This window comes from Rhizobium sp. CCGE 510 (assembly GCF_000292525.1).
Classification (GTDB): domain Bacteria; phylum Pseudomonadota; class Alphaproteobacteria; order Rhizobiales; family Rhizobiaceae; genus Rhizobium.
Map to the genome: position 1 here is coordinate 114,002 of NZ_AEYF01000039.1, position 57,671 is coordinate 171,672.

General features: G+C 61.2%; 51 protein-coding genes, 1 tRNA gene and 1 pseudogene (2 of these 53 running past the window's edge). 27 read left to right on the forward strand and 26 right to left on the reverse strand.

Features of this window, described 5'->3' with window-relative positions; all coding sequences use genetic code 11:
- The 4 genes from RCCGE510_RS17840 to bfr form a co-directional block, all read left to right on the forward strand.
- Positions 1-1,247: the 3' portion of a DNA polymerase Y family protein gene (locus RCCGE510_RS17840; protein WP_276310659.1), read on the forward strand. 199 nt of this gene lie to the left of the window's left edge; 1,247 of the gene's 1,446 nt are visible here — the last part of the coding sequence; the start codon falls outside the window, past its left edge; its stop codon occupies positions 1,245-1,247.
- Positions 1,244-4,702, forward strand: coding sequence for an error-prone DNA polymerase (locus tag RCCGE510_RS17845; RefSeq protein WP_007632209.1), 3,459 nt, complete (start codon positions 1,244-1,246; stop codon positions 4,700-4,702). The genes RCCGE510_RS17840 and RCCGE510_RS17845 overlap by 4 nt, the downstream gene beginning before the upstream one ends.
- Before the next feature lie 122 nt (positions 4,703-4,824).
- The gene (locus RCCGE510_RS35620) at positions 4,825-5,223 is read left to right on the forward strand and encodes a (2Fe-2S)-binding protein (protein ID WP_085989769.1); all 399 of its coding nucleotides are present in this window, start codon (positions 4,825-4,827) and stop codon (positions 5,221-5,223) included.
- Complete coding sequence (gene bfr, locus RCCGE510_RS17855; RefSeq protein WP_003589587.1) at positions 5,189-5,674, forward strand: bacterioferritin; 486 nt, start codon at positions 5,189-5,191, stop codon at positions 5,672-5,674. The genes RCCGE510_RS35620 and bfr overlap by 35 nt, the downstream gene beginning before the upstream one ends.
- 62 nt (positions 5,675-5,736) lie before the next feature.
- Here the strand turns inward: bfr and RCCGE510_RS17860 are convergent, their stop codons facing one another.
- The 6 genes from RCCGE510_RS17860 to rsfS all read right to left on the reverse strand — a co-directional run bounded on the left by RCCGE510_RS17860 (position 5,737) and on the right by rsfS (position 11,546).
- Positions 5,737-6,270, reverse strand: coding sequence for an RNA pyrophosphohydrolase (locus tag RCCGE510_RS17860; RefSeq protein ID WP_007632213.1), 534 nt, complete (start codon positions 6,268-6,270; stop codon positions 5,737-5,739).
- A 26-nt stretch (positions 6,271-6,296) separates the two neighbouring features.
- Complete coding sequence (locus RCCGE510_RS17865; RefSeq protein WP_007632214.1) at positions 6,297-7,493, reverse strand: divergent polysaccharide deacetylase family protein; 1,197 nt, start codon at positions 7,491-7,493, stop codon at positions 6,297-6,299.
- Positions 7,494-7,569: 76 nt separating this feature from the next.
- Positions 7,570-8,892: a S41 family peptidase gene (locus tag RCCGE510_RS17870; RefSeq protein WP_007632215.1), complete on the reverse strand. Its 1,323-nt coding sequence runs from the start codon at positions 8,890-8,892 to the stop codon at positions 7,570-7,572.
- A complete protein-coding gene (locus RCCGE510_RS17875; RefSeq protein WP_007632219.1) occupies positions 8,882-10,285 on the reverse strand; it encodes a murein hydrolase activator EnvC in 1,404 nt (467 codons plus the stop codon). The genes RCCGE510_RS17870 and RCCGE510_RS17875 overlap by 11 nt, the downstream gene beginning before the upstream one ends.
- A 216-nt stretch (positions 10,286-10,501) precedes the next feature.
- Positions 10,502-10,984: a 23S rRNA (pseudouridine(1915)-N(3))-methyltransferase RlmH gene (gene rlmH / locus RCCGE510_RS17880; RefSeq protein ID WP_007632220.1), complete on the reverse strand. Its 483-nt coding sequence runs from the start codon at positions 10,982-10,984 to the stop codon at positions 10,502-10,504.
- 118 nt (positions 10,985-11,102) lie between these two features.
- On the reverse strand, positions 11,103-11,546 hold the full coding sequence (rsfS, locus tag RCCGE510_RS17885; RefSeq protein ID WP_007632221.1) for a ribosome silencing factor: 444 nt from the start codon (positions 11,544-11,546) through the stop codon (positions 11,103-11,105).
- A gap of 209 nt (positions 11,547-11,755) precedes the next feature.
- Here rsfS and RCCGE510_RS17890 point away from each other — a divergent pair, with 209 nt between their 5' ends.
- Positions 11,756-12,133 (forward strand): winged helix-turn-helix domain-containing protein, encoded by a 378-nt coding sequence (locus RCCGE510_RS17890; RefSeq protein WP_007632223.1) that lies wholly within the window; start codon positions 11,756-11,758, stop codon positions 12,131-12,133.
- Here the strand turns inward: RCCGE510_RS17890 and modC are convergent, their stop codons facing one another.
- The 7 genes from modC to obgE form a co-directional block, all read right to left on the reverse strand.
- Positions 12,134-13,201, reverse strand: coding sequence for a molybdenum ABC transporter ATP-binding protein (gene modC, locus RCCGE510_RS17895; RefSeq protein ID WP_007632225.1), 1,068 nt, complete (start codon positions 13,199-13,201; stop codon positions 12,134-12,136).
- Positions 13,198-13,899, reverse strand: coding sequence for a molybdate ABC transporter permease subunit (gene modB, locus RCCGE510_RS17900; protein ID WP_037079121.1), 702 nt, complete (start codon positions 13,897-13,899; stop codon positions 13,198-13,200). Before modB ends, modC begins: the two co-directional genes overlap by 4 nt.
- Before the next feature lie 271 nt (positions 13,900-14,170).
- Positions 14,171-14,962 (reverse strand): molybdate ABC transporter substrate-binding protein, encoded by a 792-nt coding sequence (gene modA / locus RCCGE510_RS17905; RefSeq protein ID WP_007632231.1) that lies wholly within the window; start codon positions 14,960-14,962, stop codon positions 14,171-14,173.
- 493 nt (positions 14,963-15,455) lie between these two features.
- Entirely contained in the window at positions 15,456-16,055 is a 600-nt protein-coding gene (locus RCCGE510_RS17910; protein ID WP_240539666.1) for a nicotinate-nucleotide adenylyltransferase, read from the reverse strand.
- Positions 16,056-16,092: 37 nt separating this feature from the next.
- The gene (locus RCCGE510_RS17915; RefSeq protein ID WP_007632233.1) at positions 16,093-17,376 is read right to left on the reverse strand and encodes a glutamate-5-semialdehyde dehydrogenase; all 1,284 of its coding nucleotides are present in this window, start codon (positions 17,374-17,376) and stop codon (positions 16,093-16,095) included.
- Positions 17,369-18,538 (reverse strand): glutamate 5-kinase, encoded by a 1,170-nt coding sequence (gene proB, locus RCCGE510_RS17920; RefSeq protein ID WP_007632234.1) that lies wholly within the window; start codon positions 18,536-18,538, stop codon positions 17,369-17,371. The genes RCCGE510_RS17915 and proB overlap by 8 nt, the downstream gene beginning before the upstream one ends.
- Positions 18,525-19,619 carry a GTPase ObgE gene (obgE, locus tag RCCGE510_RS17925; RefSeq protein WP_007632236.1) on the reverse strand — a complete coding sequence of 365 codons (1,095 nt, stop codon included), beginning with the start codon at positions 19,617-19,619 and terminating at the stop codon, positions 18,525-18,527. The genes proB and obgE overlap by 14 nt, the downstream gene beginning before the upstream one ends.
- An 84-nt stretch (positions 19,620-19,703) precedes the next feature.
- Between obgE and RCCGE510_RS17930 the strand changes: the two genes are divergently transcribed.
- Positions 19,704-20,570, forward strand: a complete 867-nt coding sequence (locus RCCGE510_RS17930; protein ID WP_007632237.1) for an endonuclease/exonuclease/phosphatase family protein — start codon at positions 19,704-19,706, stop codon at positions 20,568-20,570.
- Positions 20,571-20,662: 92 nt separating this feature from the next.
- On the opposite strand, the gene RCCGE510_RS17935 is transcribed toward RCCGE510_RS17930, so the two are convergent.
- From RCCGE510_RS17935 to rplU, 4 genes are all read right to left on the reverse strand, one after another.
- A complete protein-coding gene (locus RCCGE510_RS17935; protein ID WP_007632238.1) occupies positions 20,663-21,250 on the reverse strand; it encodes a GNAT family N-acetyltransferase in 588 nt (195 codons plus the stop codon).
- Positions 21,247-21,903: a GNAT family protein gene (locus RCCGE510_RS17940; protein WP_007632239.1), complete on the reverse strand. Its 657-nt coding sequence runs from the start codon at positions 21,901-21,903 to the stop codon at positions 21,247-21,249. Before RCCGE510_RS17940 ends, RCCGE510_RS17935 begins: the two co-directional genes overlap by 4 nt.
- Before the next feature lie 126 nt (positions 21,904-22,029).
- Positions 22,030-22,299: a 50S ribosomal protein L27 gene (gene rpmA / locus RCCGE510_RS17945; protein ID WP_003543909.1), complete on the reverse strand. Its 270-nt coding sequence runs from the start codon at positions 22,297-22,299 to the stop codon at positions 22,030-22,032.
- A 33-nt stretch (positions 22,300-22,332) separates the two neighbouring features.
- Positions 22,333-22,650: a 50S ribosomal protein L21 gene (gene rplU / locus RCCGE510_RS17950; RefSeq protein WP_007632241.1), complete on the reverse strand. Its 318-nt coding sequence runs from the start codon at positions 22,648-22,650 to the stop codon at positions 22,333-22,335.
- A gap of 304 nt (positions 22,651-22,954) precedes the next feature.
- On the opposite strand from rplU, the gene RCCGE510_RS17955 reads away from it, so the two are divergent.
- The 3 genes from RCCGE510_RS17955 to RCCGE510_RS17965 all read left to right on the forward strand — a co-directional run bounded on the left by RCCGE510_RS17955 (position 22,955) and on the right by RCCGE510_RS17965 (position 24,526).
- Positions 22,955-23,044: transfer RNA gene (locus tag RCCGE510_RS17955), tRNA-Ser, on the forward strand.
- A 205-nt stretch (positions 23,045-23,249) separates the two neighbouring features.
- Positions 23,250-23,432: a hypothetical protein gene (locus RCCGE510_RS17960; protein WP_192815318.1), complete on the forward strand. Its 183-nt coding sequence runs from the start codon at positions 23,250-23,252 to the stop codon at positions 23,430-23,432.
- 161 nt (positions 23,433-23,593) lie between these two features.
- The gene (locus RCCGE510_RS17965) at positions 23,594-24,526 is read left to right on the forward strand and encodes a hypothetical protein (protein WP_007632244.1); all 933 of its coding nucleotides are present in this window, start codon (positions 23,594-23,596) and stop codon (positions 24,524-24,526) included.
- A gap of 283 nt (positions 24,527-24,809) precedes the next feature.
- On the opposite strand, the gene RCCGE510_RS17970 is transcribed toward RCCGE510_RS17965, so the two are convergent.
- The 4 genes from RCCGE510_RS17970 to RCCGE510_RS17985 form a co-directional block, all read right to left on the reverse strand.
- On the reverse strand, positions 24,810-25,226 hold the full coding sequence (locus RCCGE510_RS17970; RefSeq protein WP_007632245.1) for a type II toxin-antitoxin system VapC family toxin: 417 nt from the start codon (positions 25,224-25,226) through the stop codon (positions 24,810-24,812).
- Positions 25,226-25,468: an AbrB/MazE/SpoVT family DNA-binding domain-containing protein gene (locus RCCGE510_RS17975; RefSeq protein ID WP_007632246.1), complete on the reverse strand. Its 243-nt coding sequence runs from the start codon at positions 25,466-25,468 to the stop codon at positions 25,226-25,228. The genes RCCGE510_RS17970 and RCCGE510_RS17975 overlap by 1 nt, the downstream gene beginning before the upstream one ends.
- A gap of 91 nt (positions 25,469-25,559) precedes the next feature.
- Positions 25,560-26,120 carry a thioredoxin domain-containing protein gene (locus tag RCCGE510_RS17980; RefSeq protein WP_007632247.1) on the reverse strand — a complete coding sequence of 187 codons (561 nt, stop codon included), beginning with the start codon at positions 26,118-26,120 and terminating at the stop codon, positions 25,560-25,562.
- A gap of 31 nt (positions 26,121-26,151) precedes the next feature.
- Positions 26,152-27,582 (reverse strand): DUF6880 family protein, encoded by a 1,431-nt coding sequence (locus RCCGE510_RS17985; protein WP_007632249.1) that lies wholly within the window; start codon positions 27,580-27,582, stop codon positions 26,152-26,154.
- A 200-nt stretch (positions 27,583-27,782) separates the two neighbouring features.
- Between RCCGE510_RS17985 and RCCGE510_RS17990 the strand changes: the two genes are divergently transcribed.
- A complete protein-coding gene (locus RCCGE510_RS17990) occupies positions 27,783-28,037 on the forward strand; it encodes a DUF2934 domain-containing protein (protein ID WP_037079124.1) in 255 nt (84 codons plus the stop codon).
- A gap of 25 nt (positions 28,038-28,062) precedes the next feature.
- Here the strand turns inward: RCCGE510_RS17990 and RCCGE510_RS17995 are convergent, their stop codons facing one another.
- On the reverse strand, positions 28,063-28,629 hold the full coding sequence (locus tag RCCGE510_RS17995; protein ID WP_007632254.1) for a GNAT family N-acetyltransferase: 567 nt from the start codon (positions 28,627-28,629) through the stop codon (positions 28,063-28,065).
- A gap of 64 nt (positions 28,630-28,693) precedes the next feature.
- Positions 28,694-29,338: a ThuA domain-containing protein gene (locus RCCGE510_RS18000; RefSeq protein ID WP_007632257.1), complete on the reverse strand. Its 645-nt coding sequence runs from the start codon at positions 29,336-29,338 to the stop codon at positions 28,694-28,696.
- A 249-nt stretch (positions 29,339-29,587) separates the two neighbouring features.
- Between RCCGE510_RS18000 and galE the strand changes: the two genes are divergently transcribed.
- Together galE and RCCGE510_RS18010 are read left to right on the forward strand one after the other, a co-directional pair.
- Positions 29,588-30,571, forward strand: coding sequence for a UDP-glucose 4-epimerase GalE (gene galE, locus RCCGE510_RS18005; protein WP_007632258.1), 984 nt, complete (start codon positions 29,588-29,590; stop codon positions 30,569-30,571).
- Positions 30,549-32,105: an alkaline phosphatase family protein gene (locus RCCGE510_RS18010; protein WP_037079127.1), complete on the forward strand. Its 1,557-nt coding sequence runs from the start codon at positions 30,549-30,551 to the stop codon at positions 32,103-32,105. The genes galE and RCCGE510_RS18010 overlap by 23 nt, the downstream gene beginning before the upstream one ends.
- Before the next feature lie 7 nt (positions 32,106-32,112).
- Here the strand turns inward: RCCGE510_RS18010 and RCCGE510_RS18015 are convergent, their stop codons facing one another.
- Positions 32,113-32,610 (reverse strand): DUF1993 domain-containing protein, encoded by a 498-nt coding sequence (locus RCCGE510_RS18015; protein ID WP_007632260.1) that lies wholly within the window; start codon positions 32,608-32,610, stop codon positions 32,113-32,115.
- A gap of 326 nt (positions 32,611-32,936) precedes the next feature.
- Here RCCGE510_RS18015 and RCCGE510_RS18020 point away from each other — a divergent pair, with 326 nt between their 5' ends.
- From RCCGE510_RS18020 to opgC, 14 genes are all read left to right on the forward strand, one after another.
- Complete coding sequence (locus tag RCCGE510_RS18020) at positions 32,937-33,866, forward strand: sugar ABC transporter substrate-binding protein (RefSeq protein ID WP_007632261.1); 930 nt, start codon at positions 32,937-32,939, stop codon at positions 33,864-33,866.
- Positions 33,867-33,934: 68 nt separating this feature from the next.
- A complete protein-coding gene (locus RCCGE510_RS18025) occupies positions 33,935-35,476 on the forward strand; it encodes a sugar ABC transporter ATP-binding protein (RefSeq protein ID WP_007632262.1) in 1,542 nt (513 codons plus the stop codon).
- A gap of 34 nt (positions 35,477-35,510) precedes the next feature.
- Positions 35,511-36,536 (forward strand): ABC transporter permease, encoded by a 1,026-nt coding sequence (locus tag RCCGE510_RS18030; RefSeq protein ID WP_007632263.1) that lies wholly within the window; start codon positions 35,511-35,513, stop codon positions 36,534-36,536.
- A gap of 148 nt (positions 36,537-36,684) precedes the next feature.
- Entirely contained in the window at positions 36,685-37,743 is a 1,059-nt protein-coding gene (locus RCCGE510_RS18035; RefSeq protein ID WP_007632264.1) for a dipeptidase, read from the forward strand.
- Between the two features lie 100 nt (positions 37,744-37,843).
- The gene (locus RCCGE510_RS18040; RefSeq protein ID WP_037079131.1) at positions 37,844-39,487 is read left to right on the forward strand and encodes an ABC transporter substrate-binding protein; all 1,644 of its coding nucleotides are present in this window, start codon (positions 37,844-37,846) and stop codon (positions 39,485-39,487) included.
- A gap of 19 nt (positions 39,488-39,506) precedes the next feature.
- Entirely contained in the window at positions 39,507-40,574 is a 1,068-nt protein-coding gene (locus RCCGE510_RS18045) for an ABC transporter permease (protein ID WP_007632268.1), read from the forward strand.
- A complete protein-coding gene (locus tag RCCGE510_RS18050) occupies positions 40,571-41,506 on the forward strand; it encodes an ABC transporter permease (protein WP_007632271.1) in 936 nt (311 codons plus the stop codon). The genes RCCGE510_RS18045 and RCCGE510_RS18050 overlap by 4 nt, the downstream gene beginning before the upstream one ends.
- Positions 41,503-42,336: an ABC transporter ATP-binding protein gene (locus RCCGE510_RS18055; RefSeq protein ID WP_007632275.1), complete on the forward strand. Its 834-nt coding sequence runs from the start codon at positions 41,503-41,505 to the stop codon at positions 42,334-42,336. The genes RCCGE510_RS18050 and RCCGE510_RS18055 overlap by 4 nt, the downstream gene beginning before the upstream one ends.
- Positions 42,333-43,082 (forward strand): ABC transporter ATP-binding protein, encoded by a 750-nt coding sequence (locus tag RCCGE510_RS18060; protein WP_007632279.1) that lies wholly within the window; start codon positions 42,333-42,335, stop codon positions 43,080-43,082. Before RCCGE510_RS18055 ends, RCCGE510_RS18060 begins: the two co-directional genes overlap by 4 nt.
- 162 nt (positions 43,083-43,244) lie before the next feature.
- Complete coding sequence (locus RCCGE510_RS18065) at positions 43,245-43,433, forward strand: hypothetical protein (protein ID WP_007632280.1); 189 nt, start codon at positions 43,245-43,247, stop codon at positions 43,431-43,433.
- A 146-nt stretch (positions 43,434-43,579) separates the two neighbouring features.
- Entirely contained in the window at positions 43,580-43,744 is a 165-nt protein-coding gene (locus RCCGE510_RS35205) for a hypothetical protein (RefSeq protein WP_007632282.1), read from the forward strand.
- Positions 43,745-43,876: 132 nt separating this feature from the next.
- Positions 43,877-44,062 (forward strand): hypothetical protein, encoded by a 186-nt coding sequence (locus RCCGE510_RS18070; RefSeq protein WP_157179918.1) that lies wholly within the window; start codon positions 43,877-43,879, stop codon positions 44,060-44,062.
- A gap of 248 nt (positions 44,063-44,310) precedes the next feature.
- The gene (locus RCCGE510_RS18075; protein WP_037079134.1) at positions 44,311-52,830 is read left to right on the forward strand and encodes a glucoamylase family protein; all 8,520 of its coding nucleotides are present in this window, start codon (positions 44,311-44,313) and stop codon (positions 52,828-52,830) included.
- 100 nt (positions 52,831-52,930) lie between these two features.
- The gene (gene opgC / locus RCCGE510_RS18080; RefSeq protein WP_037079137.1) at positions 52,931-54,169 is read left to right on the forward strand and encodes an OpgC domain-containing protein; all 1,239 of its coding nucleotides are present in this window, start codon (positions 52,931-52,933) and stop codon (positions 54,167-54,169) included.
- Positions 54,170-54,219: 50 nt separating this feature from the next.
- On the opposite strand, the pseudogene RCCGE510_RS35625 reads toward opgC, so the two are convergent.
- Positions 54,220-54,571: pseudogene (locus RCCGE510_RS35625) on the reverse strand (VOC family protein).
- A gap of 430 nt (positions 54,572-55,001) precedes the next feature.
- Positions 55,002-56,765 carry a glucan ABC transporter ATP-binding protein/ permease gene (locus RCCGE510_RS18090; RefSeq protein WP_007632290.1) on the reverse strand — a complete coding sequence of 588 codons (1,764 nt, stop codon included), beginning with the start codon at positions 56,763-56,765 and terminating at the stop codon, positions 55,002-55,004.
- A gap of 320 nt (positions 56,766-57,085) precedes the next feature.
- Here RCCGE510_RS18090 and RCCGE510_RS18095 point away from each other — a divergent pair, with 320 nt between their 5' ends.
- Positions 57,086-57,671, forward strand: partial view of a LuxR family transcriptional regulator gene (locus tag RCCGE510_RS18095; RefSeq protein ID WP_007632291.1) — the 5' portion only. Its footprint extends 170 nt past the window's final position; only the first 586 of its 756 coding nucleotides appear in the window; the start codon lies at positions 57,086-57,088; its stop codon lies off the right edge, out of view.

Below are 57,671 nucleotides of genomic sequence, written 5' to 3' on the forward strand. Positions count from 1 at the left end.
CGCTGGTGGCGTTCGACGGCAAGGACGGCCTGTTTCTCGATATTAGCGGCTGCGCCCATCTCTTCGGCGGGGAAAAGACGCTTCTCAAGGATGTGCTGTCGCGGCTTTTTCATATGGGGTTCGATGCGCGCGGGGCGATCTCTTCGTCGCCAGGCCTTTCCTGGGCCGCGTCGCGCTTCGGGCAAGGCGGCGTGATCGAGGACGAGGAGACGAACCATGTGCTGCTGCCCTTGCCGGTCGCGGCCTTGCGGCTGGAAGGACGAACCGTCGATGCCCTGAAGAAGCTCGGTCTGAAATATGTCGGCGACGTCATCGATGCACCGCGCGCGCCGCTGACCCGCCGGTTCGGCCCGGGGCTGCTTCTGCGTCTCGACCAGGCGCTGGGACGTGAAGAGGAGCCGGTCTCGCCCCGGCGTCCGATAGCCAGCCTCTCGGCCGAAAGCCGGTTGATCGAGCCGATCGGGACGGAAGAACAGATCCTTGCCGTCACCAGGCAGGTCGCCGTGTCGCTGCAGCCGTCGCTGGAGGCGCGAGGCGCCGGCGGGCGGGTGTTCGAACTGGTGTTGTTCCGAGTCGACGGTAGGGTCTTTCGTATCTCCGTCGGCGCTTCGCAGCCGCTTCGCGAACCAAAGTTCATTGCCGGGCTTTTTTCCGAGCGATTGCAGGCGGTCTATGACGATCTCGATGCCGGCTATGGTTTTGAAATCCTGCGGTTGAATGTGTTGCGGCATGATCCCTTCAACGAGGCACAGGCTGATTTCGAGGGCGACCGCCAGGGAGAAATCTCGCTTTCGGCCTTCGTCGATCGCGTCTCGGCCCGGCTTGGCGCGGATTGCCTGCAAAGCTTCCAGCTTCGCGAGAGCCATGTGCCGGAACGCGCCGTCATCACGGTTCCTGTGATGGATGGCCTTCCCAGGCGGAAGGCGGCACAGGACAGCCAGCTTCCTTTCCGCCAAGCGCGTCCGCTACGGCTCATTGCCACGCCGGAGCCGGTCGAGATCATGCTTGCCGAAGTGCCCGATGGTCCGCCGCAGGTTTTCCGCTGGCGGCGCATGCAGCATCAGGTGGCAAGAAGCGAGGGCCCGGAACGGATTGCCATGGAGTGGTGGATCGACGGGGATGACGCCGAGGCGCGTGACTATTTCCGCATCGAGGATGAGACCGGACATCGCTTCTGGATCTATCGTCGCGGTTTTTATGGCCGGGAACTCGACCCCCTCTGGTTCATACACGGTGTGTTTGCATGAAGAGCGGGTCCGCATTTTTCGAGATCGGCGTGAGAACGAATTTTTCGTTTCTCGAAGGCGCCTCCAGTCCGGAAGAGATGGTCGTGCAGGCCGCTCATCTCCGACTCGGCGGTCTCGGAATTGCGGATCGGAATTCGGTTGCCGGCGTGGTCAGGGCGCATGCGCAGGCGGAGCAGCTTGAGGAGAGATACAAGAACAGCGATGCGATTATGGCCGAAGCGGAGAAGCAAGGGAAAAAAGAAACGATTCTCGATCCGATCCGGGTTCAGCCGGGCGCCCGTCTCGTGTTTTCCGATGATACACCTGATATCCTTGCCTACCCACGCAATCGGCGGGGCTGGGCAAATCTCTGCCGTCTTCTCAGCGCCGGCAATCTGAAGGAGGAAGCGGTCAAGGGAAGCTGCATCCTGACGGAAGCGGAGCTGATGGAATGGGGGGACGAGATGATGCTTGCGCTCGTTCCCGATCGCACCCTTATCGATCATCCGGCGGGTCAGTCGGCGCTGGAAGATTATCTGGAACGATTTAGGAGACGGTTCCGCAAGGCTTTTTTTATGGCGCTGGCGCCAGCCTATGACGGCCGTGACAGGCAGGTCTTTGCGGTGCTTGCCATGCTTGCGGCCCGAAATCGCGTGCCGCTGATTGCCACCAACCAGCCGCTTTATCATCATCCTGAACGCCGGCCGCTTTCGGATGTGGTGATCGCGATCCGGGAGCATGTACAGATAGCGCAAGCCGGATTCCTGCTGGCGCCGAATGCCGAGCGCTACCTCAAGGATTCACGTGAAATGGTCCGGATCTTCCGGGACTATCCTGGTGCGATCGAAAATAGCCAGGCCTTGTTCGGCAAACTGACCTTTTCGCTGAAGGAGTTGGAGCATAATTATCCACCTGAAAACGATCCCGGCGAAACGCCGCAGCAGACGCTCGAGAGGCTGACCAGGGCAGGAGCCGCAAGGCGTTATCCCGAGGGTGTTCCGCTCAAGGTGGCGACGCAGATCGATTACGAGTTAAAACTCATCGGCGACAAGAACTACGCTTCCTATTTCCTGACGGTTCACAGGATCATTCAGCATGCCCGTTATGACCTCAAGGTCTTGTGCCAAGGACGGGGATCGGCGGCAAATTCGGTCATCTGCTACTGCCTCGAAATTACGGAAGTCGATCCTCAAAAGAGCACGCTGCTGTTCGACCGTTTCATTTCGATGGATCGCGACGAACCGCCGGATATCGACGTCGATTTCGAGCACGATCGGCGCGAAGAGGTCATCCAGTACATCTACAGAACCTACAAGAGAGAACATGCCGGGCTGACGGCGGGGGTGACCACCTACCGTACCCGTTCGGCCGGCCGCGAGGTCGCCAAGGCCTTCGGGCTGTCGGAGGATGTCCAGTCGGCAATCAGCAGCCTCGTCTGGGGCTGGTCGGAAGATAATCTTTCCGAGAGGGATGCCAGGGCGGCCGGTCTCGACATCAAGGATCCGGTCACCAGGAACGTGCTGAAATATGCCTCCGAGCTTCTCGGCTTCCCCCGCCACCTCACCCAGCATGTCGGCGGCTTCGTCATCACCCGGGACCGGCTCGACGAGGTGGTGCCGATCATGAAGACGGCCATGCCGGATCGCTACATGATCGAATGGGACAAGGACGATCTCGACAACGTCAAGATCCTCAAGGTGGATGTGCTGGCGCTCGGCATGCTGACCTGCCTGCGGAAAGGTTTTTCGCTGCTTGAACTGCATTACGACGTGAAGAAGACGCTCGCGGATCTCGGCAACCGGGAGCATGGGGACGAAGGCAAACCGGTTTACGAGATGATGGGCCGGGCCGATACGCTTGGCGTCTTCCAGATCGAGAGCCGGGCGCAGATGAGCATGCTGCCGCGCCTGAAGCCGAAGCTGTTCTACGACCTCGTCATCGAGGTGGCGATCGTCCGGCCCGGACCGATCCAGGGCGATATGGTGCACCCCTATCTGAAGCGCCGGGAGCAGCGGGCCAAGAATATCCCGATCGACTATCCGAGCAAGGAACTGGAAACGGTTCTGGAAAGAACCCTCGGCGTGCCGCTGTTTCAGGAACAGGCGATGCAGATCGCCATCACCGCTGCAGGCTTCAAACCGGCGGAGGCCGACAAGCTTCGCAGGGCGATGGCGACATTCAAGCGAACCGGCACGATCGGCAATTTCGAGACGCGGTTCATCGAAGGAATGGCCTCGAAGGGTTATGCTCCGGAATTCGCGCAGCAGTGTTTCAACCAGATCAAAGGTTTCGGTGAATATGGTTTCCCCGAAAGCCATGCCGCCTCCTTCGCGCTACTGGTCTACGCCTCCTCATGGCTCAAGGCCTATTATCCCGACGTCTTCTGCGCGGCGATGCTGAATTCCCAGCCAATGGGGTTCTATGCGCCGGCGCAGCTGGTGCGGGATGCACGCGAGCACGGGGTCAAAATCCTGCCGGTCGACATCAATGAATCCAACTGGGATTGCGGTCTGGAAGAGGCCGCTTTCCATCCGAATGCCGTCGATTTCCGCCACCATGAGATGCGCGGGATCATCAAGGCCCGGCACGCGGTGCGGCTCGGCTTTCGGCAGATCAAGGGCGTCTCGGACAAAGAGATGGAGCTGCTCGTTGGAAATCGAGGCAAAGGATATGGTTCCGTTCGCGATCTCTGGCTGCGGTCCGGTCTGCAGAAGTCCGTCATCGAGCGACTGGCGGATGCGGATGCGTTCCAGTCCCTCAGATTATCACGACGCGACGCGCTCTGGGCGGTGCGGGCGCTGGATGTGAAGAGCGCGGCCGAGGAGCTGCCGCTTTTCGAGCAAGCCCGTCATCTCGACCTCCAGATCGAGCCGGCAACGAAGCTGCCGGAAATGCTGCCGGGAGAGCAGGTTATCGAGGATTATCGTTATCTCTCGCTGTCGCTGAAGGCGCATCCGGTCTCCTTCCTGCGCGAGGAATTGCGGCATGCTGATGTGACCCGCAATGTCGATCTGTTGACGGTCGCAAACGGGCATAGGGTGACGATCGCGGGCCTCGTGCTGGTGCGCCAGCGGCCGGGTTCGGCCAAGGGTGTGATCTTCATGACGCTCGAGGACGAGACCGGGGTGGCCAATGCGATCGTCTGGAACAAGATATTCGACAAGTACCGTTCGGTTGTGATGGGCGCCCGGCTGGTGAAAATCCGCGGCAGGCTGCAAAGCCAGAGCGGGGTGATCCATACCGTCGTCGAGCATATCGAGGATATGACGCCGGCGCTCGGTATCCTGCAGCGCGAAGCCCGGCGTTTCGGCGTCTGCGAGCGAGCAGACGAAGTGCTGAGACCGGGTGTCGACCAGCGGCAGAGAAAGCTCGCGCAGGAGAGAGCGGAGTTGCCAAAACGGATGGCTGCCAAAAGCAGCGATTCCGGGGCAGCGGAAACCGCTGACGTGATGCCGCGCGGACGCAACTTCCACTAAAATGCGACGCACCGATCTGGATCCGTGCAAGCCACCTTAATTTCCTCCTGAGTTCATCCCCCTGGAACCGCTGCATAATCTCGAACCGCAATCCTGTGGCCTCATCCGGACACCGCTGTTCTCTGATGGGGGGCTCGAATTTTTTCTTGACAGTCACCATCTTCTTTAGCAGAAAACACGATAGTCAGTGTCATGTTTGGAATGAAGACGTGCTTGTCTGCAGCTGCAATTATATAACCGACAAGGAAATCCGGGAGGTTATCACCAACCTTCTCGATGAAGACTGTTGGCAGCTTATCGTGCCGGCGAAGGTCTATCATGCTATGGAAAAACGCGGCCGTTGCTGCGGCTGTTTCCCCAACGTCGTCGAGATAATTATTCAGACGACCGAGGAGTATCACGCCCGTCGCCACTCGACGGAGACCGAAATATTTGATTTCATGTCCCGCTTGAAGCAATTCCATGAGGAAAACAGGAGAGCGGACATTGAAAGGCGACAAAAAGGTCATCGAGCGGCTTAACGAGGCATTGTTCCTCGAGCTCGGGGCAGTCAATCAATATTGGGTTCATTATCGTCTTCTTGAGGACTGGGGTTACACCAAGCTCGCCAAGAAGGAGCGAGCCGAATCCATCGAAGAGATGCACCACGCCGACCGGCTTGTTGCGCGCATCATTTTCCTTGAAGGCCATCCCAACCTGCAGACCCTTGCGCCTCTGCGCATCGGCCAGAACGTCAAGGAAGTGCTGGAGGCCGATCTCGCCGGCGAATACGACGCCCGGGCGGCCTACAAGAAGTCGCGCGATATCTGTCACGAGGCCGGCGATTACGTTTCCATGAAGCTCTTCGAAGAGCTGCTTATGGATGAGGAAGGCCATATCGACTTCCTCGAAACGCAGCTCGATCTGCTCGGGAAAATCGGCGAGAGCAAATATGGCCAGCTCAACGCCGATTCCGCCAACGAAGCCGAATAGCGTTCGAACGAACACCGGCCGGCTGGGCGGCCGGTGTTGCGCATCCGATCATCCCGTATCGGTCAGTCTTCCGATTGCAGTCCTGCCAGATGCTGGAATTCGGCCACCACCTGGTCGTAGACGCTGCGCTTGAAGGGGACGATCAGTCCCGGCAGTTCCTGCATCGGCTTCCATTCCCAGGAATCGAATTCCGGCTCGTGGCCGCCGGGCGGTGGGTTGATGGCGATCTCGCTGTCGTCGCCGTCGAAGCGGAAGGCGAACCAGCGCTGGGTCTGGCCGCGGAATTTTCCCCTCAACCCGATGCCGATCAGTGCCGGCGGCAGATCATAATTGATCCAGTTTCCTGCTTCGGCAAGCAGGGTCACCGTCTTGATGCCGGTCTCCTCGTAGAGTTCGCGGTAGGCGGCGTCCAGCGGATCCTCGCCCTTGTCAATGCCGCCCTGCGGCATCTGCCAAAGCTGCGGCGAGCCGTCATATTCCGAATTGCCATCGGGAATGCGTCGCCCGGCCCAGACAAGGCCATCGCGGTTCAGGATCATTACGCCGACGCAGGGGCGGTAGGGTAGATCCTCGGCTTTTACGGGCGCCTGGCTCATCTTCTTCTCCGTTCAGGGAATTTGTGTCAGGGATTTTTGGGGTCGCTGGAAAGGGCGGCGACGCCGACGATCTCGATGCCGCGCATTGCAGCCTCCTCGCTCCATTTGGCGATGGCATCGACGCTCTCATCGAAAGCCGAGGCGACGCCGATCGCCTGGCCGTTCTTGCGGGCGATGCGCTCGAGTTCGTCGAGCTTCTTCAGGACGGCGTTGATATCGAGCTGGCCGTCGAGCTGCAGATCGGCGAAGGCATAGGGCAGCTCGGTTCCCCTGGCGACCGCCGCCGTCTTCGACTGCGCCGACGTGCCGTCGTCGAGGAACAGCAGGCCGCGCTTGCCGATATCGCGCATGACAGGTTCCATGGCGGTGGAATCGGACAGGAAACGTCCGCCGAGATAATTCATGACGCCGGTATAATTGGTGATCTCGCCCATCGCCTTGTGCAGGTTCTCGATGTTGCGGGCGGCCGGTTTTGTCGTCAGTAACGTCTCCGGGCCGGGATCATTCGCCGGGTAATCAAACGGCTCGAGCGGTACCTGCAAAAGAATCTCGTGGCCGCCGCGTCGGGCTTCCTGCATCCAGCGCTGCAGGCTGTTGCCACTTGCGGCAAAGGCGAAGGTGATTTCCTCCGGCAATTCGGCGATGGCGCGCTGCGTTCCGGTCTGGCTGAGCCCGAGGCCGCTGACGACGATAGCGATGCGGACACCGCGGGCCCCGGACGAGGGACGGGCATATTGATCCATCGGGCGGCGGCCATCAGGGCCGACGATCGGAAGCCTGCCAAACGGGGTTTCCTCAAGCAGTGCTTCATTCGGCTGGGCCGCCATGCGCGGATCCTGGCCGATCTGCATGGCATCCACCAGCACCGGCCCGCTGCCGTCGCGCGGGCGGGGGCTGTATTTGGTGACGACGGAGCCGTCGCCAGTGACCATCTGTTCGACAGTCGCGCCCGAGCGTGGTTCGGCGCGGGGCATGCCGTCCGGCGTCTTGGCGGTTGTCGCTAGTGGCTGAGGGGTATTGGAGGGCGGTGTTGCGACTTGTTCGGCCGCGGGTGATTTGGTGCGTTCGATCCCATCGCCGCGAAACGCCGTATAGAGAGAAAAGCCGCCTATCGCGAAAAGACAAAGACTGGCGGCGATACGGCCCAGGCGCAGAACACCCGGACGTCGGCTGCCGGTTTTGCGGTTGCGGCCGCCCAAAGGCGCATGCAGGTCCGTTCCCAATTTTTCACCCGCTCCAAAACCGGGAAACAGCACAAAGGCTCAAGGCCGGGCGAGATGCCCGGCCTTGAGGTGATCGTTACTTGGCGACGACGGCCTTATCAGGGTTCGGCGGGAAGGCCTGATCGGTCTTCTTGCCGCGCAGAAGGTCGAGCGCATAGTTCAGCTGCACGTCGTCCTTCGGGTCCGGCGGAACATAGGCAACCGAGCCCGAACCTTCATCGGTCTCGCTCTGGCCCTTGATGTGGCCGCGCAGGCTGGATTCGCCCTCGGTCACCATCTTGCCCTGCAGTTCCTGCGGCAGCGGCTCCTCGACCTTGATGTCGGGGGTGATGCCGGTGCCCTGGATCGAGCGGCCCGACGGCGTGTAGTAGAGCGCCGTGGTCAGGCGCAGCGCGCCATTTTCGCCGAGCGGGATGATCGTCTGGACGGAGCCCTTGCCGAAAGAGCGGGTACCGAGAACGGTGGCGCGGCGCAGATCCTGAAGAGCGCCGGCGACGATTTCCGATGCGGAAGCCGAACCGCCGTTGATCAAGACGATAACCGGCTTGCCATCCGTCAGGTCGCCCGGACCGGCATTGAAGCGGCGGGTTTCATCGGGATTGCGGCCGCGGGTCGAAACGACTTCGCCGCGTTCCAGCAGGGCATCGGAGACGTTGATCGCCTGGTCGAGCAGACCGCCCGGATTGAGGCGCAGGTCGAGGACATAACCCTTCAGCTTGTCGGCCGGAACGGTATCCTTGATCTTCTTGATCGCCTTTTCCATGTCGGGATAGGTCTTCTCCGTGAAGGAGATGATGCGGAGATAACCGACATCGTCCTCGACACGCGACTTGACGGCCTGGACGGCGACGACGTCACGGACGACCGTCAGCTCGATCGGCTTGTCAGCGCCCTTGCGGATCAGCGTCAGCTTGATCGGGGTGTTGACGGCGCCGCGCATCTTCTCGACGGCGTCTTCAAGCTTCAGGCCACGCACGGATTGGCCATCGATCTCGGAAATATAGTCACCGGCGAGAACGCCGGCCTTGGCGGCGGGCGTATCGTCGATCGGGGTGATGACCTTGACGAGTTCGTCTTCCATCGTGACTTCGATGCCGAGGCCGCCGAACTCGCCCTTGGTCTGGGTGCGCATGTCCTCGGCGTCCTTGGCATTCATGTAGCTCGAATGCGGATCCAGCGAGGAGAGCATGCCGTTGATGGCGTTCTCGATCAGCTTGTCTTCGGCCGGCGGCGTCACGTATTGGGCGCGCACACGCTCGAAGACATCGCCGAACACCGAGAGTTCCTTGTACGTCGAGGATCCGGCCGCTTCTGCCGGCACACCCGCCGAGTAAATAACGCTCATTGCGGTCGCACCCATCAATGCGCCGACCAGAACAAGAGAAGCCCTACGAATCATTGCGTGCCTTTCCAGTATCTTTGGCGGTCCACCATGGTCGGGAATCGACCGGTTTACCGTCCTTTCGAAATTCAATGTAAAGCGTTGGCCGGTCCGTTGCCAGCGCCAATGCAGTTGCGCTTGCCACTCTTTTCGCACCCATCACGGCGAGCGGTTCGCCGGAGAAAACGAACTTTCCCTGCCGGGTATTGATTGTATCCATTCCCGAGAGAACCAAGTGGTAGCCATCGCCGGTGTCGAGGATGATCATCTGGCCGTAGCTGCGGAAAGCGCCGGCAAAAACCACCAAGCCATCGGCAGGCGCCGTCACCACCGTCTCCGGATTGGTGGCGACCGTCATTCCCATGGCCTCGTGCCCGGTGCCGTCGGCATCGCCGAACTGGCGCAGGATATCGCCCGCAACGGGCACCTCCAATTTCGCCTTCAATTCTCCGAACGGATATGCGGGCGCAATGCGGTTTTTATCGGGCACACCGCTGTCGGCCAAGGCCTTGGCCTGGGCGCGCTGCTCGTCCGTCATCAGCTTGCGGTTCTCCTCCGCCTGGCGAGCGGCGGCGGCGGCGTCGCGCACCGAAGCAATCTCGGATTCCATCGAGGCGACGAGGCCTTCAAGGCTGGTCGCCTTGCCAGCCAGTTCCTCGGAGCGCTTCCTCTCGGCCGTGAGTTCGGCGGCATTGCTGCGGCTGAGCTTATCGTTTTCGGCAAGCAGCAGGTCCATACGCCGCTCTTCCTCGATGCCGTTCGTCATCGTCGCAGTCAGGCTAGCCTTCTCGGCGGCACTTGCGGTCTGCAATGCGGCAAGGCTTGCAAGGTCTCCGGCAAGCTTGTCGGTCTCCTTGCGGATGCCGGGCACGACGGCGCCAAGCAGGATGGCGCTGCGCACGGAGGCGAGCGCGTCATCAGGGGTGACAAGCAAAGCGGGCGGCGGGTTGCGGCCCATGCGCTGGAGCGCTGCCAGCACCTCGGCGAGAAGGCCGCGCCGCTCGTGCAGGGAACGGCGGATGCCATCCTCCTTGACGCCGAGATCGGCAAGCTTCTTCTCGCTTGCGAGGATCTGCTGGTCGAGCGCCTTGCGGCGGGCAGCGGACTCGATCAGTGCCTGGCGAATGCTTTGCGTGCTCTTTTCCAGATCCGCGATGCTCTGTTTGAGCGCGCTCACCTTGTCGGCGGAGAGGCTGATCGTTTTCGCCAGGGTTGCGAGTTCGGTCCGGGTCTCATCCCGTTTGGCGGAAAGTTCGGCGGCCGGATCGGGAGGCGGCGGTTCGGCTGCCGGCTGGGGTGCGGATGATTGCGCAGCCTCGGGTGCGGCATCCTGGGCCTGGACGATGAAGGGATCTGCCGACACGGCAATCACCGCTATACCGACACCGGCCGCGATAGCCGGCAGGATCATGCGGTATCGCCTGGTTGCTTCTCTCGTCATGCGTGTTGGGGCACTTTCTCAAATCGCGCGAAGACTAAGCTGATTTGGCGCGCTTTGCCAGAAAGTTTGAAGCACAATGGACCGGCAGCCAAACACGGCTGCGTGACGCAGGCAAACAGGCTTGCGTCACGCAGATACACTGCGCGACAATGCGACGCACTGCCGGCGCATGAGGCCGACGCGGCATCAGACGCGGTGATACGGGTGGCCGGACAGGATGGTGACGGCGCGATAAAGCTGTTCGGCAATCAGCGTCCGCACGAGTTGATGCGGCCAGGTCATTTTGCCCAGACAAAGCGTGGCGTCGGCACGGTCATAGAGGGAGGGATCGAGCCCGTCGGCGCCGCCAATGGCGATGGTCAGCTCGCGTTTGCCCTGATCGCGATAGGAGCCGAGCAGGCTTGCGAAGGCTTCGCTGTCGAGCGCCTTGCCGCGTTCATCGAGGAGAATGAGGATGCTGCCATCGGCAAGCGATTTCACGAGCTGCGCCGCTTCCTCGCGCTTGCGGGTTTCCGCGTTGGAGGCGCGGCTCTCGGCAACTTCGGCAACACGGGACAGTTCGAGGCCGACGGCAGGGCCGGCCTTGGCGAAACGGTCGAAATAACGGGCCGCAAGATCCTTTTCGGGGCCGGATTTTAGCCGTCCCACCGCAAAAAGACCAATTCGCATTCATCCGCTCCTGCTGATGCGGCACATCTTGCGCGCAAGGCGCCACTGGCCGGCTTCTGATGTTTTCCGGCCAGTCAATGCCACGTTTCAGGCGCCGGACAGAATGCCGGCCTGCCTGTCAGTGCCGTGTTTCTTCATCCATATCCGGAGCCGCCCACATCTTTTCGATGTTGTAGAACTCGCGGATTTCGGGACGGAACACGTGCACGATAATGTCACCGGTGTCGATCAGGACCCAATCGCCGCCTTCCTGACCTTCGACGCGGGCCGTACCGAGGCCGTCGTCCTTCAGGTCGGTGAGCAGGTGATCCGAGATCGCCATGACATGCCTGCTCGAGCGGCCGGAGACGACGATCATGTAGTCTCCCAGCGCCGATTTTCCGGCAATGTCGATGGTGACGATATCTTCAGCTTTGGAGTCCTCGAGGCTGGCGAGGACGGTTTCTAGGGCGCGGGCGGCGGCATCGGCGCCACGTTCCGCACTCTTCGGGATAACGGCGAACGTCTTTCCCTTGGCGTGTACTGTTGTCAGTGCTTTCCCTTTCCTGGAATGACAAACCATGCACAACACGAGATCCGATCGAGACCGGATCATGGTTAAGATAGGCATCAAACCATTAATGTTTCAAGACGTGCTAAGATACAGAACGGTCGAAAATCCGATCTGGCGTCTGAATTGAAGAATATTGCCGCGCGGGCTGCTGGTGCGGGCGGTGTACAGTTTCCGTACCGCCGCGTAAAGTGCGGCGAATTCCACGATTTCACGATTCGATGACCGATTCAGCCGCAAAAACACTCGTGCCCGTCCTGCGAATCAGCTTCCCGGATGAGGATCGGCTCGGCCATGGCAAGATGGAGCTGCTGGAACACATCCGCCAGACCGGATCAATCTCGGCGGCGGGACGGGCGATGGACATGTCCTATCGGCGGGCATGGCTGCTGGTCAGCGAGATGAACCGGATGTTCTCAGAACAGGTGGTGGAGCCGCAGCGCGGCGGGCAGAAGGGCGGCGGCGCGGCGCTGACGCCGTTCGGCGAGGAATTGCTCGAGTGTTTCCGCCGGATGGAAAGGACGATGCGCGAAAGCCTTGCCGAAGATCTCGCCTGGCTCGAGGGCAAACGCAACCTGCAGCAGCGCGAGTGCGGCTGATCAGGCCTCCAGGGCAACTGTCTTGATGACGGCGAAGACGGCCTTTCCCGGCTGGAGATCGAGACGCTCGCAGGAGAGTGTCGTGATGCGGGAAAGAATGATATCGCCGCCGCAGTCGAGCCGGATTTCCACCGTCCCGTCGTCATCCGATGATATCGCTTCGATCCTGCCTTCGAGAATATTCAGCGCGCTGAGGCCCTCGGGTCTGGTGGTCGCCAGCATGACGTCGCGGGACGGAATGCGGACGCGCACCGGTCTGCCTGAAGTAAGGGCTGTACTCGGAATATGCAGCCGGGAGGATTTCAGGGCTACGGTCGACAGGCGGTGGTGCGGATCGAAGCTTTCGACGGTGCCTTCGAGCAGCGCGCCCGCCTCTTTCCGGTCGGTCGCCGCAGAGGGACGGCTCAATATGTCGACGGCCGGGCCGATCGCTTCCACCTTGCCGTCGCGCATGACGACGACCTGGTTTGCCAGCCGCGCCACTTCGGCGATCGAATGGCTGACATAGACGATCGGAATTTCCGTCTCGTCGCGCAATCGCTCCAGATACGGCAGGATCTCGGCCTTGCGCGCGTCGTCGAGGGCGGCGAGCGGCTCGTCCATCAACAGCAGGCGGGGCGAGGAGAGCAGCGCGCGACCGATGGCGACGCGCTGCTTCTCGCCGCCGGAAAGTTTTGCGGGGCTGCGTTCGAGCAGCGGCTCGATGCCGAGCAGGTCGACGATGTGGTCGAAGCTCTCGCCGCGTGCCGCTCCGGCCGCGAACCAGCGGCCATAGGCGAGATTGGCGCGGACGCTGAGATGCGGGAAAAGCCGAGCCTCCTGGAAGACATAACCGAAGCGGCGGCGATGTTTCGGGATGAAGATGCCGGTTGCGATTTCGGTCAGCAGCTCGCCGTCGAGAACGACCCGGCCTTCGTCCGGGCGGGCGAGGCCGGCGATGATGCGGATCATCGAGGTCTTGCCGGAGCCGGAGCGGCCGAACAGCGCGGTGACGCCGCGCTCGGAGGTGAAGGCGGCGTCGAGCGAAAAGGCGCCGAGCCGCTGTTTTACTTCGACGATCAGCGTCATTCCGGATCGATCCTTTGGCCGGCGAGACGGGCGAGGAATTCGGAGGCAAGCAGGGCTGCCATGGAAATGACGACGGCGACAAGCGTTAGGCGCAGGGCGCCGGCATCGCCGCCCGGCACTTGGGTAAAAGTGTAGATCGCTGCCGACAGCGTCTGGGTTTCGCCTGGGATGTTGGAGACGAAGGTGATCGTCGCACCGAATTCGCCCATCGCTTTGGCGAAGGAAAGGATCATGCCAGCGATGATGCCGGGCAAGGTCAGCGGCAGGGTGATCGTCAGAAACACCCAGAAGGGACCGGCGCCGAGCGTTCCGGCCGCCTCCTCCAGCTTGCGGTCGACCGCCTCAATCGACAGGCGGATGCTGCGCACCATCAGCGGAAAGGCCATGATGGCGCAAGCGAGTGCTGCGCCTGTCCAGCGGAAGGAAAAGACGATGCCGAGATACTGGTCGAGCAGGCTGCCGATCGGGCCACGGCGGCCGAACAGGATGAGGAGCAGGAAACCGGTAACGACAGGGGGCAGGATCAACGGCAGGTGAACGATGCCGTTCAGCACCGACTTGCCCCAGAAGCGGCCTCGGGCAAGCAGCAGGGCGACGAGGATGCCGAAGGGCAGGCTCGCCAGCATGGCGACGAGCGAGACGCGCAGGCTGAGCAGGATCGCCGTCCATTCCTCGTTGCTCAGGCCCAACGTATCCAAATGCGGCTATCTCCCCTGGAAATTCGGTGTCACCCGGTGCCTGCCCCTCATCCGCCTGCCGGCACCTTCTCCCCGTAAACGGGGCGAAGGGGATATGCCGCGACCTCTCCGTCCCCACCAACCTTTCGCAGGGCACGTCCCCTCTCCCCGCGAGCGGGGAGAGGGTTAGGGTGAGGGGCAGCCATTGGCTCGAACGGGACAGGAGGCTCGCCTAACTGAGCCTTCACGCTAAGTTGTCACTGTTGATTCCGCAATCATTTCGCCCCCTCAATCACTTGAGAACGGTAAAACCCTGCGCCGTGAAGAAGGCGGCGGCCTTGTCGGATTTCAGGAAATCCAGATAGGCCGTTGCGTCGGGGTTCTTGCTCTCGGCAAGAATGGCGACGGGATAAATGATCGGCGGATGGGAGTCGGCCGGGAAGGTGCCGACGACGGCCACACCCTTATCGGCGGCGGCATCCGTCTGGTAGACGATGCCGTAAGGCGCTTCGCCGCGGGAGACGAGGGCCAGAGCGGCGCGCACGCTTTCAGCGCCGGCGACCTTGCTTTCCACCGATTTCCAGACGCCGAGCTTTTCCAGCGCGGCCATGGCGTATTTGCCGGCCGGAACCGATTTCGGCTCACCCATCGCCAGCTTGCCGTCACCCAAAAGCGCTGCAAGATCGAAGCCCTGTTTGATCTCGACCGGTTTTGCCTTGTCCTTTTCGGCAACGAGCACGATGCGGTTTCCAAGCAGGTTGGAACGGGTGTCGGCCTTGATGAGGTTCTTCTTGGCGAGGTAATCCATCCAGTCGAGGTCGGCCGAGATGAAGATATCGGCGGGAGCGGCGTTTTCGATCTGCTTGGCCAGCGCTCCGCTTGCCGCGTAGGAGGCAACAGCTTCCTTGCCGCTTTCCTTGGTCCAGGCGGCATTGGCGGCGTCGAGCGCATCCTTGAGGCTCGCCGCCGCAAAGACGGTAAGCTTTTCGGCTGCGGCGGCAGGCGCCGGTAGCGCCGCGGCACCAAGCCACAGGGCTGATATGGCGGCGATTGCCAGTTTCATCCATTGGCGGCGGTTCTGCATGATTTGCTCCCAGGTTCGAAATATTGCGACGAATATAACGGGCGGCTCGCCTTGGCTAGGGATATATCCAGAAAAATATAACGTGCCGACCGCCACGTTCGCAGGAACCAATGCTTCGAACATTCGGCATGCGCATGGCTTCAAGGCAAAATCGGATCCATCGAGCAGAAATATCCAGTCGGCACTTTTGCAAACCGCAGGGATTCCCCGGAGACAGAGCCATGCTCCATTGATTCTGCCGATAAAACCGGCAACGCCGAAGCGATGTTTCCGGACAGGATTGCAGTCTATGCATTGCTGCAATGCACCAATCGATATTCACCTTCGTGCGGAATATGATAAAACATGAGCATCGAAGCGGCGAACTCCTCCTCCCATAGCCGCTCGATAGGGTCGACAACACTCCTCCTCCCAGTTGTCGATCGAGTTTATAAGCCCGACGGATCCTCCCCCGTCGGGCTTTCTCGTTTCAGGGATTCCCCGAAAAATAAGCCTATTCGGAGCTGCCCGGCAGCGAGCCGTTGCGGATTGCCGTCGAGCTCAGGCCGGAGCGCGGCCCGTGGATGAAGGTCCAGGCCGGTGCCCGCTTCTTCCAGAGAATACGGGCATCATCTTCGTCGACACGGGCGAAATCGAAGGTCCTGGTCATCTTCGAGGAGAGGTAGGATAGCGTCGCGCCCGGTCGGTCGATGACGGCGATCGGGAAAGTGCGGACAATTTCCTGCCATTTCTGCCATTTGTGGAAGGTCTGCAGGCCGTCGGCGCCCATGATCCAGATGAAATGCACATGCGGATTGCGGGCTTTGACGCGGGCGAGCGTATGGGCGGTGTAGCTGACGCCGAGCGCCTGTTCGAAGGCGGTGACCTTGACGCGCGGATCGGCGGCGACACGTTCGCTTTCGGCAATGCGCTCGGCAAGCGGGGCGAGCTGGTTGCGGCTCTTCAGCGGATTGCCGGGGGTGACCATCCACCAGAGCTGATCGAGGCCGAGCCGCTTGATGGCGATCTCGGCGACGAGCGCGTGGCCCTGGTGCGGCGGATTGAACGAACCGCCGAACAGACCGACGACCATGCCGCGCTCGCTGTGCGGCATGCGGAGATAATGCCGGTCCAAACTCTCCGCCGTCACGTCAGGGCCGCGTCTGTCCGGCGCCGTGCACCCGATACTTGAAGGAGGTGAGCTGTTCGACGCCGACGGGGCCGCGGGCATGCATCTTGCCGGTGGCGATGCCGATTTCCGCGCCCATGCCGAACTCGCCGCCATCGGCAAACTGCGTCGAGGCATTGTGCAGCAGGATCGCCGAATCGACTTCGGTGAAGAAGCGCGCGACGACGTCTGGGTCCTCGGCGATGACCGCTTCGGTGTGGTTCGAGGAATAGGTCTGGATATGGGCGATCGCGCCCGATATGCCGTCGACGACGGCGACCGAAATGATCGCGTCGAGATATTCGGTCGACCAGTCCTCTTCGGTTGCGGGCTTCATGCCCGGGGCGACCTTTAGCACTGTCGGCGAGGCGCGGACCTCGCAGCCGGCTAGCGTGAGCACCTCGAGCAGCGGTGTCAGATGCGTGCCGATCGCGGCGCCATCGACGAGCAGCGTTTCGGCTGAGCCGCAGATGCCGGTGCGGCGCATCTTGGAATTGACGACGATTTGCTTCGCCATCTCGATATCGGCCGAGCCATCGACATAGACATGGCAAAGGCCTTCTAGATGGGCAAAAACCGGCACGCGGGCCTCGCTCTGCACGCGGGCGACCAGGCTCTTGCCGCCGCGCGGCACGATGACGTCGATTGCCCCATCCAAGCCGCGCAGCATGGCGCCGACCGCGGCGCGATCGGTGACTGGAACGAGCTGGATAGCATGCTCTGGAAGTCCCGCCGCTGTCAGTCCCTCGACGAGGCAGGCATGGATAGCCTGCGATGAACGGCGCGAATCCGAGCCGCAGCGCAGGATGACTGAATTGCCCGCCTTGAGGCAGAGGGCGCCGGCATCGGCGGTGACGTTCGGCCGGCTTTCGAAGATGACGCCGATGACGCCGAGCGGCGTGCGGACGCGCTCGATCTTCAGCCCGTTCGGCCGGTCCCAGGCGGCGATGACCTCACCGACCGGATCTGCAAGGGCGGCGATGGCGCGGATTCCCTCGGCCATTTCAACGACGCGTTTGTCGTTCAGCGTCAGCCGGTCGACGAAGGAGGCAAGCATCTCGCTGCCTTCGGTGTCCTTCAGGTCCTTGGTGTTCTCGGCAAGAATCTCAGCCTTGTTGGCCAGGATCGCATCGGCCATGGCGTTCAACGCCCTGTTCTTGACCTCGGTCGACGCAAAGCTCAGCGGTCGTGCGGCAGCCTTTGCCTTGCGGCCGATGTCGTTCATCAGCGCGTCAATGTCAGGGCTTGGCGCAACGGTATCAAGCATAGCTCGCGTCCTTCTTCTGCCTTTCCGATTTAGAACCGGCCTGTCCCGTCATCACCATATCGTCGCGATGGACCATGGCGGCGCGGCCGGGATAACCGAGAATGGCCTCGATCTCAGCCGACTTGCGGCCGGCAATCCGGCGGGCGTCCTCGGCATCGTAACTGACAAGGCCGCGGGCGATCTCGCGGCCGGCGGGACCGATGATCGCCACCGTATCGCCGCGGCTGAAGAGGCCGGAAACGCTGCGCACGCCGGCGGGAAGCAGGCTCTTGCCGGCCCCGAGGGCCGTAACAGCGCCATCATCGACATGCAGTTCGCCGGCCGGCTGCAGCTGGCCGGCGATCCAGGTCTTGCGGGCGGTCACCGGTGTGCCGGACGGTGCGAACCAGGAGGAACGCGCGCCGTTTTCGATCGCCGACAGCGGGCTGTCGGTCTTGCCGGAGGCGATGATCATGGCGCAGCCCGATGTGGTGGCGATCTTGCCGGCATCGATCTTGGTGCGCATGCCGCCCCGCGAGAGCTCGGAGGCCGCGCCGCCGGCCATCGCCTCGATCTCGGGGGTGATTTCGGCAATCGTCTCCAGGAACGTTGCGTTCGGATCGAGATGCGGCGGCGCGCTATAGAGGCCGTCGATATCGGAGAGAAGGATGAGCAGATCGGCGCCGGTCATCGTCGCGACGCGGGCGGCCAGGCGGTCATTATCGCCATAGCGGATTTCGCTGGTCGCGACCGTATCGTTTTCGTTGATGATCGGCACGGCGCCGATTTTTAGAAGTTGGTTGATGGTGGCCCGCGCATTGAGATAGCGGCGGCGCTCCTCGGTGTCGCCAAGCGTCAGCAGGATCTGGCCGGCGACGATCTCGCCGCGCGACAGGCTCTCCGACCAGGCGCGCGCCAAGGCGATCTGGCCGACGGCGGCAGCGGCCTGGCTTTCCTCCAGTTTCAACGCGCCCGAGGGCAGGTCGAGCACCGAGCGGCCGAGCGCGATGGCGCCTGACGATACGACGAGCACATCGATGCCTCTAGCCTTCAAGCCGGAGATATCGGCGCACATGGCATCGAGCCAGGCCTTCTTCAGCCCTGCCTTGCGGTCAACCAGCAGGGCCGAGCCGATCTTGATGACGACGCGGCGATAGCGGCCAAGCGGCTTACGGCTGGTCATCGGCTCCATCCTCGCCAATGTCCTCAGCCTCATCGGCGACAACAATGTCGCGATGGCGCTGCTTCAGCACCTTGGCCGGCTTTTCCTCGGTATTGTCCTCGACGATGATGTCGCGCAGCGCGCGCAGGACCTCGGTCATGCCCTTGCCGGTGACGGCCGAAATCTGGAACGGCGTCTTGCCGCAGGCCTTGGCCAGCTCCTTGGTCTTCTTCTTCAGTTCGGCCTCGTCGAGCACGTCGATCTGCGACAGCGCCACGATCTCAGCCTTATCAGCCAGCTCGTTGCCATAGGCTTCGAGCTCGTGCTTCACCGTCTTATAGGCCTTACCGACCTTTTCTTCCTGGGCGGAGACGAGGTGCAACAGCACGCGGGTGCGCTCGACATGGCCGAGGAAACGGTCGCCGATGCCGACACCCTCATGGGCGCCTTCGATCAGGCCGGGAATGTCGGCCAGAATGAATTCCCGCTCGTCGATGGTGGCGACGCCGAGATTGGGATGCAGCGTGGTGAACGGGTAGTTGGCGATCTTCGGCCGGGCACGGGTGACTGATGCAAGGAAGGTCGACTTGCCGGCGTTAGGCATGCCGACAAGGCCGGCATCGGCAATCAGCTTCAGCCGCAGCCAGAGGGTCTTTTCCTCGCCGGGCAGGCCGGGATTGGCCCAATCCGGCGCCTGGTTGGTCGAGGTCTTGAAATGAGCGTTGCCGAAGCCGCCATTGCCGCCATGGGCGAGGCAATAACGCTGGCCTTCGACGGTGAGATCGCAGATTAGCGTTTCCCGGTCTTCCTCGAAGATCTGGGTGCCCACGGGAACCTTCAGCGTCACGTCGCTGCCATTGGCGCCGGTGCGGTTCCTGCCCATGCCATGGGTACCGGTCGTTGCCTTGAAATGCTGCTGAAAACGGAAATCGATCAGCGTGTTGAGGCCGTTGACGGTCTCGACCCAGACATCGCCGCCGCGTCCGCCATCGCCGCCGTCGGGGCCGCCGAACTCGATGAATTTCTCGCGCCGGAAGGAAACGCTGCCCCCGCCGCCGTCTCCGGATCGGATATAGACCTTTGCTTCGTCGAGAAATTTCATTTTACTTCCAGTATCCGGTGGCGGTTGGACGGCCCGTCTTGGCCCATTCGATATAGGCGGTTCCGACGGAGGTCAAAGATTATCGTGAATTTTGCGAGCTATAACATACAGTACGGCTTCGGTCTCGACGGCAGATACGATCTCGCGCGGATTGCCCGGAGCCTTGAGGGCGCCGATGTCATCGCGCTGCAGGAGGTGACCCGCGGCTTCTCGCGCAACGGTTTTGCCGACATGGTGGCCGACATTGCGGCCTTGTTTCCCGACCATTTCTGGGTGTATGGGCCGGCCTGCGACATGCATGTCGAGGCTAACGAAGGTCGGCCTCAGCCGGTGCCGGGCACGCGATTTCAGTTCGGCAATATGGTGTTGTCGCGCTGGCCGATCCTTTCGACCCGAACGCTGCTTCTGCCGCGCAGCCGGACGATCGGCAAAATCAACCTGCAGCGTGGCGCAACCGAGGCGCTGATCGCAGCACCCGGCGGGGCGATGCGGGTCTATTCCGTGCATCTCGACCATGTCTCTCCAGACGAGCGCATCGCCCAGCTGCAATTCTTGAACGGGCGTATCAACGCTTTCGTTCAGGAGGGTGGATCGCTGACCGGGGGCTGTGAATTCGATCTGCCGGAGCCGCCGCTGCCGGAGGATTACGTCATCATGGGTGATTTCAACATGGAGCCGGAATCGCCGGAATATTGCGCGCTTGCCGGTGCCGGTGGCGGATATTACGGCCGTATCGCCAGGATCGGCACGCCGGTCGACGCCTTTGCGGCGCTCAAGGCCTATGGCCCGGAGAGCTACAGCTGGATGAATCCCGAGGATCACGGCGAACGCATGCATCTCGATTATTGCTTCGTCAGTTGCGGCCTCGAGGGCCGATTGGAATCCGCCCGGATCGATACCCAATCCGTCGGCTCCGATCATTTCCCGCTATGGGTCGAGATCGGCGATTGACGGAGACGCCGCCGGTCGGGCGGCATCTCCCTTTCTTGGTATGAGCATGATGTTATAAGAAAACCGCTCACACTTTTCGGCATCATGCTCCGTTACGCCACCTTGCGCGGCTGCAGCATGCCCGGCTGCAGCACGGTTTCGATGTGCGACACCATGGTGTTGCGGGCGAAACAATAGATTTCGCCGCAACCGGTCATGCGGAAACCGAGCTTCTCCTGCAATCGCAGCGAGGCCGGGTTGTCGGCGAAGACGCCGGAATGGATCGGCGTCTCCGGCATGCGGCGCGAAAAGCGCTCGATGATCCCAGCCACCGCCTCGCTCATATAACCGCGCCGCCAGTAATAGCGGTTCAACCAGTAGCCGAGGTGCCAGCGGCCGTGGCGCAGCTCGATCGAGACGTTGCCGATATGGACATCGTCCTTGCCGGTGATCGCTAAGGGCCAGTCCGGCAGGGCGCCTGATGTAACCGGGACCAGCCAGTCCAGCGCATCCTGCCGGTCGAACGGTGCGGGTACGCGGGACAGCATGCGCGTGACGGCGAAATCGGACAGCGATTCCGCAATCGATGGCGCATCGCTCAGCCTGTGGGGGCGGAGCGTCAGCCGGGCGGTCGAGATGACAGGCGCGGGGCCTGGCATCATCGGCTTCAACTCCGGCCTTTGCAGCGCGGTCGTGCTCATGCGATGTTCCCCCAGCTTCTGAGCGACATCCAGGTCTTGCGGTCGAGCCTGTACCATTCCACAGGCACGTTGCTGCCGAGCGCCAGCGAGGCGGCGAGCCCCGAACCCTGGAACTGAAAGCCGCACTTCTGGATGACGCGGCGCGAGGCAACGTTCATCACCCGGCAGCGGGCGTCGATCTGATCGACGTCCTGACGGGTCCTGAACACCATATCGACCAGGGCATGGCAAGCCTCGGTGGTATAACCCTTGTTCCAATAGGGCTCGCCCAGCCAGTAGCCGATCTCGACAGTTCTGCCGTCGGCATGCGGCTCGACGCCGCAGCAGCCGACAAAGGCGCCGTTTTCGGCTTTGGTGATCGCATAGACGCACTTGCCAATTTCGCCATTTTTCGTGCGACGCACGAAGTCAGCAGCATCATCGGCGGTATAAGGGTGCGGCATACGCGATACCATGGTGGCGACTTTGGCGTTATTGGCGAGATGGGCAAGGGCGTCGATGTCTTCTTCGTGGGGCGCGCGCATGACGAGCCTTTCCGATAACAAGACAGGGCAATCGGTCCTTAACCGTTCCGGCCTCAGCCGTTCTTCGGAAGACACCTGGTCTTCCCGGGGCGACCGTGATTGGTCTACCCTTAACAATTCGCCTTGCATGGTTCAGTCCTCCTTGAGGGGTAAAGAAAAAGGGGAGATGGCGCCCCATCTCCCCTGTTTTCTAGACTGAACCTGATACGGACAGCCGGGTCGATGAGACGCCGGCTGTTTTTGAGCGCTACCGGCTTATTCCGCTGCTTCCGCTTTCGGCATGACAGACACGTAGACGCGACCGTTGGCCTTGGTTCGGTAGTTCACATTGCCGGCGGTAAGCGCAAAAATCGTGTGATCCTTGCCGAGGCCGACGTTGGAACCCGGATGCCACTCAGTACCGCGCTGACGCACGATGATGTTGCCTGCGATGACGGCTTCGCCGCCGAACTTCTTCACGCCAAGGCGCTTGGACTGAGAATCGCGACCGTTGCGCGATGAACCGCCAGCTTTTTTGTGTGCCATTGGAGTTCTCCTTTAAACCCTGTCCCGTTGATCTTACTTGGCAGCCACGATGTCCGTGATACGGACGACCGTGTGATGCTGACGATGGCCGCGCGTACGCTTCGAATTCTGACGGCGGCGCTTCTTGAAGGCGATGACCTTCTTGCCGCGGTTCTGTTCGACGACTTCTGCCTTGACAGAGGCGCCGGTTACGAAGGGCGCACCGATCGCAGCGTCGGCGCCTTCGCCGATCACGAGCACTTCGGTGAATTCAATGGAATCGCCAGCGGTGGCTTCCAGCTTTTCGATGGTCAGCACGTCGTTGGCTGCCACACGGTACTGTTTACCGCCGGTCTTGATGACTGCGAACATTTTTTATCCTTTCATGTTCGTTCCAGCTCTCCCCGCTGCTTCAGCAGGGTGGCCGTCTTTTTATCAGTCGAAGTTAAGCAGGGATTTCAGAGGTTAATCCTCGAATTCGTCCTGCCGGTGAAGCCCCGCGCGAGCGCGGGACGGCCAAGGCACGGATTACTCCACACCTAGTGCGCAGCCGAAATACGCGAGCGACAAAAAAGTGTCAAGGCAAAAGGATGGAATGCTTCGACTTTTCGGCTTGCCAACCCGTCATAGGCCCGTTATGAGAACGCCCGCGCCGAACAAGCGCCGACCAGACCGCGGAGAGGTGGCAGAGTGGTCGAATGCACCGCACTCGAAATGCGGCATACCTGCAAGGGTATCGTGGGTTCAAATCCCACCCTCTCCGCCATAACGCTCCAAGCGCTTGATTTCCGGACAAGGTGCTGGAATACCTAGTGGTTCCACGGCGATCTGCTACAGATTGCTACAGTGGGGTACATGGCAACAGCAGAACGGCTATTCCAGCGAGATAATGGGCGGTGGACCTTTCTTGTCGCTATTCCGAACATCTTCTGTCTGGGCTCAGACAGTCAAAGGCTCCAATGAACCCGCCCGTGACGGCGCTCGAACTGACGCTGATTGCCCCACGCGGCGAAGACGTTGTTATCGTGCGGGAGGAAGAGATCGGTGAGGCGCGCCTGGTCGACGTGGCCTGCTCGTTTGGCTGGCACCTACGGCTTTTGGGCCAAGGTCTGACGCGAGAAGTGCGGCGCGGTCTAAGATTTTTTCTATGCTGAACAGCCGTTCAGTCGGACCTGTCCGGCTAGAGCGGGGGCGTTTATCTGACATGGCGCTCCCCGCTTTTCTTACCCTTCTTTGGCGTCGCCTGCACAACACGCGAGGTTGCCATCTTCGTCGTCGCTCTGGCACAATGTGAAGAGCATTCGGGGGACATCAGTTGGAATTTCACCTCAATCGGCAACTGCGATTTCATGCGGTGCCCGAACACAAATCATTTTATCGGTGGGCAATCAACGAGCTCGATGAGCAAGGCCAAGTGGTCGGCTACGATCAAATCCCCTGGGGTTGGCCCCTCTACTTCACCGCGCGAGAGCTGATCCTGGCTGACGAGCTCGGGGTGATCAGCGGCGCAGAATTTGAGGGTCACTTTCAGCAGATAGCCGGGATTAGGCAGCAGCGCACAATCAGGGCAAAGCTTCTTCCTGGCTCTCCAGGTGACGATGACAATTGGCGGCGGCAGACAACGTACCGTATGTTCGGCACCGATCGCGTTATCAGCGACTTCCGACTCGATGTCCGACCGCTCGAATCCGAAGATGATGTTGAACACTGTCGGGCCTGGGGCGCGGTTAGCTACACCAGCGAGACCGACTTTCGACAAGTGACCCAGGAAGATTGCGTTCAATTCTACCTGATGGTGAAGCCAAGCACGTTTGAGCACTATGCGCAGCGGATCACTTCCGGCAATGCGCACGAAGTCATCTTTGGCGCCGGTCTGGTGACGGGATTTTACTCCGATTGGTCGCCCTCGATCTCCACCCGCGACGTGAAGGTCCTGACGAGCGGCGATGAGCAAAAGCTTGAATTGCCAGAAGGCCTTACCGTGCCACGTCTGGGCGGTGTTGGCGAGGCGAAGCTGTACATCAATTCCGTGACAACGCCCCAGATCACAAGCCAACAGCGCGCGCGAGATATGGTCTTGGAGGACGAAAAGGCCGCCTTGGTCACCGCTCCTCCGGCAGTTGCCGAGACCGCCGCGCCTGGTATTGACCCTGACACATTGAAGCTGCTGCTGTCGTTGAAGTCTTCTGCCCGCTGGATAGTCGGCCTATTGGTCGCGCTGCTCGCCGCCACGCTGTTGAAGCGGTGAATGATCGGTGCTCGCGGCCTGCCGTACATAGCGGAGATTTCCTACGGTGGCGGGCAGGGGACTCCTTCTCCGCCACTTGGAACTTGGACCGTAAGGTTCCCCCGCGATCTACTGATTTCTCTCAATCTTAGATGCCGCTACCGAAATTGGCTGGGGCACTCTCGGCACGTCCTTGATAGAGCTGCAAAGCAACGTCCACGAACGCCACGCCAGATGGTGGGCGCTCGTCAGTCAAGCAAGCGCGTTCTATTTCGGCCGTTTCCTATTTCGTGGGTGCCAGCAGCTACGAGGTTGCTGTCCAGTCGAGTACTTGCAGGCCAGGTACACGGGCGAACTCGGCTGTATTGGCAGTCACCAGCACGGTGCCGGCTTGGCGCGCTTGGGCGGCGATCAGCACATCATACGGCCCGATCGGTGTGCCCTGTCTGCGGAGGTGGGCGCGAATATCCGCTGCTTCTTCTGCGTCGCCCTCATTGAATTCGATCAGGGAAATCCCGCCCGAAGCGATGAACAGGGCGATCTTCTCCTCGTTCGCGTGTCGGCGCTCGCTGGCTGCGGCACCATACATCAGTTCATGGTAGACGATGATTGACAGGCCGAACGGGGTTCCTGCATTTCGCGCCTCATCGAAGCGTTCGCGAACTTGACGTGACCGTCCGTTCAAGAGCGCGATTGCGACATTGGTATCAAGATGGATCATCAGTCGAACACGACGCGGTCGGCTGGCATGGTTGGCTGCTCACGACCTTCGGGCATGAAGGGCGTGTCGCCTACCTCGTCGATAGCCGCCCAAGGCATGGCGTTGTCAGCGTCGAGCGGTTCAAGGATCACGCGATTGCCGATCCGGCTGACCCGGACCTCCTTGCCTTCGAAGCGGAACTCTTTTGGCAGGCGCACGGCTTGGCTGCGCCCATGCGTGAATAGCTTGGCGGTCGCGCTCATGGTGAGAGACTCCCTTGGTAGATACCTATCAATATCTATCATCTATTGAGAGCTGTGGTCAATTCATCAGGTAACGCAGGATTAGCTGGCGTCAGCTTCCCAGCACCTTCTTCAACCAGGCCGCAACCTCATCGCCGCTGCTCATATCCGCCTGTACCAGCCCGTCGATCATGAAGGTCGGCGAGACGTGGATGCCGTTTTGGCGGGCGTATTTGCAGTGCCATTTGATCTCCCGGTCGAGATCCGGGATTGCGAAGGCTTCTTTCAGCGCCACACCGCAATAGCCTTCCAGGCGCTCGATGATCTGGTTTGGCGTCGCATCCATATTCGCGCCGCCGGCGTGGTGGTCGAACTCCAATTCTTCGCGATGCGCGGCGATGGCGGCCATGACCTTCCTTGCCGTCTCCTTGCCGCCTTCCAGCGTCGAGGCTGCGATGACGCAGCGGACGAGGACGCCGGAATACATGTGCCAGGGCTGGGACTGCAGACGGATTTTTACGGTGAGCTTGTCTTCGCCGGCTTGATCGAGAAGGGCGTCGAGTTTGCCGAATGCCCTGACCGAGTAAGGGCAGGTCGGTTCGAGAAAGATCTCGAAGAGGCGCGGGCCATGGCCCCAGGTCAGCGGATCGGCGTGCCACGAGGTTCCGGTCATTGCAATGTCCTTTTCGTTGGGGCTGTTCGGCCTAACGCCGCAGGCTCCAGAAGCCATGCTTGTTTCCGTGTTGACGCTTCAGTTCGGCGACATAGGCGTCGTGAGACCGGGCGCTGCCGAAATCGTCGATATGAGGCGCGAGCGACGCGCATTCCGCCAGATGGCGCGCGGCATGCCGGTAACGGCTGGATCGGCCGTAGTCGAGAGCGAAGCCGATCATCGAGCGTAACAGCATGGTCGCGGCGAGCGGGTGTTTCTCCTGCAGCATCTCGGCGGCTGGCGTCATCAGTTCGTAGAGGTTGCCGTCCAGTTCCCCTTGGCGCCTGGAGATGAGTTTCGCAGCCTCGGTAAGTGCGGGCCAGGCAAGGAAAAAGCCAAGGGCTCGATGAACATCCGGAAAGCCGTGCGCGAAGGCGAATGCCTTTTCTTCGGCCTCGATATCGTCGAAGTCGGCGAGTTTTCGCAGGAAAGCGCGAAGGTGCTCCCCGTTCAGCGACTGCTCGAAGCATTGCCACCGATAGGCCTGCGCTTCCTCCCCCCGTCCGAGCGCCTCGAGCGTTTCCGCGCGGGCTTCTTGCCATTCAAAAGGCATTTCGAACCGGTGGTCGACGCCGTCCAAAATCCCCAATGCTTCCTCGGCGCGTCCAGCCATGAGCAAGCGGTCGGAAATCGCGATCGCGACCATCGGCATCCTTAAGGTCTCTTCCGGCTGCTGGGCGATGAAGGCATCGGCATCATCCTGGGCATCGGCAATGTCCTGCAGAGCGATGCGCGCCCTTTGTTGCCGATGCCTGGCATAGATCTCGTTCAGGTAGGTCGTTCCGCCGCCGCCCCAGCCGAGAATTTTCCGGTCGGCGCCGGGAGGCTCCTCCTCCTCTTCGTTCAACCATTGCACCAGGAGGCCCTTCAGACGTTCCAGACCGTCCTTGCCCAGCGCCGGAACCATCTTAGCGATCAGCGGGTCATATTGGCCGTGGTCGTTATCCTGCAACGCCGTGAAAACCTTGTCGGCAAGGACATCGATACCGATCCCCGCGGACCTGGCGATGACGCCGGCATCGGCGCATGCCTGATGGAATGTCTCGGTGAAGGCGATGTCGTTGCTGTTGGATCGGTGGAATATCGAATCGGCAACGGCAAGGAATTGCCAGATGAGATCGAACGCTTCCTTCGGATCGTCGGCGGCCACGACGGTAACGATTGCGGATCGCTGCGTTTCGAGGTCCGCATTGACGGTTTTTACTTTATGCCATTCGATGACGCTCTGCGCTCGCGCGATGCTGCCGAGGCGCTTGCGGATCTCACGCGCGACCTCGATGCTGCCCTGATTGCCGGCAAGTTCCATGCGCAGGCGCCGTTTATGGGCGGCGCTGCCGGTGCTGATCTCGATCAGCAGCTCGGCAAGGCGCTGCGCACCGAGGGATTCGAGATTCTTCGCATTGAGTGTTGTCTTGGCTGCCATTGGTCATCACTGTCGTTTCTTCGACGACCCTAGCCCGGAGGCGGTACGAGGCCAAGGGCCAGGAATGTGTGCAGGGGATAATCCCTCGGCACTTCGGTATTATCTAAAAACTAACGCTGCCTCGTAACGACTCCTAAAGCCGGTTTTGGCACCTTGTTGCCTATCGAATATTGCTTCCAAATTTCTCGCTGGGGTTGATTATGAGTCATAATAGAGACGCCTGGGTCAGCCAGCGCGCTTATTCATTGTGGGAATCGGAAGGCAGGCCGGAGGGGCGCGGGGATAGCCATTGGGCGCAGGCGCTGAGGGAGTTCGAGCAGCTGGAGCTGACGAAGGCCTCGCCGGATGGAAACGAGCTCATCGAGAAGCTGAAGGCAGCCGGGCGGCTGATGCGGATCTATGACGAGGCGGACTCGGCCGTCGACAGCGACCGGCAGATCAAAGCCGCTCTCTAGACCAGTTTCCCGATTGCCGAAATAGTCAGCGGCAATCCAGGCGGACGATCGGCCTGGTGGGCAGACGTCTTGCCACTTCAATGAAGCCGGCATCGAGAAATATCGAGAGCGTGCCCGGGTAGAGGTCGCCTGTCCCCGACATACGGCGCTGATCGACGGGATAGGCTTCGAGACATTCGGCCCCGTTCGCCCTTGCAAATTCGACGGCATGTTTCAAAAGCAAACGAGACAGGCCTTGCCGCCGGAACGGCTTGCGGATGATGAAGCAGTTGATCGACCAGACCGGCCTGTCATCGACCGGCGCGAAAGGTTTTGAGCGGCGCAGCCGGTCGAAGACGGCGCGTGGCGCGACGCCGCACCATCCGGCCGGCTCGTCGTCGAGATAGCCGAGAATGCCCGGCGGGCGTGGCCCCTCAAGCAGACTTCGAAACCAGTTGCGATTTCCCTCGCCCCATCCCGCCTTGTAATCGGCATTCGCCAGATACCAGTAGGCGCAATGGCAATTCCGGCCGCCGGCGCAATCGTCGAAGACCGCTTCAATATCGGTCAGGCGGTCGGCGGTTGCGGGGACGAAAGAGAAGCGATCGGACATAGGGGCAAATTGTGGCGCGGAGGCCGATCGGCAAGCGGCCCCCGCCCGGCCCGTTCGCCCAACACTATTGGCGGGCGGCCCAGCTCAGGCCGCGCCGCAGGATGAGCGGCATATACGGATGGTCGAATTCGGCGGCGACATGGCCGAGCGCGGAATAGAAGATGCGGCCGGCGCCGAAATGGCGTTTGAAGACGACGGGCATCACCACGTTGCGGGCGGCCGGATCGTAGGCGCCGGTGAAGGTGGTGGTCGCCAGGATTTCGACAGTCGGATCAAAGTGCAGATAATATTGCTCCGACCGGTAGTCGAAATCGGGAATGCCCTCCATCACCGGATCGTCCTGGCGGGTGACGGCAACGCGGAAGTCGATGATGTTGCCGGGATGGGCGACCCAGGTGACGCCGGAGACATAGCGGAAAGCGGCGCTTTCCTTGAAGGATGTGGCGAGCGCGCCGTGATGGCCGGCAAGCCCGAGCCCGCCGCGCACCGCTTCGACCAGGGCGCTGGCGTGAGGCTTTTCCAGCGTTTCGCCGGTGATGATCGGCACCAGCAGATCGGCTTTTGCGAGCGTCGGCGATGCGAATATGCCGAGATCGCCGGTGACCTCGACCGCAAAATCGTCCTCGCGTAACAAGTCGGCGACGATATCAGCGCATTGCTCCGGCTCATGACCCTGCCAGCCGCCCCAAACGACCAAAGCCTTCCTCATTCGCGCTCTCCCTGCCTGACTGCCGCGGACCGTTGATCGTCGCCGGATGGTACAAGCCCCTTAGATTGGGCGGTTACGCAAATCACGCGAATAATTCCGAATGCCGCCGGTCCGGCGCAAATCGCGAGGGGTCGCGCCTGCTTCGTCATTTGACGTATTGTCCGTTCACGCTTATCGCAATTCCTTCTTTTTATTGACGTCTATCTCGTCTAGGTTTCTTTCGTCTATCGCTAATAATAGGGGTGTTGCATGGCAGGTGAAACGGTTCTTGTCGTCGGCGGCGCCGGCTATATCGGCTCGCATACGTGCCTCGATCTGGCGAACAAGGGCTATAAGCCTGTCGTCTTCGATAATTTTTCGAACGGCCATCGCGAGTTCGTCAAATGGGGTCCGGCCGAGGAAGGCGATATTCGTGATCGCGCCCGGCTGGACGAGGTGCTGGCCAAGCACAAGCCCGCGGCGATCCTGCATTTCGCGGCGCTGATCGAGGTCGGCGAATCGGTGAAGGATCCGGTTTCCTTCTATGAGAACAATGTGATCGGCACTTTGACGCTGCTTTCGGCGGCTCAGGCGGCCGGTATCAACGCCTTCGTCTTCTCCTCCACCTGCGCGACCTACGGTCTGCCGCAGAGCGTGCCGCTCGACGAAACCCACCGGCAGGTGCCGATCAATCCCTACGGGCGGACGAAATATATCGTCGAGCAAGCGCTTGCCGACTACGATCAGTACAGGAGCCTGCGCTCGGTGGTGCTGCGTTATTTCAATGCGGCGGGCGCTGATTTCGAAGGCCGGATCGGCGAATGGCACCAGCCGGAGACGCATGCGATACCGCTGGCGATCGACGCTGCACTCGGCCGCCGCCAGGGCTTCAAGGTGTTCGGCAGCGATTACGAGACACGCGACGGCACCTGCGTGCGCGACTATATCCACGTGCTGGATCTTGCCGATGCGCATGTGCGCGCCGTCGAATATCTGCTGAGAGGCGGCGATTCCGTCGCGCTCAACCTCGGCACCGGCACCGGCACCACGGTCAGGGAATTGCTCGGCGCGATCGAGGATGTGTCGAACCGGCCTTTCCCGGTCGACTATATCGGCCGGCGCGAAGGCGATTCGCATACGCTGGTCGCCAATAACGACAAGGCGCGCGATGTGCTCGGCTGGGTGCCGCAGTATGATCTCAGTCAGATCATCCGTTCCGCCTGGAACTGGCATGCCAAAACCAACCAGCACTGAGCCCAGAATAGAGAAGGGCCGCCGGCCGAATATCCTGCTGATCACGGCGGACCAGTGGCGTGGCGATTGCCTGTCGGCTGTCGGTCATCCTTGCGTGAAAACGCCCAATGTCGATGCGCTGGCGCGCCAGGGCACGCTCTTCCGGCGGCACTATGCCGGTGCGGCGCCCTGCTCGCCGGCGCGGGCGACGCTCTATACCGGCCTCTACCAGATGAACCATCGCGTCTGCCGCAATGGTTCGCCGCTCGATGCCCGCTTCGACAATCTGGCGCTGGCCGCCCGACGGGCGGGATACGACCCGACGCTGTTCGGCTATACGGATACGGCGCCCGATCCGCGCGGGATGGATGCCGATGATCCGCATCTGACGAGTTATGAAGGCGTGTTGCCGGGCTTTACCTCACGCCAATTGTTGCCGGAGCATGAAAGACAGTGGCTCTCCTGGCTGAGGTCGCGCGGCCATCAGGACGCCGTCAGCCGCGACATCCATATTCCCGTCGGCGCGCGGGCCGGCGACATTTCCGATGCGGCGCCGGCCTATTCCAGCGACGAGACTCAGACGGCGTTCCTGGCCGGCGAGTTTATTCGCTGGCTCGGCGAACAGGACAGGCCGTGGTTTGCGCATGTCTCGTTCTTGCGGCCACATCCGCCATTTTCGGTGCCGGAACCGTTCAACCGGATGTTCAAGCCGGGCGAGGGACCGGCTTTTGCGCGCGCGGAAAACCGCCAGGCGGAACAGGCCGCGCATCCCTATCTGGCTTACGCCATGCCGGGCTCCGACAAAGGCAGTTTCATCCATGGGGCGACGGGACCGCTCAGCGACTGGAACGGCGAGGATTTCGCCGCGATCCGGGCGATCTATTATGGGATGATAGCAGAGGTCGATGCGCAGCTCGGCCGCATCTGGCAGGCCCTGAAGGATGCGGGTGCCTGGGACGATACGCTCATCGTCTTCACCTCCGACCATGCGGAGATGGCGGGCGATCACTGGACGCTGGGGAAAGGCGGCTTTTTCGACGGCAGCTACCATATTCCGCTTGTCATTCGCGATCCCGCAAGCGGTGCAGCGGGCGGGGTCGTCGAGGATTTCACCAGTGCCGCGGATATATTTCCGACCCTTTGCCAAAGGCTCGGCATCGAAGCGAAGAACGGCCTCGACGGGCGGTCGCTGACGCCGTTTGTCGACGGCGGGAGCGGACAGGGCTGGCGGGACGCGGCATTTTGGGAATTCGATTTCCGCGATATCGCCGCGGGCGAGGCGGAGCGGCATTTCGGGCTCCAATCCAATCAATGCAATCTGGCAGTGATCCGCGATGCGCGGTTCAAATATGTGCATTTTGCCGGCTTGCCGCCGCTGCTCTTCAATCTCAGCGACGATCCGATGGAGCTCGACAATGTCGCGGCGGATCCGGCCTATGCGGCGATACGGCTCGAGTATGCCGAAAGACTGCTGTCGCTCCGGGCTCGGCATCTCGATCAGACGCTCGCCTATACCGAGCTGACGGAAAAAGGGCCGGTGACGCGCCGGCCCTGACTCCTTTTTACCCGAGATAATCGCGCTTACCGATCGGCGCACCCTGGTTGCGCAGGATGGCGTGGGCCGTCGTGACGTGGAAATAGAAGTTCGGCAGGGCGAAGGCGGTGACATATTCGCTGCCTGGGAGCACGATGCCGCTCTTGCCCGGCAAGGTGATCTCACGGCTTTCCGTGGCCTCCAGCGCGTCTTGCGAGAAGCTGGCGAGATAGGCATCGGTCTTTGCCAGGCGCTCGCGCAGATCGTCGAACGTCTTTTCGTTGTCCTCGAATTTCGGAGCGTCGGTGCCGGTCAGGCGGGCGAGGGCGAATTTGGCGCTGTCGCTCGCGCGTTGATACTGGCCGGAAAGCGGCAGCATGTCGGGCGCGAGGCGAGCGGCGACCAAGATGGCAGGATCGATATTCTTTTCCTTCGCATAGGCTTCGGCCTTGTCGAGGTAGGTTTTCAGGCTGGCAAGGCCGCGCTGAAACATCGGAACGGTGAGGCGATACATCGAAATGGACATTGGTCCTGTCTCCAAAATCTTCAAATAATCCGGCCACGGCGAGAGATCGAAGGCGCCTGCGGCCGCGAGCCTGTCTTCGACCCTGCCATAGATGGATGCTCTCTTCGTCTTTCACAATGCGGGGGATTGCAGGCTCGCCGCTAAAGAGGCTTGACGTTGTTTCCAGAAAATGGAATGAATATTCCGAAGAGCGGATTTGACGGTTTGTTTGTTCCGTTTTTGGGGCGCTGCAGGAGAGCGGCGCGGGGAATTTCGGCTTCAAGGCAATGCCTGGAGCTCCGGCGTGAGGAGGGTGCAGCCGGGCACCGCTTTGTGGAGGAAGTGAAATGAAAAAGTTTATCCTGGGCACTGCGATGGCGCTCGTCATGTCGACGGCGGTCCACGCGGAAACCGTCGGCGTCTCGATGGCGAAATTCGACGACAACTTTCTGACGGTTCTGCGCAACGGCATGACCGATTATGCCAAGACGCTGAGCGGTGTGACGCTGCAGGTCGAAGACGCACAGAACGACGTTTCCAAGCAGCAGAGCCAGATCCAGAATTTCATCGCCTCCAAGGTCGATGCAATCATCGTCAACCCCGTCGATACCGATGCGACCACGGCAATGTCGAAGCTCGCCGCCGATGCCGGCATTCCGCTGGTCTATGTCAACCGTCAGCCGGTCAATGTCGACACGCTGCCGGAGAAGCAGGCCTTCGTCGCATCCAACGAGCAGGAATCCGGCACGCTGGAAACCAAGGAAGTCTGCCGCATTCTCGGCGGCAAGGGCAAGGCCGTGGTGATCATGGGCGAGCTTTCCAACCAGGCTGCGCGCATGCGCACCCAGGACGTCCATGACGTTGTCAGGACCGACGAATGCAAGGGTCTGGAAATCGTCGAAGAGCAGACGGCCAACTGGGATCGCACCCAGGGCGCCGACCTGATGGCCAACTGGCTCTCCAGCGGCATCGAATTCGACGCCGTGATTTCCAACAACGACGAAATGGCGATCGGCGCGATCCAGGCACTGAAGGCAGCCGGCAAAGACATGACCAAGGTCGTCGTCGGCGGTGTCGACGCCACGCAGGATGCGCTTGCCGCCATGCAGGCCGGCGATCTCGATGTCACGGTGTTCCAGGACGCGGCCGGCCAGGGCAAGGGTTCGCTCGATGCAGCCCTTAAGATCGCCAAGGGCGAAAAGGTCGAGAAGAAGGTTTATATTCCCTTCCAGCTCGTCACCCCTGCCAACGTCAAGGACTTCGTCACCAAGAACTGAGGCGAACGCCAGGGAGGATGCGGGCAAAACCCGCGTCCTTTCGCCTGTCCGTATCCGGAGGAGATGATATGGCCGTCAGCCCGACAACCATGGCCGCCGTGCGTGCAAGCGGCGCAGTCCCGAATGCGGAATATCTGTTGAGCGCCGAGGGCGTTCGTAAGGAATTTCCGGGTGTCGTCGCCCTCGACGACGTACAGTTCCGGCTGAAGCGCGCCTCCGTGCATGCGCTGATGGGCGAAAACGGCGCCGGTAAATCGACGCTGATGAAGATCCTTGCCGGCATCTACATACCCGACAAAGGCGATATCCGCCTGAAAGGCATCGAGATCCAGCTGAAATCTCCGCTCGACGCGCTGGAGAACGGCATTGCTATGATCCATCAGGAACTGAACCTGATGCCGTTCATGACGGTGGCGGAAAATATCTGGATCCGCCGCGAACCGAAGAACCGCTTCGGTTTCGTCGATCACGGCGTCATGCATCGCATGACCGAGGAGCTGTTTACCCGGCTCAATATATCGATCGACCCCGAGATCGAGGTCCGCCACCTGTCGGTCGCCAACCGGCAGATGGTCGAGATCGCCAAGGCGGTTTCCTATAATTCCGATGTGCTGATCATGGACGAGCCGACTTCGGCGCTGACCGAGCGCGAGGTCGAGCATCTTTTCCGCATTATCCGCGATCTCAGATCTCAGGGCATTGGCATCGTCTACATCACCCACAAGATGAACGAGCTTTTCGAGATCGCCGACGAGTTCTCGGTGTTTCGTGACGGCCGCTATATCGGCACGCATGCCTCGACCGACGTGACCCGCGACGACATCATCCGGATGATGGTCGGGCGCGAGATCACCCAGATGTTTCCGAAAGAAGACGTGCCGATCGGCGAGGTCATGCTGTCCGTCAAGGATCTTTGCCTCAACGGCGTCTTTAAGAACGTCTCCTTCGAGGTGAGGGCGGGCGAGATCCTCGGGGTGGCGGGCCTTGTTGGTTCCGGGCGGTCGAATGTCGCCGAAACGCTGTTCGGCGTGACCCCGGCAAGCTCCGGCTCGATCGAACTCTACGGCAAGCCGGTGACGATTTCTTCGCCGACCGAGGCCATCCGCCATCAGATGGCCTTCCTGACCGAGGACCGCAAGGACACCGGCTGTCTGTTGATCCTCGATATTCTCGAGAACATGCAGATCGCCGTTCTCCAGGACAGATATGTCAAGGGTGGTTTCGTGCAGCAGGGCGCCATCGAGGCGACCTGCGAAGACATGGCAAAAAAGCTCCGCGTGAAAACGCCTAATCTTTACGAGCGGGTGGAAAATCTTTCCGGCGGCAATCAGCAGAAGGTGCTGATCGGGCGCTGGCTGCTCACCAATCCGCGGATCCTCATTCTCGACGAGCCGACGCGCGGCATCGATGTCGGCGCCAAGGCGGAAATCCACCGGCTGGTGACGGAGATGGCGCGAAACGGCGTCGCCGTCATCATGATTTCGTCCGAGATGCCCGAGGTTCTCGGGATGAGCGACCGCATCATGGTCATGCATGAGGGACGCGTGACCGGTTTCCTCAATCGCGATGAAGCAACGCAGATCAAGGTGATGGAGCTGGCTGCGCAGTGATGCGCCGCCCGCGATCGCCCAAGGGAGGTTTGACATGAGTACCAAGGCAGCAGAGGGCGCGGCTCCGCTCGCAACCCGGCAAAGGCGGCGGCGCCTACCGACTGAGCTCAGCATTTTCCTCGTGCTCGTCGGCATCGCGCTGATCTACGAAGTGCTCGGCTGGGTGTTCATCGGCCAAAGCTTCCTGATGAATTCGCAGCGTCTGACGATCATGATCCTGCAAGTCTCGGTGATCGGCATCATCGCCGTCGGCGTCACGCAGGTGATCATCACCGGCGGCATCGATCTTTCGTCGGGCTCGGTCGTCGGCATGACGGCGATGATCGCAACAAGCTTCGCCCAGTCGTCGACCTGGGGACGGGCGGTCTTTCCCTCGCTGACCGACTTGCCGGCTTTCGTGCCGATCGTGGTCGGCTTGCTGATCGGGGCCGCGGCGGGTCTCGCGAACGGCGCGCTCATCGCCTACACGAAGATCCCGCCGTTCATCGCAACACTCGGCATGTTCGTTTCGGCCCGCGGTGTGGCGAAGTGGTATACCAAGGGACAGCCGGTTTCCGGGATCACCGAGCAGTTTCACTTCATCGGAACCAAGGCCTGGCCGGTCGTCGTCTTCCTGGTCGTTGCGCTGATCTTTCACATCGCGCTGCGTTACACCCGCTACGGAAAATTCACCTATGCCATCGGCGCCAACCCGCAAGCGGCGCGCGTTTCCGGCATCAATATCGAGGCGCATCTCGTCAAGGTCTATGTGATTGCCGGATTGCTTGCCGGCCTTGCCGGTATCGTCACGGCGGCACGCGCGGAAACCGCACAGGCAAGCATGGGCGTCGGCTATGAACTCGATGCGATCGCGGCGACTGTCATCGGCGGCACCTCGCTGACCGGCGGCGTCGGGCGCATTACCGGCACCGTCATCGGCACCATCATCCTCGGAGTCATGACCTCCGGCTTCACGTTCCTCAGGATCGACGCCTACTACCAGGAGATCGTCAAGGGTCTGATCATCGTCGCGGCTGTGGTCATCGACGTCTACAGACAGAAGAAGCGCCGCAAGCACTGATTTCAAATGGTGCGATCCGATGGTTTTTGCGGGGGCTTCGGCCCCCGTTCCGTTTTTAGAGCATGAGGACGGAATTTATAAAAAAGAGGTGGCGAATTCCGTCAGCTTTTCTATTCTGGTCTTCCGCTCGGGCAGCGCAGGAAGATAGATGCAATTCGTATTTGACGGTCACAACGACGTTCTCCTTCGACTTTGGACACATTCAAGAGACGGTAGCGACCCAATCGCGGAATTCGCAGACGGCACCACCGTCGGCCATATCGATGCACGTCGAGCCAGAGAGGGCGGACTTTCGGGCGGTCTCTGCGCCATCTATATTCCCTCGGGCGATCTCGTCTTCGCCGATCCGGATGCCGATGGCCGCTATATCACGCCGATGGCGGCCCCTCTCGATCCGCTGCCTTCCCTTGCCATTGCCAACGAAATGGCGGCGATCGCGCTGCGGCTCGACCAGGCGGGTGCCTGGCGGCTCTGCCGGACGGTGAAAGATATCCGCGGCGCCATGGTCGACGATATTTTTGCCGCCGTCATGCACATGGAAGGCTGCGAGGCGATTGGTGCGGATCTTTCGGCGCTCGAGGTGTTTTATGCGGCGGGGCTGCGGTCGCTCGGGCCAGTCTGGAGCCGGCACAATGTCTTCGGCTACGGCGTACCCTTCGCCTTCCCGATGTCGCCGGACACGGCGCCCGGCCTCACCGATGCCGGGTTTGCGCTGGTGAGGGAATGCAATCGCCTCGGCATTCTGGTCGACCTTGCCCATATCACCGAGAAGGGGTTCTGGGACATAGCGAAGACGACGGACAAGCCGCTGGTCGCCAGCCATTCCAACGCCCATGCGCTGACGCCGGTCGCGCGCAATCTGACGGACAGACAGCTCGATGCAATCCGCGAAAGCCGCGGGCTCGTCGGTATCAACTATGCCACCGCCATGCTGCGTGCCGACGGCCGCTCGGACGGCGATACGCCGCTGGCCGACATGATCCGCCACATCGACTATCTGGTGAACCGCATCGGCATCGACTGCGTCGGCCTCGGATCGGACTTCGACGGCGCCACCATTCCGGAGGAAATCGGCGATGCAAGCGGCAATCAGAAGCTGATTGCCGCTCTCAGGGAGGTTGGTTATGGTGAGGCCGATCTCACGAAACTTGCCCGTGAAAATTGGCTTCGCATTCTCGCGCAAGCCTGGCGGGAGGACGACGCCTAAAGTGCTGCGCGCCTCTGGACGCGCGAAGAACTGACAATAGTTTTAATGGGGCGTGACCGATAAAACGCTTCGTAATCAATTAAGAACAGGGGAACAAACTATGATGATCACCAAGCTCAGCCGCAGTTTCCGCCTGCTTTCCGCAGGGGCCGCTCTTTCGCTGCTGATGATGGCAGCACCCTCCGCTTTCGCCGAAACCCCGAAGGATACGCTGGTCGAAGGTTTTGCCATCGACGATATCATCACGATGGATCCTGGCGAGGCGTTCGAGCTCTCGACCGCCGAAATCACCACCAACAGCTACAGCCTGCTCGTCCGTCTCGATATGGACGACACATCCAAGGTGAAAGGCGATCTGGCCGACAGCTGGAGCGTTTCCGATGACGGTCTGACCTATACGTTCAAGTTGAAATCGGGCCTGAAATTCGCCTCCGGCAACCCAATCACCGCCGAAGACGTTGCCTGGTCGTTCGAGCGCGCCGTCAAGCTCGACAAAAGCCCGGCCTTCATCCTCACGCAATTCGGCCTGACCGGCGACAATGTCGCGGAAAAAGCCAAGGCGGCCGATGCCGGCACGTTCGTGTTCACCGTCGACAAGGCCTATGCACCGAGCTTTGTGCTCAACTGCCTGACGGCCACGGTCGCTTCCGTCGTCGACAAGAAGCTGGTGATGGAGCATGTGAAGGCGGTGACGCCCGATGCCGAGCACAAATACGACAATGATTTCGGCAATGAGTGGCTGAAGACCGGCTATGCCGGTTCCGGCGCTTACAAGCTGCGCGAATGGCGCGCCAATGAAGTCGTCGTTCTGGAGCGCAACGACAATTATTACGGCGACAAGGCAAAGCTCAACCGCGTCATCTACCGCTACATGAAGGAAAGCGCTGCCCAGCGGCTGGCGCTCGAAGCCGGCGACATCGATATCGCCCGCAACCTCGAGCCTGGCGACATCGACGCCGTTTCGAAGAATGCCGATCTCGCGACGACGAGTGCGCCGAAGGGCACGATCTATTATGTCAGCCTGAACAACAAGAACGAGAACCTGAAGAAGCCGGAAGTCCAGGAAGCTTTCAAGTATCTGGTCGATTATGATGCGATCGGCGCAACCTTGATCAAGGGTATCGGCGAAATCCATCAGACCTTCCTGCCGAAGGGCCAGCTCGGCGCGCTCGACGAAAATCCCTACAAGCTCGATGTCGCCAAGGCAAAGGAGCTGCTCGCCAAGGCCGGCGTGCCTGACGGTTTCTCGATCACCATGGATGTGCGCAACAGCCAGCCGGTGACCGGTATCGCCGAATCCATGCAGCAGACGCTGGCGCAGGCCGGCGTGAAGATGGAGATCATCCCGGGCGACGGCAAGCAGACGCTGACCAAGTACCGCGCCCGCACCCATGACATGTATATCGGCCAATGGGGTTCGGACTATTTCGACCCGAATTCGAATGCCGATACCTTTACCGGCAATCCCGACAATTCCGATGCCGGCACGGTGAAGACGCTCGCATGGCGCAACACTTGGGAAGCGCCGGAGCTCGACAAGCAAGCCAAGGCCGCACTTCTGGAACGCGACGCCGCCAAGCGCGCCGCCATTTATCAGGATATCCAGAAAAAGTACCTGGAAAACAGCCCCTTCGTCTTCATCTTCCAGCAGACCGAGGTGGCCGGTTACCGCAAAAGCGTGAAGGACTTCAAACTGGGTCCGAGCTTCGACACCAATTTCGTCGGTCCGATCGCCAAGGAATAGTCCGGCAGGATTGAGTGACTTGAGCACCGTTGAAACGACACAGGCGGCGCGGCCCCGAAAGGGCCGTGCTGGTGCCTTCGCAAAGGCGCTGGGGCGGTTTCTGTTTGCCGCCGTCACCACCTATTTCGGCCTTCTGGCCGTTACCTTCTTCATCGGCCGCGTTGTGCCGATCGATCCCGTGCTCGCCATTCTCGGCGATCGCGCCCCCACCCATGTCGTCGAGCGCGTGCGCCAGGAGATGGGCTTCAACCTGCCGCTCTATCAGCAGTTCTTCATCTATATCAAGGGCATCCTGTCCGGCGATTTCGGCAATTCGGTGCTGACGACCAATCCGGTCATGGTCGATATCCGCCGCGTCCTGCCGGCAACTGTCGAGCTTGCAACGCTCGGAACGCTCATCGGCGCTTTCGTCGGCGTGCCGCTGGGCGTTCTCGCCGCCGTGCGCCGCGGCAGCATCGCCGACCAAGTGGTGCGGGTCGTCGGCCTGATTGGCTATTCGGTGCCGATCTTCTGGTTGGCGCTGATCTCGCTCGTCATCTTCTATGCGCGACTGCGCTGGGTGGCTTTTCCCGGCCGTATCGATATCGTCTACGAATATACCTTCACGCCGATCACCGGCTTCTACCTGCTGGACAGCGCCTGGCAGGGGCAATGGGATGTCTTCTACGATGTCTTCCGCCACATCATCCTGCCTGCATCGCTGCTCGGCTATTTTTCGCTCGCCTATATCAGCCGCATGACGCGCAGCTTCATGCTGAACGAGCTTTCCCAGGAATATATCGTTGCCGCGCGCGCCAAGGGGCTTTCGGAAACCCGGGTGATCTGGGGCCATGCGCTGCGCAATGCCGCGGTGCCGCTGGTCACCGTCATCGCACTTTCCTATGCCGGCCTGCTCGAAGGCTCGGTGCTGACCGAGACCGTCTTTTCCTGGCCGGGCATCGGGCTCTACATCACCAATTCGCTGCAGAACGCCGACATGAATGCCGTGCTGGGTGGGACGATCGTTATCGGTACGGTCTTCATCGGCATCAACCTTCTGTCCGATCTTCTCTACCGGACGCTCGACCCGAGGACGCGAAACCGATGACGGCCCCTGCCAGCCCCTCGCCCGCGATGAGCCGCCGCGAATGGCTGCTGTCCGACCGGCCGCAATCGCGCATGCAGGCCCGCCTCGGCCGCGCCTACGTTACCTGGCGGCAGTTCACGGCCAACAGGCTCGCCGTCGTCGGCCTGCTGATCATCATCGCGCTGCTTTTCATCGCCGCTTTTGCCGATGTGCTCGCCACGCATAATCCCGTCGTCGGCGATCTGCGCAATGCCCGTCTGCTGCCGCCCGGAACGGCTGAATTCCTGCTCGGCACCGATGACCAGGGCCGCGACATCTATTCGCGGCTGATCTACGGATCGCGTTTGACGCTGCTCGTTATCGTGCTCGTCGCCGTCATTTCGGCGCCGATCGGTCTGATCGTCGGCACGGTATCGGGTTATGCCGGCGGCTGGGTGGATGCGACGCTGATGCGCATCACCGATATTTTCCTCGCCTTTCCGAAGCTGGTGCTGGCGCTCGCCTTTGTTGCCGCGCTCGGTCCCGGCATTCAGAACGCGATCATCGCCATCGCCATCACATCCTGGCCGCCCTATGCCCGCATCGCGCGGGCCGAGACGCTGACGGTCCGGCGGTCCGATTATATTTCGGCGGTGAAGCTGATGGGCGCCTCGCCGTTCCGCATCATCCTGCGCCATGTCATGCCGCTCTGCATTTCCTCGCTGATCGTGCGCGTGACGCTCGACATGGCGGGCATCATCCTGACCGCCGCCGGTCTGGGCTTCCTCGGCCTCGGGGCGCAGCCGCCGCTGCCGGAATGGGGGGCGATGATCGCTTCGGGACGCCGCTTCATCCTCGATCAATGGTGGGTTGCGGCGATGCCCGGCATCGCCATCCTCATCGTCAGCCTCGGCTTCAATCTGCTTGGCGACGGCCTGCGCGACGCGCTCGATCCGAAGGAGAGCGGCCAATGACGACACTCCTGACCGTGGACAAGCTCAAGGTCAGCTACCCCACGCGCACCGGTATGATCGAGGCCGTGCGCGGCGTCTCCTTCACGCTCGGCAAGGAAAGGCTCGGCATCGTCGGCGAATCCGGTTCGGGAAAATCGCAGACCGGCAGGGCGATCATGGGGCTGACGCCGAAACACGCTATCGTCACGGCCGACAGGCTGGATTTCAACGGCATCGACCTGATCAAGGCCTCCGCCGGCGAAAGGCGCAGGCTGCGGGGCAAGCGCATCGCCATGATCCTGCAGGATCCGAAATATTCGCTCGATCCGGTCATGACGATCGGGCGGCAGATCTGCGAAACGCTGCGGACCCACGAAAGGGTCGGCAAGTCAGAGGCGCGCGAGCGCGCGCTCGCCATGCTGGAAGCGGTGCAGATCCGCGATCCGAAACGTGTCTTCGACCTGCATCCGCACGAGGTTTCGGGCGGCATGGGACAGCGCGCGATGATCGCCATGATGCTAATTGCCGGCCCTGAACTGCTGATTGCCGATGAGCCGACTTCGGCGCTCGACGTGACGGTGCAGCTTGATGTGCTGAGAATCATGGACAGGCTGGTGGCGGAGCGCGGCATGGGGCTGATCTTCGTTTCCCACGATCTGAGGCTGGTCTCTTCCTTCTGCGACCGGGTCATCGTCATGTATGCCGGAAAGATCGTCGAGGAGCTTGCGGCCGCCGATCTCAAGCATGCGAAGCATCCCTATACGCAAGGATTGCTGAATTGCATGCCCGAGATCGGCCAGAACCGTCATCCGCTGCCGGTGCTGGATCGCAAGCCGGAGTGGGCGGCATGAGCGCAGCACTCCAGGCCGACAATCTCAGCGTCATCTACGATCAATTTCACGCGCTGAAGGATGTCAGCGTCACGGTTGAGCGCGGCGAATCCTTTGGTCTCGTCGGCGAGTCAGGCTCCGGAAAATCGACTTTGCTGCGGGCGGTCGCCGGACTGGCGCCGATCAGCGGCGGCGCGATCAATATCGATGGCGAAGCCCTGAAAGGGTCCAAACGCAGCAAAATCTTCTATCGGCGCGTGCAGATGGTCTTTCAGGATCCATATGGTTCGCTGCATCCGCGCCAGACGATCGACCGGCTCCTGCTTGAGCCACTGGCGATTCACGGCATCGACGACGGCGAAAAGCGCATCGCCCGCGCGCTCGACGAAGTCGGCCTCGGCAATGGTTTCCGCTTCCGCTATCCGCACCAGCTCTCCGGCGGCCAGCGGCAGCGTGTGGCGATCGCCCGGGCATTGATTGTCGAACCGTCGATCCTGCTGCTCGACGAGCCGACATCGGCGCTCGACGCCTCGGTGCAGGCAGAGGTGCTGAACCTGTTGGAGCAGATCCGGCGCGACCGCAAGCTCACCTTCGTGATGGTGAGCCACGATCTCGGTGTCATCACCCATATGTGCGAAAGGTTGGCCGTGATGCGCAACGGCGCCGTCGTCGAACGTTTGAGTTCGCAAGACCTGGCAAGCGGCGCGGTTCGGGAGGCCTACACGAAAAATTTGATGATCGCCAGCAAGGGCTTCGTAAAAGCCTGAAACGCAATCTTTTCAAACCGTTGAAAAGAAAGAGCCGGTGGCGGCGTTAAGGATAAGACTTCCCTAAAAGACGACCATTCAACTAGACTATTGACAGCTGCCTTGCTTCTGTCATGATCCTGTTAACGTTTGTTAGCTTTCGTGATCGATGGAGGTTGAAGCATGTTCTTTCTCGGTGGGATGACCATGGGCTACCTAGATCCTCCCGTCAAAGCCGATCGCAGGGAACCAATTGCGGCATCTCTTCCTGCGGAAAAGGACCGCCGGCTGATCGACACTTCGTCCAATTCGCCGCAAAGCGAGAACGCCGTCGAGCGCTCGTTGATCTGGGCATGGCGCGTACTCTGCTAAGAAGGCGGGCTGCCAAAACGGTTGGTTGAATTTTCTCCTCCGTTCGCTCTGGACGGAAATTTATCTCTACCTAGTTGATAGAGAAAATAAGAATATCAACGCGAGCCGCACAACCGGCCGCACGAAAACAACAACGGAGGCGACATATGGCAGATCTGGGTATTTCGCATGCTCACGTGAACCAGTACGGTTCCATCCCGGCCAAGAAGGTGCTCACCACGCGCCACAGGCTTCAGACGCTGCTCCATGGAGCGATCTTCACTGCGGCATTCCTGTTCGTCGTCGCCATGGTTTGCGGGGTCGTCGGGTAATCGGCAAATGGCAGGCGTCGGAGATGCCGGCGCTGCGGGCGGTTTTCGCCTTTATTGAATTCCGGAAACTCTCATCCGGCGTTCTGCTCGAATGTCAAAGGCGAGTTGCCATAAGAGGGCATGTTGCTCTGGTTGATCGAAGCCGATCCCATCATCATTCTTCCGTCCTTCTTTCATTTCATCAAAAACGGCCGCGTCGACCTTATTCGTGCGACCGGTATCGAAGAGTACCTGCACTGCCGGCACCTGGTGCCGGCTTTTTTTGTCGTGCCTGCCGCCGAGATCAGCGTGCTGAGGCTGTGTGCCCATGCCTTTTGACTTGAATTATCTCGATAGTGTCCAAACTTTCGACATGGCTTTCGCGGAGAGGTATCAATGGTCCGCATCACCCGTCGGGCCGCGTCCCTTGCCAGCGTTCAGCCCGTTTGCATCGCTTGCCCAAGTGTCGTTCACCCCGGCTTCATCGATCTTTGAAGATTAGGGCTCCGTTCATGTAGCAGTCATGATAAGCAGTGCAAAAGGCTGAGCAAAACAGCCATAACTTTGTTTGGATCCAGAACCGAACCATGTCTATTTCTAATCTTTCTCCGAACCTTCCGCGCGAACCCGAGATGAAGCAGATCGATCATAACGATTCGATCCGCTCGACCTATCTTGCCATCGAGGACATCAAGGCGATGGGCGATGCGGTCGCCCGCAGCGGCGTCGACCAGCTGCCAGCTTTCGCCCCGTTCGATTTCTTCGCGCGCCACAAGGAAAACGAGAAGGAAATTCTGCGCGTCTACCGGACCACGGCGACCGACGTCGAAGCCGGCGAGACGATCACGCCGGCGGCAGAATGGCTGCTGGACAATCATTATATCGTCGAAGAGGCGATCCAGGAGGTGCGGCGTGATTTTCCCCGCCGCTTCTATCGCGAATTGCCGACCATGGTCGTCGGCGGTGTCGAGGTGCCGCGCACCCTGGTGCTTGCCTGGCTCTACGTCGCCCATACCCACAGCACGATCTCGCAGGAAAGCCTGACGGCGCTGGTCGACGGTTTTCAGGCCAGCGAGACATTCAGGATCGGCGAACTCTGGGCATTGCCTTCGCTTGTGCGCTATGTGCTCGTCGAAAACCTTCGCCGCATTTCCAGCCGTGTCGAAGCCAGCCGCCGCATGCGCCGCCGCGCCAACGATGCGGCCGACGAATTGGTGCGGCTGACCGATCCGGCCGGGGCGGCCGCCTATCTGAAGACGCTGGAACCGCTTGCCGAGGACAATACCTTCTCGACACAGTTCCTCTATCGCCTCCGTGACGGGTCGCAGACGTCGAGTCTGGCAATCACCTGGCTCGACGAGCGGCTGGAAGAACTCGGCCGCAACAGCGAAGAGACGACGACGGCAGAACACAGCCGCCTCTCCTCCGGCAACGTGACGATGGGCAACATCATCCGCAGCCTTCGCGAGATCGACGATGCCGAATGGTCGGTCTGGGTCGAGCAGGTCAGCCATGTCGACAAGCTGCTCTGGGAGCATTCCGATTACGGCATTCTCGATTCCGGCTCGCGCAACAAATATCGCAAACAGATCGAAAAGCTGGCCAAACGCTCGCCGCTGACGGAAATGGAAATCGCCCAGCTGGCGCTCGACATGACGGATGCCGCCAAGGCCTCCGACGAGCCGCGGCCGCATGAACCGAATGTCGGCGGTTTCCTGTCCGGCGCGCAGCGGCCGAAGCTCGAGGCGCGGGCGAATTATCGCCCGACGGTCATCCAGCATTTCGTGCGCGCGGTGCGTCGGTTCAACTGGCTGGCTATTGCCGTGCCCGTCATGCTGCTGACGATCATCGCCATGGCGATCGTCGGCCGGTTCATGGCCAATGCCGGTATGGGGCCGATCGAAATCGCCCTGCTGCTGATCATGTTCTCAGTGCCGGCGTCGGAGGGGGCAACGGGGCTCTTCAACACCGTGCTTTCCTTCTTCGTGACGCCGGCGCGCCTCATCGGATACGAGTTCAAGGAAGGCATTCCGGAGGATGCGCGCACACTGCTCGTCGTGCCCTGCCTGATCTCGAACCGTGACAGCGTCGACGACCACGTGCGCAATCTCGAGGTTCATTATCTCGCCAATCCGCGCGGCGAGCTCTATTTCGCGCTGCTCAGCGATTGGCCGGATAGCGAGGCCGAGGAAACCCCTGCCGATCTCGAGGTTCTCGACTATGCCAGGCGCGAGATCGCCAATCTTTCGGCTCGTTATGCCTATGACGGCAAGACGCGTTTCTATCTGTTGCATCGCCGCCGCCTCTACAATCCCTCCGAAGGCGTCTGGATGGGCTGGGAGCGCAAGCGCGGCAAGCTGCACGAGCTGAACATGCTGCTGCGCGGCGACCGCGATACCACCTATCTGCCCGGCGCCAACACCGTGCCGGCCAATATCCAATATGTCATGACACTCGATGCCGATACGCGCCTAATGCGCGATGCCGTCACCAAGCTCGTCGGCAAGCTCTATCATCCGATCAATCGCCCGGTCATCAATCCGAAAACCGGTCGTGTCGAAAGCGGCTATGGCGTGCTGCAGCCGCGCGTCACTCCGTCGCTGACGACGGGCAAGGACGCGTCGGTCTTCCAGCGGGTCTTTTCGATCAACCGCGGCCTCGACCCTTACGTCTTCACCGTTTCCGACGTCTATCAGGATCTCGCCGGCGAGGGCACCTTCACCGGCAAGGGCCTTTATCATGTCGATGCCTTCGAGGCGTCGCTGAAGGGTCGGATCGACGAGAACTCCGTGCTCAGCCACGATCTTCTCGAAGGCTCGATGGCGCGCTGCGCCCTCGTCACCGATCTCGAACTGGTTGAGGATTTCCCGATCCGTTACGAAGTCGAGACCTCGCGCCAGCATCGCTGGGCGCGTGGCGACTGGCAGCTGCTGCCCTATATGTTCAATCCGAAATACGGCGTCACGGCACTCGGCCGCTGGAAGATGTTCGACAATCTGCGCCGCTCGCTGACGCCGATCGCCTGGTTCTTCGCCTCCGTGCTCGGCTGGTATTTCATGAATCCGCTCGGCGCACTGATCTGGCAGATTCTGCTGATCTTCTGCCTCTTCGTCGCGCCGACGCTGTCGCTCATCAACGGCATCATTCCGCGCACCAGCGATATCATCGCCCGCGCCCATCTCTATACGGTCTGGTCCGATATCACGGCTGCCAATGCGCAGGTTGCACTGCGGATCGTCTTTATCGCCGATTCCGCCGCCATGATGGCCGATGCGATCGGCCGCTCGCTCTACCGCCTGTTCGTCAGCCGCAAGCTGATGCTGCAGTGGCGGACCGCCGCCAGCGTTCAGGCCGGCGGCCAGGGGACGCTGATTTCCTATTACAAAGGGATGTGGCACGCACCGGCCCTGGCGCTGCTGGCGCTTGGGTTTGCAGCGCTGCCTGGCGGCGGCGCCTTCGTCGTCGGCATTCCCTTCGCGCTGTTGTGGATCCTGTCGCCTGTCGTCGCCTGGTATGTCAGCCAGTCGGCGGAGACCGAGGACCGGCTCGAGGTCGCCGATTCGGTGTCGAGCGAACTGCGCAAGATCGCCCGGCGCACCTGGCGTTATTTCGAGACCTTCACCACAGCCGAGCAGAACTATCTGCCGCCGGACAACATCCAGGAAACGCCGCATGTGATTGTCGCGGCGCGCACCTCGCCGACCAATATCGGCGTCTATCTGCTCTCGGTCGTTTCCGGCCGGCAATTCGGCTGGTTCTCGTTCGAGGAGACGCTCGAGCGGCTGGAGCAGACGATTTCGACGATCGACAGAATGGAGAAATTCCGCGGTCATCTGTTCAACTGGTACCACACCGATACGCTGCAGACGCTTGGACCGCGTTATGTCTCGGCTGTCGACAGCGGCAATCTCGCCGGCCATCTGATCGCCATTTCGTCGGCCTGCCGCAACTGGGCCGAGGCGCCGTCCGCTCATATGCAGGGCAATCTCGATGGCGTCGGCGACACAGCCGGCATTCTCGGTGAAGTGCTGGCCGACCTGCCCGATGACCGCAAGACCGTGCGGCCGCTACGCCGGCGCCTGGAGGAACGCATCGTCGGCTTCCAGAACGCGCTTGCCGCCGTCAAGCGCGAGCATGAATTCGCCTCGATCCGCATCATCAACCTCGCCGTTCTCGCGCGCGACATCGAAAAGCTCGCCGCCAATCTCGACCATGAGGTCAAGTCGAAACAGAGCGAAGAGGTCACTCAATGGGCGGCCTCCCTGGTGAAGGTCTGCGAGGCGCATATTTCCGACAGCACCTTCGACCTTTCCAAAGTTGATGCGCTGAGGCCGCGCCTGGTGGCGCTGCGCGACAAGGCCCGCGATCTGGCCTTCTCGATGGATTTCGGCTTCCTGTTCCGGCCGGAGCGTCGCCTGTTGTCGATCGGCTACCGCGTCGAAAGCGGTGAACTCGACCAAGCCTGCTACGATCTTCTCGCCTCGGAATGTCGCCTGACCAGCCTGTTCGGCATTGCCAAGGGCGATCTGCCGACGGAACACTGGTATCGCCTCGGCCGTCAGGTCGTGCCTGTGGGATCGCGCGGCGCGCTGGTCTCCTGGTCCGGCTCGATGTTCGAATATCTGATGCCGCCGCTGGTCATGCAGGAGCGTGGCGGTGGGATTCTCAACCAGACCAACAATCTGGTTGTCGTCGAACAGATGAATTACGCCCGCAAACTCGGCATTCCGTGGGGCATTTCGGAAGCGGCTTTCAATGCCCGCGACCACAATCTCAATTATCAGTACACGAATTTCGGCGTGCCGACGCTCGGCCTGAAGCGCGGCCTCGGCCACAATGCCGTCATTGCGCCTTATGCATCGCTGCTCGCCAGCCAGTACGACCCGCCGGCCGCGCTTGAAAATCTGCAGAGGCTGCGCAAGGTCGGTGCGCTCGGCAAGTTCGGCTTCCACGATGCCGTCGACTTCACGCCGACGCGCGTGCCGGAAGGCAAAAAATGCGCCGTGGTCTACAATTATTATGCCCACCATCACGGCATGTCGATCGCCGCCGTCGCCAACGTTGCCTTCAATGGTCATCTGCGCGAGCTCTTTCACGCCGATCCCGTTATCGAGGCAGCGGAGCTTTTGCTGCAGGAAAAGGCGCCGCGCGACATTCCGGTGATGAGCGGCAAGCATGAATCCGACACGCCGGCCAGCATCCAGGACGATCTGCTGCGGCCGGAGATCAGGAAATTCAGCGATCCGGCTTCGCGTGACCGCGAACTCGTGTTCCTGTCGAACGGCCATTATTCGCTGATGCTGACGGCGACGGGCGCCGGTTATTCTCGCTGGAACGGCCTTTCCGTTTCCCGCTGGAAAGCCGATCCGACCGAAGACCGCTGGGGCAGCTTCATCTTCCTGCGTGATACCGCCACGAATGAATGGTGGTCGACGACATCGGAGCCGAAGGGTGTCGAAGGCGAAAAGATCAAGGTCGAATTCGCCGACGAGAAGGCGCAGTTCACCAAGACGGTCGGCGACCTCACCAGCGAGGTGGAGTGCATCATTGCGACCGAGCATGATGCCGAGGCCCGCCGGGTCACTCTGCTCAACATGGGCACGGAAGACCGTTTCATCGAAGTCACGTCCTATCTCGAGCCAGTGATCACCTCCGACGATACCGACAATGCGCATCCGGCATTCGCCCGGATGTTCGTTAAGACCGAGATCGGCAAACGCGGCGACGTCATCCGCGCCGAACGCAATAAGCGCGACCCGAACGAGCCAAACATTAGCATCGCCCATCTGATCGTCGACAATGCCGGCGACACCCGCCACACGGAATTCGAGACCGACCGGCGCAAATTCATCGGCCGTGGCCGCAGCCTTGCCGATGCGGCAGCCTTCGATCCGGGTGCTACGCTTTCCGGCAGCGACGGCTTCATGCTCGATGCGGTGATGTCGCTGCGTCGCACCGTCCGCGTGCCGGCCGGCAAGAAAGTCAGCGTGATCTTCTGGACGATCGCAGCGCCAAACCGCGACGAAGTCGACAAGGCGGTCAATCGCTACCGTCATCCCGACGCCTTCAACCACGAGCTGGTCCAAGCCTGGACGCGCACGCAGGTGCAGATGCGCCATGTCGGTGTCACCTCACAGCAGGCGGCGGCCTTCCAGCATCTCGGACGTTACCTCGTCTATCCCGACATGCAGCTGCGCAAGGACGAGGCGACCGTCGAGGCCGGCCTGCAGTCGCAATCGGCGCTTTGGCCGCTGGCGATCTCCGGCGACTTCCCGATCTTCACGCTGCGCATCAACGACGACATGGATCTCGAGATCGCCCGCGAGGCGCTGCTGGCGCAGGAATATCTGCGTTCGCGCGGCGTCACCGCCGATCTTGTCATCATGAACGAACGCGCCTCCTCCTATGCGCAGGACATGCAGCATGCGCTCGACGCGATGTGCGAAAACGTGCGCCGCATGGGCCAGGCCGACGGGTTGCGCCAGCATATCTTTGCGGTTCGCAAGGATCTGATGGAGGAGAGCACCTATCACGCGCTGATCGCGGCTTCCCGCGTCACGCTGCATACGAAGAATGGCAAGGTGGTCGACCAGATCAACCGCGCCGTGGCGCTGTTTGCACCCTCCAAGGAGGAGCTGCAGGAGATGGAACGGACCGAGCGCAACAAGGCTCCGGTCAAGCGCATCGCGCCGGTGCCGCCGCCGGTCGTGCCCGCCGTCGTCATCGAGGAGGACGGCGATCTCGACTTCTGGAACGGTATCGGCGGCTTTGCCCGCGACGGACGCGAATATGTCGTTCGGCTGCCCGGAGGTCACGCGACGCCGCAGCCGTGGATCAATGTCATCTCCAATGACAGGTTCGGCTTTCACGTGTCGGCTGAGGGCTCCGGCTTCACCTGGAGCGCCAATTCGCGCGACTATCAGCTGACCTCCTGGTCGAACGATGCGGTGGTCAACCGTTCCGGCGAGGCGTTCTATCTGACAGATCTCGACAGCGGTGCCGTCATGACGCCGTTCGCAGCGCTTTCCCGCCGGCCGGACATCCGCTTCGAAGCTCGCCACGGGCTCGGCTATTCAGTCTTCTCAAGCGTTCAGAACGATATCGCGCTCGAGCTGACGCAGACGATCGATCGCGAAAGGCCAGTGAAACTGCAGCGCCTGCGCCTGCGCAACACCGGTTCGACCAGCCGCAAGCTGCGTCTCTACGGTTATGTCGAATGGATACTCGGCAGCAATGCGGCCCGCACGGCACCGTTCATCCTGTCTCAATATGACGAGGAGACGGGGGCGCTGTTTGCCACCAATCCCTACAGCATCGATTATTCCAACCGCACCGCTTTCTTCGCGGCGAGCGAGACACTTTCGAGCTTCTCGGCAAGCCGGCGCGAATTTGTCGGCAAGGCGGGAACGATCCAGGCGCCGCAGGCCGTTACCTCCGCCGCCGCCCTTTCCAGCACGTCCGACCTTGACGGTGATCCGGCCGCAGCGCTTGCGATCGACGTCCAGCTCGGCGCCGGTGAGGAGCGCGATTTCACCTTCTTCCTCGGCGATACGCCGACGGCGGAAGAAGCGCGCAGCGTCATCGCCGAGATCCGCAAGGCCTCGTTCGACGATGCCGTCGAGGCGAACCGAACCTTCTGGCGGGATTTTACCGGCAGGCTGCAGATATCGACGCCCGATCGCGGGATGAACAATCTCGTCAACACCTGGCTGCCCTATCAGAGCCTCGGCTGCCGCATCATGGCCCGCACCGCCTTCTACCAGGCAAGCGGCGCCTTCGGCTTCCGCGATCAGCTGCAGGACACGCTGGCCTTCGTGCTGCACGAACCCTCGCTTGCCCGCGGGCAGATCCTGAATGCCGCTTCACGTCAATTCCGCGAAGGCGACGTGCAGCATTGGTGGCTGCCCGGAACGGGTGCGGGCGTGCGCACGTTGATCTCGGACGATGTTGTCTGGCTTGGCTACGCGATCCATCATTATTGCAGCGTCACCGGCGATAAGACCGTGCTCGACGAGGAGATCGCTTTCCTGGAAGGACCGGCTCTGCTCGAAGGCCAGCACGACTCCTTCTACAGGCCGGAGATTTCCGAGGACAAGGCGAGCGTTTATGAGCACGCGGCGCTGGCGCTCGATCTCGCTATCGCCCGCAAGGGGGCAAACGGCCTGCCGCTGTTCCTTGGCGGCGACTGGAACGACGGGATGAACCGCGTCGGCATCGGCGGGCGCGGCACCAGCGTCTGGCTCGGCTGGTTCCTGGCAGGTGCATTGCGGTCCTTTATTCCCTATGCCGAAGAGCGCGGCGACACGGCCCGCGCCGAGCGCTGGTCGGCGCATCTGACCGAGCTGAAGAAGGCGCTCGAAACTGCGGCCTGGGATGGCGGTTACTATCGCCGCGGCACCTTCGACGATGGTGCGCTGCTCGGCTCCAGGGAAAGCCCGGAATGCCGGATCGATTCGATTGCGCAGTCATGGAGCGTGCTCTCGGGCGAGGGTGATCCGGCCCGCGCCGTCACGGCGATGGATGCCGTGCTCGACCAGCTGGTCGACGAGGATGCCCGAATTATCCGGCTGTTCACGCCGCCTTTCGTCAATTCCGCCAGGGATCCCGGCTATATCAAAGCCTATCCGCCGGGCGTGCGCGAAAACGGCGGACAATATACCCACGCCGCGACCTGGGTGGTGATGGCGCTGGCGGAGCTGAAGCGGGGCGATGATGCATTCCGCTGCTTCCAGATCCTCAACCCGATCACCCATGCGCTCGACAAGGCTTCGGCGGAGCAATACCGCGTCGAACCCTATGTCGTGGCGGCCGACGTCTACGGCCATGAGCCCTACACGTCGCGCGGCGGCTGGACCTGGTATACCGGCTCCGCCGGCTGGCTCTACCGCGCTGCCGTCGAGGGCATCCTCGGCATCCGGCTGAAGGGCGGCCGGCTCTATGTGCGGCCGTCGCTCCCTTCGGAATGGGACGGTTTTGCGGCAGAGGTGGAGCAGGGCGACGGCAAATACCGCATTTCGGTCTCAAAAGCGTCCAATGACAGCGGCTACACTCTGTTGATCAACGGCTGCGAAGTCACTGATCCCGAAGAGGGATATCCGCTCGGATAACAGCGTTCTCCACGCTGAAAAACACGGCGATTCGCGGCGGCCAAAAGGGAACCCTTTTGGCCGCCGTCGCGTTTGCAAATCGGATGACAAGGAGAAACCCATGGCTAGCACGCCGACCCAAGCCATCGTCACTGGGCGCAGTTCCCTATCCGCAGCTGCGCCAATGCGAGATACGAGGCTCGACGTCTTGCGCGGCGTGGCGCTGATCATGATCTTCATCAATCATGTTCCCGGACAGATTTTCGAATATCTGACGACGAAGAATTTCGGTTTTTCCGACGCTGCTGAGGCCTTCGTCTTGATCTCGGGCATTGCCGTCGGCCTTGCCTATGGTTCCGGGTTCCGGCCGGGCAACCGGCTGAAGATGGCGATCAAGGCGGTGAAACGCGCCTTCACGCTCTATCTCGCTCATATGATCACCACCTTCATGACGCTGGCGCTGTTTATCTGCGGCGCGTGGCTGTTTCACCGGCCGGGCTTGCTGGTCGAAATCAACATCCTGGCGGTGCTGATGAACCTGAAGGAGGGCATTCCGGCGCTGCTGCTGCTCGGCCACCAGATCGGCTACAACAACATCCTGCCGATGTACGGCGCGCTGATGCTGATGGTGCCGATCATCCTGCTGTTGAATGCGCGGAGCCCGCTGCTGGCGCTCGGCGTCTCCGGCACGGTCTGGCTGCTTGCGGGCATCTATCAGGTGGCGCCGCACAACATGCTGATCGAGAGCTACTGGTTCCTCAATCCGCTTTCCTGGCAGTTCCTGTTTTCGATCGGCATCGTTTCGATGCTGCACATCAAGCGCGGCGGCACGATCCCGCGGCATCCGGTGCTGCTTGCGGCCGCTGCCGGTTACGTCGCGCTGTCCTTCGTTTGGGTGACCGGCCAGTTCTGGGTCTTCGGCAATTCGCTGGCAGCGCTTGGCCTGCCGGCTGTCATCACCGGTTTTGACAAGACCTTCCTGTCGCTGCCGCGTCTGTTGCACGTGCTGGCGTTGACCTATCTGGTCATCAGCATTCCGGCGCTCTCGCGCATTCTGCGTCGTCCTGCGAACCATCCGCTGACGATCCTCGGCCGCCATTCGCTGAACATCTTCGTCGCCGGCACGATCCTTGCCATGATCGGTCAGGTGGTGCTCTATATCACCAACAAGGATCCGCTGGTCGGCCCGCTGTTTGTGATCGTCGGGGTCGCGGCACAATTCGCCTATGCTTATTATCTCGAACACAAGCGCCAACTGGGCAAGGTCAAGGCGAAATCGGTCGCGGAGGCCGCCACCATCCCGGTTCCCGTCCGCATTGGCGGGACGGCAAATGCCTATCGCCGGACCGACCGGAAATAATTTCTGACGCGCCTGTGAGATGAAGGAGCCGGTGGCCGATTGCCGCCGGCTCAATTTTTATGGACGAGAATGTTCACCAGCTTGCCCAGCGGATCGCGCACATAAAAGCGCCCGACGCCCCAAGGCTCGTCGGCCGGCCCATACTCGATCGCAAACCGGCAGCCGACACCGCCTCGAACACGGCATCGAGATCATCAACTTCGATCGAAAGATTGGCACCGGCGTTCCGGAACCGCCCTCGCTAGCGATACTCAGCTGAACATTCATCGGTGTCGTGGCGCCGAAGGTCGTGATCCACCTGTGATCCATGACGACGTTGAGACCCAGGATATCCCGATAGAAGCGCCGGGCAGGCGTGATGTCAGGAGCCTGGATATTGACAACGATGCGCAGGACGGTCATGGGCTTTCCTTCCGATGCGTGGTGACAAGGCGGAAGGTAGGAAGATCGGCAGGGTGGTCAATCGGAGTTTGGCTTGGAATGGCGACGCGGCGGCGCGTGGCACCCCCCTCTGCCCTGCCGGGCATCTCCCCCACAAGGAGGGAGATCTGCTGGGCGCGATGGTTTCCCCAAACAATGACCAACTGATGTTCCGCACCGTAGTAGAGAGGGATTGAGGGCCAACCACTGGAGCCAATCTCCCTCCTTGTGGGGGAGATGCCCGGCAGGGCAGAGGGGGTAGCCACACGGCACACTGCCAATGCATCTCGTCCACAGCCGCATCGGGAGAGAGCAAAGTCCTAAAGCGTGGCATATGAAGGCGCTTAACCCAGCCAAACAAAAAGGCCGGAAGGGGCTCCCCTTCCGGCCTTTGTCTTGAAACCCGAACCGGTCAGGCGGCTTCGGTGGTGTGGGCCTTGCGGACCTCTTCGTCCGTCAGGATACCGCTGGCGCGCAGCAGGGCGGCGAAGCGGCCGTTGCTGTGGCTGAGTTCGTCGAAGCTGCCCTGTTCGGCGACGCGGCCGTCGTCGAGGAAGAGCACCATATCGGCTTCGCGGACCGTCGACAGGCGGTGGGCGATGATGAAGGTGGTGCGGTTCTGGCGCAGGTTGTCGATGGCGGCCTTGACGCGGTTTTCAGTCTCGACGTCGAGCGCCGAGGTCGCCTCGTCGAGCACCAGGATCGGCGCGTCCTTGAGGATGGCGCGGGCGATGGCGATGCGCTGACGCTCGCCGCCGGAGAGCTTGTTGCCGCGTTCGCCGACATGCGTATCGTAGCGATCCTCACGGGTCTCGATGAAGTCGGCAGCAGCGGCGGCTTCGGCCGCCCGGCGCATGTCCTCTTCGCTGGCGCCTTCACGGCCAAGGCGGATGTTGTCGCTGATCGAACGGTTCAGCAGGCCGGCATCCTGGAAGACGGTGGCGATATGGCGACGCAGCGACTTGCGGGTCACCTTGGTGATGTCGTTGCCGTCGACGAGGATCTGTCCGCCTTCGGCGTCGTAGACGCGCTGCAGCAGGTTGACGAGCGTCGTCTTGCCGGCACCGGTCGGGCCGACGATCGCGACCGTCTGGCCTGCCTTCACCGAGAAGGAGACATTGTGCAGGCCCTGCGAGCTGTTGCCGAAGCCGAAGGAGACGTCGCGGAATTCGATCGCACCCTTGACGTCTTTGATCTCGCCATTGCCGGCCGGTTCTTCGCGTTCACGCACCGAGTCTTCGAGCGCATAGAATTCCTCGAGCTTGGAACGGGCTTCGAAAATCTGCGTGGCGAACTGGCGCATCAGGTCGAGGCGGCCGATCAGCAGGTTGGCGAAGCCGATGAAGGCGATGACGTCGCCGACGCGCAACTCGCCGGCCTGGACGAGCATGGTGCCGATGATCAGGACCACCATCATCGCGATGGTCGAAGCCATGCGGTTCAACGCACTGGCGATCGCCCACCAGTCGAGCACCGGATACTGTGCTTCGAGCAGGCGGTCGGCGAAGGATTTCAGCGCCCTGGTTTCAGCTTCGATACGATTGTAGCTGTGCAGGACCGAAACGTTGCTGATCGAGTCGCTGACGTGCGAAAAGACGGTGTGGTAGTGGTTCTCGACGGAGGCTTGTCCGTCCTTGGTCCGGCTCATGACGACACGGCCGATCAGCCAGTAGGCGATGGCGAGCACCATGAGTACGGCGGAAAGACGCATGTCCATCGCCATTGCCGTCGGTATCAGAAGGGCAAGCGCGATAACCGTCGACAGGTGATTACGCATGAATTCCAGCCAGAGGCCGAACAGCGTCTCGCAGGCGCGCAACAATGTATGCAGCGCGTTTGAGGTGCCGCGCTGATGGTGCCAGCCAAGCGGCATGGAGATGATCCGGCCGAAGGCTTCCGTCAACAGCGTCGCGCGCCGGCCATGGGCCAGCCTGTCGGCCTCGCGGGCGACCAGCACGAAGGCAACCGTGTTGAAAACGGCGAAGGTCGCCCACATGAAAAGGATGGGCTTGACCTCACCCTTGCCCGAAATCGCATCGATAATGCGACCGAACAGGATCGGCTCCGCGATGGTAATTGTCGCCAGAACGATGTTTGCGACCACGACCAGGGATACGCGCAGCTTGTAGGCGCTGAGATAGCGCAGAGCTCTTGCATAGACCTTAAATAGCGTCACGTCGAACCTCTTGTGCATCTGCGAAGGCGGGATGATGCGATGCTACAAAAGGTTACCTGAACCGGCGATTAACGGAGTATTCAGGGTCCATCGAGACGACGACTAAGCCGATCGTATTATCGTGGGATTCGACGAGATGACTATGGCGCTGAATTTGCTGCTCGGTTATATCCCTGCAACAATTTGCGCTTGCATTTTAATAAATGTTTAGCGCAGCTTAAATTAGAGACTGCATTTTTTGAAGAAGACCGTTTCGCGACGATTTTGAAAAGCCGCCGACGGCCTCGATGCGGGCATCACGTCCGGGCAAGGGGCATTTTGTGAATATTAATTCGTTAATTCAATTGCTTATCGTTCTGGAAGAAATTTCAAATCCTCAGGCCGTGGTTACCGAGTTGGAGCAGGTCATCCAACATTGCGGCTTCGAATATTACGGCCTGCTGCGCCATTTGCCGCAGAACCCGGCGCAGCAGAATGCGGAACCCTGGGCTGCGGCGCTTGCCGGCCGCTGGCCGCAACAATGGCCGCAAATCTATACCGCGAAAAAATATGTGCTGATCGATCCGATGGTGCGCTACCTCGCCCATGCGCAGCGGCCTTTCCGCTGGCGGGAAAGCCTGGGAGCCTTCCGCAACGATGCGCAGAGGCGTCGCATGGAGCAGATGATGGTCGATGCTTTCGGTCACGGACTGGAAGACGGTTATATCTTTCCGATCCACGGACGTAACGGCATTCTCGGCAACCTCAGTCTCGCCGGCAAGCCGATCGAGCTGTCGCCGGTTGAGATCGCCCTTTTCGAGGCGGTAGCGCGCAAAAGCTTCTGGCGCTTGCTCGAGCTGAAAGATGAGGCGCAGGCGCTGGAAAACGCGCTGTCGGCCGAGACGCCGCTGACGCGACGCGAAAGGG

Excerpts from the sequence above, each read along its gene's own strand:
- RCCGE510_RS17845 (WP_007632209.1), top strand. The coding sequence starts at position 1,244 with ATGAAGAGCGGGTCCGCATTTTTCGAGATCGGCGTGAGAACGAATTTT.
- RCCGE510_RS17860 (WP_007632213.1), bottom strand. The coding sequence starts at position 6,270 with ATGAGCCAGGCGCCCGTAAAAGCCGAGGATCTACCCTACCGCCCCTGC.
- RCCGE510_RS17870 (WP_007632215.1), bottom strand. The coding sequence starts at position 8,892 with ATGATTCGTAGGGCTTCTCTTGTTCTGGTCGGCGCATTGATGGGTGCG.
- RCCGE510_RS17875 (WP_007632219.1), bottom strand. The coding sequence starts at position 10,285 with ATGATCCTGCCGGCTATCGCGGCCGGTGTCGGTATAGCGGTGATTGCC.
- rlmH (WP_007632220.1), bottom strand. The coding sequence starts at position 10,984 with ATGCGAATTGGTCTTTTTGCGGTGGGACGGCTAAAATCCGGCCCCGAA.
- rsfS (WP_007632221.1), bottom strand. The coding sequence starts at position 11,546 with ATGGTTTGTCATTCCAGGAAAGGGAAAGCACTGACAACAGTACACGCC.
- RCCGE510_RS17890 (WP_007632223.1), top strand. The coding sequence starts at position 11,756 with ATGACCGATTCAGCCGCAAAAACACTCGTGCCCGTCCTGCGAATCAGC.
- modC (WP_007632225.1), bottom strand. The coding sequence starts at position 13,201 with ATGACGCTGATCGTCGAAGTAAAACAGCGGCTCGGCGCCTTTTCGCTC.
- modA (WP_007632231.1), bottom strand. The coding sequence starts at position 14,962 with ATGCAGAACCGCCGCCAATGGATGAAACTGGCAATCGCCGCCATATCA.
- RCCGE510_RS17910 (WP_240539666.1), bottom strand. The coding sequence starts at position 16,055 with ATGCCGCACAGCGAGCGCGGCATGGTCGTCGGTCTGTTCGGCGGTTCG.
- RCCGE510_RS17915 (WP_007632233.1), bottom strand. The coding sequence starts at position 17,376 with ATGCTTGATACCGTTGCGCCAAGCCCTGACATTGACGCGCTGATGAAC.
- proB (WP_007632234.1), bottom strand. The coding sequence starts at position 18,538 with ATGACCAGCCGTAAGCCGCTTGGCCGCTATCGCCGCGTCGTCATCAAG.
- obgE (WP_007632236.1), bottom strand. The coding sequence starts at position 19,619 with ATGAAATTTCTCGACGAAGCAAAGGTCTATATCCGATCCGGAGACGGC.
- RCCGE510_RS17935 (WP_007632238.1), bottom strand. The coding sequence starts at position 21,250 with ATGAGCACGACCGCGCTGCAAAGGCCGGAGTTGAAGCCGATGATGCCA.
- RCCGE510_RS17940 (WP_007632239.1), bottom strand. The coding sequence starts at position 21,903 with ATGCAAGGCGAATTGTTAAGGGTAGACCAATCACGGTCGCCCCGGGAA.
- rpmA (WP_003543909.1), bottom strand. The coding sequence starts at position 22,299 with ATGGCACACAAAAAAGCTGGCGGTTCATCGCGCAACGGTCGCGATTCT.
- rplU (WP_007632241.1), bottom strand. The coding sequence starts at position 22,650 with ATGTTCGCAGTCATCAAGACCGGCGGTAAACAGTACCGTGTGGCAGCC.
- RCCGE510_RS17970 (WP_007632245.1), bottom strand. The coding sequence starts at position 25,226 with ATGATCCATCTTGATACCAATGTCGCAATCGCGCTCTTGAACGGACGG.
- RCCGE510_RS17975 (WP_007632246.1), bottom strand. The coding sequence starts at position 25,468 with ATGAGCGCGACCGCCAAGCTATTCACGCATGGGCGCAGCCAAGCCGTG.
- RCCGE510_RS17980 (WP_007632247.1), bottom strand. The coding sequence starts at position 26,120 with ATGACCGGAACCTCGTGGCACGCCGATCCGCTGACCTGGGGCCATGGC.
- RCCGE510_RS17985 (WP_007632249.1), bottom strand. The coding sequence starts at position 27,582 with ATGGCAGCCAAGACAACACTCAATGCGAAGAATCTCGAATCCCTCGGT.
- RCCGE510_RS17990 (WP_037079124.1), top strand. The coding sequence starts at position 27,783 with ATGAGTCATAATAGAGACGCCTGGGTCAGCCAGCGCGCTTATTCATTG.
- RCCGE510_RS17995 (WP_007632254.1), bottom strand. The coding sequence starts at position 28,629 with ATGTCCGATCGCTTCTCTTTCGTCCCCGCAACCGCCGACCGCCTGACC.
- RCCGE510_RS18000 (WP_007632257.1), bottom strand. The coding sequence starts at position 29,338 with ATGAGGAAGGCTTTGGTCGTTTGGGGCGGCTGGCAGGGTCATGAGCCG.
- galE (WP_007632258.1), top strand. The coding sequence starts at position 29,588 with ATGGCAGGTGAAACGGTTCTTGTCGTCGGCGGCGCCGGCTATATCGGC.
- RCCGE510_RS18010 (WP_037079127.1), top strand. The coding sequence starts at position 30,549 with ATGCCAAAACCAACCAGCACTGAGCCCAGAATAGAGAAGGGCCGCCGG.
- RCCGE510_RS18015 (WP_007632260.1), bottom strand. The coding sequence starts at position 32,610 with ATGTCCATTTCGATGTATCGCCTCACCGTTCCGATGTTTCAGCGCGGC.
- RCCGE510_RS18020 (WP_007632261.1), top strand. The coding sequence starts at position 32,937 with ATGAAAAAGTTTATCCTGGGCACTGCGATGGCGCTCGTCATGTCGACG.
- RCCGE510_RS18025 (WP_007632262.1), top strand. The coding sequence starts at position 33,935 with ATGGCCGTCAGCCCGACAACCATGGCCGCCGTGCGTGCAAGCGGCGCA.
- RCCGE510_RS18030 (WP_007632263.1), top strand. The coding sequence starts at position 35,511 with ATGAGTACCAAGGCAGCAGAGGGCGCGGCTCCGCTCGCAACCCGGCAA.
- RCCGE510_RS18035 (WP_007632264.1), top strand. The coding sequence starts at position 36,685 with ATGCAATTCGTATTTGACGGTCACAACGACGTTCTCCTTCGACTTTGG.
- RCCGE510_RS18040 (WP_037079131.1), top strand. The coding sequence starts at position 37,844 with ATGATGATCACCAAGCTCAGCCGCAGTTTCCGCCTGCTTTCCGCAGGG.
- RCCGE510_RS18050 (WP_007632271.1), top strand. The coding sequence starts at position 40,571 with ATGACGGCCCCTGCCAGCCCCTCGCCCGCGATGAGCCGCCGCGAATGG.
- RCCGE510_RS18055 (WP_007632275.1), top strand. The coding sequence starts at position 41,503 with ATGACGACACTCCTGACCGTGGACAAGCTCAAGGTCAGCTACCCCACG.
- RCCGE510_RS18060 (WP_007632279.1), top strand. The coding sequence starts at position 42,333 with ATGAGCGCAGCACTCCAGGCCGACAATCTCAGCGTCATCTACGATCAA.
- RCCGE510_RS18065 (WP_007632280.1), top strand. The coding sequence starts at position 43,245 with ATGTTCTTTCTCGGTGGGATGACCATGGGCTACCTAGATCCTCCCGTC.
- RCCGE510_RS35205 (WP_007632282.1), top strand. The coding sequence starts at position 43,580 with ATGGCAGATCTGGGTATTTCGCATGCTCACGTGAACCAGTACGGTTCC.
- RCCGE510_RS18075 (WP_037079134.1), top strand. The coding sequence starts at position 44,311 with ATGTCTATTTCTAATCTTTCTCCGAACCTTCCGCGCGAACCCGAGATG.
- opgC (WP_037079137.1), top strand. The coding sequence starts at position 52,931 with ATGGCTAGCACGCCGACCCAAGCCATCGTCACTGGGCGCAGTTCCCTA.